Here is a 57671-nt window from a genome sequence, read left to right as displayed (position 1 = left end):
ATTATTGCCGTATGGAATCAGAGTGAATTCCGTGATTGTTGCGGAATGCTATACGCCGCTTTATCAGACCTGGATCAATTCAATCCCGAATTCGGAGGAGAAACTGGCAGATATTAAAGCGAAAATCCCTTTTGAGAATAGAATGACTACGGCAGAAGAGATTGCGAATGCAACGGTGTTTTTGCTGTCTGGGGCCTCAAGTCATACCACTGGTCAACTGGTTTACGTCGACGGCGGTTATGTGCATTTGGATCGTTCTATTAGCCCAATTTAAAAAAGAAAGTCCTTTTCCTCCTCCAATGTTTTGAAGGAAACATTGGAATGTCGTCTAAGCACATTTCTTTTGTATCGGAATTGCCCACAGATAGTCAGCGTCCAATAGGCTGGGGGTTTGAAAAGAGAAGAAAGAGGTAAAAGGAAGGGAAAATCGCCCTTCCTTTTTTTCTATTCAATTTTTCAACAAGCTCAACTGATTACTTGTAAATCGGCTTAGTATAAGCTTTCAGCCATTTTGCTTCCTCAGCATCCAGCATCGGGCTCAATCTTTCAAATACCATCGCGTTATAGCTGTTCAGCCAGTCAATTTGTCCTTGTTCTAACAGTTCCGTTTTTACGATTTCCGTACTGATCGGGGCAATGGTTAAAGACTCAAATGCGTAGAATTCATTAAATTCATTGGTTACATCTGTAATGGTATTGACCAGGTTTTCGATTCTAACACCATGTTTGCCCGGACGGTATACGCCTGGTTCAATAGAAGTGATCATGCCCAATTCAATCGCTACTGGTGTTGCAGTAGGGTTAAATACTTGCGGACCTTCATGAACATTCAGGAAATAACCTACACCGTGACCAGTTCCATGACCGTAATTAATGGCGTAATCCCATAACGGTTTACGGGTAATGGCGTCGATCTGGTAACCACAGGTTCCTTTTGGGAAACGGCTTTTACAACCGTCAATCATGCCTTTTAACACTAAGGTATAGTCTGTTTTTTCTTCTCCGGTATTGTTGCCCATCGGAATGGTGCGCGTGATGTCGGTGGTTCCGTAATTGTACTGACCACCGGAATCTACCAGGAATAATCCCTGTGCTTTTATTGCTACATCGCTCTCGTCAGTAGGGCCATAATGCGGTAAGGCACCATGGGCGGCATAAGCACTGATGGTATTGAAACTATCACCAACAAAACCTTCCTGGGCTGCTCTGAATTTACGTAGTTCCGCTGCGGCAGAAAGCTCAGTAATCTTGATTTTGCCAATATTTTCGGATAACCATTTTAAGAATCGGGTGATGGCTACACCGTCTTTCGTCATCGCAATGCGGGTATTGGCCAGTTCTGTTGCGTTTTTTACTGCTTTTAGACTGGTTGAAGGATTGGTATCTTTAATCAGCTTTACTGAGGCCGGTAATTGCTTGGCAAATGCGAAACAATTGCGTTTAGGGTCAATAAAAATGCTGGTGTTTTCAGGGATTTCGGCTAATGCTGCTTCCACTGCTTCATAAGGTTTTACCTGTACGCCGCTTGCTGATAAAGCTGCTTTTTCTGCTTCGCTTAGTTTTTCAGGATGAATGAAAATGGTCGCTTCTTCTTGCCCGATTAAAGCAAAGCTCAATACAACAGGGTTATAGCTGACGTCATTGCCGCGGATGTTGAACAACCAGGCCATGTCATCTAATGAAGAAATCAAATGATAGTTTGCCGCTTTATTGCTCAGTTCAGTTCTTACTGCAGCAAGTTTTGAAGCTACGGATTGTCCGATGTGTTTTTCATCAATCAGGTAAGCTTTTTCTGCAGGCAGGGCTGGTCTATTCTCCCAGATAGGGCTTAAGTAGTCTTTATCAGTTAATATAAGTCCTTTGAAAGATAATTGCTGACTGAGTAAATCTCCAAGAAGGATGGAAACCAGTTTTTCATTACTAGCTACAATAGCACCTTTTTCAAGTTTGCTGCCTAGCCATTGAATGTATTCTGGAGCATGCTGTATCTTTTGTTTTACCAATTCAAAACCACTGTTCTCCAGTTGTTCTGCTGCTTGTTCAAAATAACGGAAATCGGTCCATAAACCAGCGAAATCATGGGTAATCACCAATGTTCCAGCCGATCCGGTGAATCCGGAAGCAAAAGGGATGCATTTATAATGATCTGGTAAGTATTCACTGATGTGAGGATCTGCGGATGGAATGATATAGGCCTCTACATTGTCGGCTTTCATTTGAGAACGTATCGCGCTTAATTTTTCCTGATATGTCATGGTTTAGCTTTTTTATATCTATCGAGTAAACGCAAATCTATGGATTTTAATTATAGTTGTTATTTTTACCTGAAATGAAGCAGTCTACAAACGATCATCAGGGATTAAGTAGGAAGGAGGAAGAAATTCCACTGATGTTAAAGGTATTCACTGAGGAGGACTTTGCCAGCCGAATTGTGGTTGGAGAGGTATATAAAGCCAGTTATTTTGCCATTCTCCTCATTAAGAAAGGCAGTATGTTTGTGAAACATAACCTCCGGGAATATCTCGTGAAAGAGAATTCATTGTTTTTCATTATGCCTTCTACTATTTATGAATTTACGGAGATTAGTCCCGATTTTTCCATAGTTGGCAGTATTTTTTCCGTGGATTACATGAGTCAGAGCGGGATCATTCTGAATACTTCTAGTGTGGTGGAGGTGATGACTGGTGCTTATCAACCTTATTATGCGATCAATATAGAGGAGCGGGATCTGCTGCTAAACCTCCAGGAGATCCTCAAAAAAGCATTGGCAGAAGATGCTGCTGTGGCCTTCCTGCCGGAGATGAAAAAGCATAGCTTCCTTTCTTTATTTTACCATGCGGCTTCCATTTATGCCCGATATAATGTTTCTCATAAAGTGAAGCTGAACAGGAGGGAAGAGCTGACAATCGGCTTTCTGAGGCTGCTGGCGAAACATTATAAAGAGGAAAGGAGCGTGAAGTATTATGCCGACCGCCTATTTGTAACGCCAAAACACCTCACACAAATGCTGAAAGAAGGCACCGGGCGTACAACCGGCTCTTTCATTGACCGTGCGGTCATTGTTGGCGCCAAAGTATTACTCCGAGACCCTACTTTAAACATCGCCCAGGTGGCACAGGAGCTGAATTTCGCCGACCAGTTTACCTTCGCAAAGTATTTTAAAAAACATACCGGAATCACTCCTTCGCAGTTCCGCGCAGAACATTCCGCTTAAAGTTTAACCTCATTATACGTCATCTTGACATATTTCCCTGCTATACGGACATAGGGTAGCACTCCTGCTATGCCGACCTTTGTAAGGTGAAAAATATGATAATTTTTATGAGTACTTTATTTACAGTATTCAGTTCTCAAATCGCCTCAGCACAGGATACACTTTATCAAAAGATCAGTATCCCTGAGCTGTTTAAAATGGCGGAGACTAACAACCAGCAGTTAAAGATTTCCAGAATAGGGATGACCGCCGCCGGGCAGCGCCTCGATGTGGCTAAAACGCAAAGAAACCCAGTATTGACCGCAGCAGCAACCGCTTCTTACATCGGAGATGTGACGGTTTTTAACAACGATTTCTCTGGAAAAACAACGGTTCCCATGCCGCATTTCGGTAACTCTTTTGCTTTACAGGCCAGTCAGACGGTCTTTAAAGGCGGTGCCATCCATAACAATATCGCCATTGCAGGCTTACAAGAACAGCTGGCCGGATTGGCGTATGAAAAAAATAGCCTGGACGTAAAAATCCTGCTTGCTGGAAACTATTTTGACTTGTTCAAGATGTACAACCAGCGTGGCGTATATCAGGAAAACATCAGACTTGCCCAATTGAGACTTTTCAATATCAATAAGATGTATAAAAGTGGAATGGTGACCAAAAATGATGTCATTAGAAATGAATTACTGATCACCAATTTAGGTACCGCAGTACAGCAGCTCAACAACAATATCGATATATTGAGTCAGCAGCTCAGCATCGCTTTAGGCTTATCAGATCAGACTTATATCCTGCCTGATACCACTATTTTAAATAATATGCCGAATGCAACTGGGCTTCAGGAGTATTTAGACCTCGCTTATCAGCAGTACCCGGAATTGCGTTCCGCAGAATTGAGCAACCGCATTGCCGAGCGAAATGTGGCTTTGGCAAAAGCAGATCGCTTACCCAGCATAAATTTGAACGCCGGAAATTCAATGGTCAGACCATTAACCACCTCCATGCCTGCAAGGGATATGTACAGTAATGGCTGGCAAGCAGGGGTGGGCGTGTCCTTCAATATTTCTTCCCTATACAATGCGCCAAAGCATATCAGCCTGGCTAAAACACAGCAAGCGCAGCAATTGGCGATGGCAGAGCAGTGGAGACAAAACACGGAAATTTCTGTCAAAGCGGCCTATATCAAACATAGAGAGGCGAAACAGCTCCTGCAATCGGCGGAGAAAAGTCTGCAGCTCGCTACGGAAAACTTCAGGATTGTCGAAAAGAAATACCTGAACCAGATGGCCTTGTTAACAGACCTGATGGATGCCACAAATGTGAGGTTAGAAGCGGAGCTGCAGCAGAAAAATGCAGAAATCAGCATCATCTACACCTATTACCAATTACAAAAAACAACTGGAAGCTTAAATTAATCCTCATTTATCAGCACATGTCACATCAAAAGAAACCATTACATAAAAAACATTTCAGCATCATTAACGCCCTGCTTATCCTCATGGTTAGCGGCGGACTGATCTGGGCCGGCGTCATCTATTTCAAACTTGACCAATCGGAATATACAAACGATGCACAGATCGAAGAGTTCATTACGCCCATTAATACGCGGGTGGCTGGCTACATCAAGAAGATCTATTTCATAGAACACCAATCTGTAAAAAAGGGAGATACCCTGGTGGTGATCGACGACAGGGAGTTAAAAATAGCCCTGGCACAGGCCGAAGCCGCTTATATGAACGCGCAGGCGGCCAGAAATGTAACTTCTTCAGGGGTAAATACGCTGAGAAATAACGTCGCGGTATCCGAATCTAATCTTGCAGCAACTGCTGCAAGATTGCTAAACGCAGAGAAAAACTATAAACGTTATGCTGCCTTATTGAAAGATGAAGTGGTGACGCCGCAGCAATATGAGCAGGTGCAAACGGAATATGATGCCTTAAAAGCACAATATCAGGCCTTAAAACATCAAAAAGGAACCACGGAATTGTCGGCAGTAGAAGCAGGGTCCAGAATTGGCGTCAATGAAGCTGAGCTGAAACGCAGCAAAGCAGCCTTAGACATGGCAAAGCTCAACCTTTCTTACACCGTAATTACCGCACCGTATGACGGGGTAGTGGCGAGAAGAACTTTGCAGGAAGGTCAGCTGATCCAGGCCGGACAATCGCTGCTTTCCTTTGTAAGTGGAGAACTGAAATGGGTGGTGGCCAATTACCGCGAAAAACAGCTCAACGGCATCCATGTCGGACAAGAAGTTTTGGTGAAAGTAGATGCTTTAGGCAGCAAATCTTATAAGGCAAAAATCACTGCAATCTCTCAGGCTACGGGCGCAAAGTTATCCACAGTTCCTGTGGATAACTCTACGGGTAACTTTGTTAAAGTGCAGCAGCGCATACCGATACGAATTGAATTCAGTGTGGATAACAAGCCGGAAGATCTAAAGTTATTAAGAGCTGGTATGAATGTGGAAGTAGAATCTATCTAAGATGCAGACCTATAAATTAGGATTATTTCATGATTGGGTGCCCAAACCGGTGCAGCTGTTACTGATCATTTTACTGACCATTCCAATCCTCGGAATCAGTGGGGTATACAGTACAAATATCGGAGATATGCTGGGCAGTCAGGGGATGCTGACCGAGGACTTGATGATGGCCAGTTATGCCTCTGCCATTGGAATGGCACTCGTGTTTCCACTGGCCTTGCGCACAAAACAATTTTTTAGATCCAGACACCTCTTAATCGGGTCGCTCAGCAGTCTGATTTTGCTGAGCTACGTCTGCGCGACAACAGATCATGCCTGGGTATTAATCGGTGCAAATACAGTGATGGGGATGATTAAGGCCTTTGCCATGATGGAGGTAATCCTGCCCATCATGTTTATCATCAGTCCCAGCGGCGACAGGCCGAAGTTTTACTCCGTATTTTATCCGCTGTCGATTGCGCTGGCGCAAGTAGCCAGTTATTTTGCCACCAAACTATCATTTGAATACAGCTGGCATGCCGTTTATTACTATACGATCGCGATCTTGCTGTGCTGCTTACTCCTGGTCCTGATCTTTGGGCACAATTTCAGAGGCTCCAAAAAAGTACCTTTTTATCAAGTCGATTGGCTGAGTTTTGTATTGATCCTTAGTGCTATGATGCTGCTCAATTACGTGCTTTCCTATGGAAGAATCCTCGATTGGTGGAACAATCAAAGTATTAAATACGCTCTTTTTGGATCCGTTTTACTAACCACCTGGTTTATTCAGCGTCAGATGCTACTGAAAAGACCATTTCTGAGTCTGGAGGTTTTCAAAAGAAAAAGTGTGTGGATGTCGCTGGTATTTATATTTCTCATGGGGATTTTTTTTGCCAGCAGTGGGATACAAAGTGCTTTTACTACCGGGGTGTTAAAATATAGCGCGCTCAGCAATGCGGAAATCAACCTGATGATGGCATTAGGAGCTATTGCCGGTGGTTTCTTCTGCTTCATCTGGTTCAAAAGAGAATGGAGCCTGAAGGGATTGGTGCTTTGCGGATTTACTGCTTTTATCCTTTACCACCTGATCCTGTTTTTTCTTTTTAGTCCGGTGATTGAAATCAATGACCTGGCTTTTCCATTGTTCTTAAAAGGATTAGGACTGACAATTTTATACATTTCCATTGGGGTGTATTGCGCGGATAAGTTATCGCTGACAGAGCTGCTGGCTGCGGTTTCTATCTTGATTCTTTTCAGGTCATTTATCGGCCCCGCTTTCTGGAGTTCCGTGTATGCTTATGAGCTGTATGCCGGTCAGCTGAAACATACCGCTTTTCTGGTGCAGCACATGGATGCGAATGATCCATTGCTCACAGGACGATTAAGTCCGCTGGTTCAAGGGGCAATGTCGCAAGGGAGAAGTGTGGAAGCGGCACAGTCGCTGGCAGTTTCCAGTGTTTGGGGCACAGTGCAATTGCAGGCGACCATGGCTGCAGCCAAAGAGATTTTTGGATGGATTGTGATTGGCGGAGGACTCGTATTGTTATTCGTGATGAGTTATCGGTTTGTTCCGGTCAACTTTAGGAGGTTAGTGAACATCAGGAGACGGTTCCGCGGACAAGAGATGTTGAAGCGCCAGGAAGAAATGCTTGGAGCGATCGCGCCTTAATCTCTCTTCCTCTGACCCGCTTTCTTCGTTAAAAACTCGTGTTGAACCCTTCCATTCTGGAAGATGTTCATTGCTCCCTTTAAGGGGATCAATAAAAATCCTCCTAGGAATTTACAGGCTTAACACGAGTTTTTAAATTAAGGTCCGGTTGGCTTCAAAACCGGGAAGCTGGAGATAGATTTGCGGCTTAATTTAAATGGGGGGAGCTGAATAGCCCTATTCCGTTTCAATGTTGATAAGCCGGATCTGTTTGTGAACTGAATATAGTTATCCACAAATATTGTGGATAACTATGAGGATAATGGTGTTAATTTTCAGTAGTTCAGTTTTTTGTGAGATTATTTTGCTGTTAATAACAAATGGAGAATGCTGAGTTTTCTTCCATTTTGAAGATTAAATACAGTGTCCCTACTCGCTAGTTGGTTATTTTTATACTCAATACTTTATTTTAGCTTAGCGTGATGAACTGATCACCTACTTTCAGTCCGATTGCACACATTTTCTTTCCACTGAAAATTCCTTCCATGGTTCCTACAACATTCAATAGCAGCAATGACTTGTCGGAAGTTAATATCATCGGACCATGTTCTGGTTCTATGTGGAAAACTGTTCCTGCGGCTGCGGTTCCCGGATCAAATTCGCCAGTAACGGAAGTCACTTCAAAAATTCTTACCTGTTGTCCGCCGATATAGGTGATAGCACCTTGGTACAGCGGGTTGGCTGCATTTACCATGTTTTCGATTTCTGCGGCCGTATGCGTATCCCAATTGATGGTCAGGTCTTTTACTTCAGGAATACCGAAAGAACTTTCGATGTCTTCATCACCAACATACAGGTATTGTTCTGCTTTAATTCTTTCTAATATTTGAGGCATACTTTCCGCAAGAAAAGCAGTTAAACGAGCTTTAGCAAGACCATAATTTTCTCCAGGATACAATTGTAATTCCTGTCTGAACACCATCGGACCGCTATCTACATTGCTGGTCATTCTATGAACGGTTAAACCGGTTTCTTTCTCGCCGTTTTTCAGCTGCCAGAACAATGGAGCTGATCCTTTATAAGAAGGAAGCTTGCTGAAATGTACATTGAAGAATCCTTTCTCCGTTGATTTTAATAAGTGTTCCGGAATCATCCATGGGAAAGTCAATACAAGTACTGCTTCCACCTTTAATTCTTGTATCCAAGAGGCTACTTTGCCACCTTGTTCAAGGTCAGATTTAGCAATTTTTAACAAAGGAATTCCTCTGCTTTCTGCATAAGCAATCGTGCCCAACAGCTCATAGTTTAGTTCTTCAGGAACAACAAGTCCTGCAACATCGCAATGTTCGTGAATGCTTAAAGCGGTATTTAAGTATAAAGCGCTATTTGTAAAAATTAAGGTTTTCATAAAAAAGATTTTGGAAGAGGTATTCCTATTGCTGGAAAAACCAGGAAATTTAATACACTCGTTTATCCAGTAAAATATTAATGTTCGTGTTAAATGTAACGCAATTAAATATAATTTTTTGGAATAAACAGGTTTTATTACATGTTTCTTGGCTCCTCAAAAAAAGGCTCCGTATCCACCATAACTAATCATGCTTCATAAAGAAAGCATTAGCAAAACCTAACCCGGTTGGAATATTGTCGGTTGCTAAAAAAAAGAGGATAGGCTAGGACAAGGCCTAGAAGGATTTCAATGCCTCCCCTCAAGGGAGCATTGGAATAATTCAGCCTTGGAGTAGTTCCTGCCTCTTTTTTTCCAAATCTTTCCCTTCCAATTCTTTCCCTTCCAAATACCTGTTTAAACACTCCAAACTTTCTTCAAAGCCCAGCACATCCGTTTCTATGACCAGCGCTGCTGCTCCTGGAACCTCAAACGCATCATTAACCCCGGTCAGGTTATAAATCTTATCCGGGTGTCCATCTGGCAAATGCGCTTTAAAGTACAGCCCTTTCGTATCCCTTGCTCTCAATGTCGACAAGCCACATTTAATCCATACCAGTTCCATCTCTTCTTTTGAAAACACCAGTTTTCTTCCTGCTTCAAATGGGTTGATAATGGAGAGCAGCACCAGGTCATACTCCGCGCTAATGCGTTTCGCTTCTTCCTTAATTCTGCGAACATTTTCCAGTCTGTCGGCTTTACTAAAACCCAGATCTTTACACAGCGACTGCCTATAATCGTCGCCATCCATCACCATCACCTTCCGACCATTCTGACGCCATTTTTCTGCCAGGGCATTCGCCAATGTTGTTTTTCCGGCACCGGAGAGCCCGCAAAACTGAATGAGGATTCCCATGTTACAACTTATGATAGCTAATATACTGTACAAATCTAGGGAGTTCAGAAAGGTTGGCACTTGCCGCATGCGGACAAGTATTACGCCACAGGATCAGGTCACCTTTACCACCTGGCACTGGTACTGATTTTTCGGTAATCCGAAGAAACTCATGTGCTCTATCCAGACTCGAGAAATCTTTGATCCATTCTTCGAAGCGCAGGTGAAATCCTGGCACCACTTGCAGCGGACCACGATTTTCAGGCACCTCATTGAGATAGATCAGTCCTTGAATATGAAACCCTATTGGGCGGTCTATGTTCAGGTCCCAGTGCAATTTTGTTTGCGGCGGTGCCCAATTTTCATTCTGCGGCGGATGGTAACCTAATTTTTCCGGGATGGCCACGAGCTGATTGCTTTGGTAAAGCTCCGCAAAAATCTGTTTGATTGCTGGAGACTGTCTGACGGCCTCAATATCTTCATTTTGATACATCTGCAGCATGATCCCTTGCCAGTCTGGATGTGGAATGTACCAGGTTTCCGGGTAATCCATGTGCAGGTTCAGGTGTCTGCAAATGCGTTGTTTCAACTTGTCGCAATGTTCCGCTTCGAGTGCCTGGGGAATTCTGAGGTAGCCATTTTCCTCCCAGAAGCTCAGTTGTTCTGCTGTTAACACCTTCGGATAATCCTCGGCTGGGCAATCAGCGTTCTTATTTTCCTGCCATTGCTGAAAATCCTGACTGGCGCGTTTTAAAAAATCAGCGCCTTTCAATGCCGTTGCCCATTCTATAAAATGATCATAATCCCGGCAATCCCGGTACAGGAAGGCATAAGTTTCAAATTTGCCAAGGCCATAAATGTTCATCCATATTTCTTCTGTATGTTGGTAATCTGCATCACGGGGAATACCTTTTCCTCTTTTTACAAGCTCATGATTTTCGTAAAACTGGCTGCTGAAACTACAATCTCTCATTTGATTTTTTTAATTTTTGATAGGCCTCCATACACGCTGCATAATGGTATTTGGGTTCCGGTATACGGTCTTTCTGGAAGGCTGTTGTGGTTGATTTACTATGGTATTTTAGGCGATTATTGAGCTGTTCCCGATCTTTAATCTGAATATTGGCGAAGCTTGAAAACTGATCAATCATTTCAGAGATGCCATCTCCATAATCGGCGAAATCATTTTTCGAATGCTGCAGCTGTTGAATCAGATATGCCTGTTCATAAAACCCTTTTAAAACATCGGCTGTAAATTGTCTGAAATCGCCGCCATAATCTTTCAGCGGATCAATGTTCAGCAGTTGTTTATTGACCATTCCGGGAACGGTATGTATTCCTGGCTGTTTCCCATGAGAGGCCAATACCTCATCTGGTCTGCGCAATAGAAAGAAAAATGGCGTGTCAGGATACCAGCTGCGTAAGGTATCATAAAAATGCAGGTGCCAGCTGTCGAGCTTAATGATCAAGGTCTGCTCGGTTCCATTTCTACGCTGACCTAATAAGCTGAGGGCAGCCATAAACCAATGTTTTCTTTCCGAGTCAGTAATTGTTCCTCTTTCCGAAGCCCTCAGCAGCTCATCTAGCAACGGAGCTTCTGCGATGATGATATTTTCGGCTTCCTCTCCAAAGGCCTGACTCAGCAGTGTAGATCCGCATCGCGAAATATGAAACACAAAAGCACTTGCTGGAACATGTGGAATTTCAGCTGCTGCTGCCAACAGGAAATCCGGAGAACTGACACTGGGCAATCGCTTCTTTTCCCTCCTTTTTAAGTGGGAAATGGCAATGGTATCATCAAAAAAAGGTTCTTTCATCTGGCGATCTTCCAGATCCATCCAATGCAGCATCCATTCTTCTTCTTCAGAACGAAACAGTTGGTAGGGTACCCAATTTGTTAAAGGTGAATCAGGCCTCATGCGCTCAATTATTTTTTAGTTTTTGGATCACACTTCTTGCGGTATCGGTATCGAGGCGTTCCAATTCGGCGATGATCAGCAGTTTAGTCGCTTCATCATAGGACGGACCTTTAGGTACCTCATAGATAGGAAAACCATGATCTCTGAACAGCTCATCGGTCCAGGCATTCCTGATCCCATCCATAATCAGGTGAACCCTTGTTTCCTTCCCTTCATTAACAATGCTGTGCGACTCATTAAAATCCAGGTACCAGCATTCCCCTGCTTTCAATTGCAGACGCTGGTCATTGATCATGAAATGAACCCCAGGGTTGGTCACTACAGGGATATGAATCCTGAAACTTCCTTCCATATAGCTGCAGCCAGGATCTTTATGTGGTTTAATGATGCTTCCAGGGGCAAGGGCCAGTAATCGGATCGACTCCTTTTCACAGCGCCAGGAATGGACAATGCTGTTGATATAAGGCGATGCCTGCAGCAATGGAGTGTCCTGATAACTGCCGGTATGGGCATAGATATCCTCACTCTTACCGGAGGCCGAACGGAGCGAAATACTTCTCCAATCCCCATTAAAATCGTTGGTGTTGAAATGCATTGGCCATTCCTGCTCCAGACAATATTTCAATTCCTGCTGGAGCTGCAGATGGTCGTAATGAATGTTAAATTTGAGATGTGTTAATGGCATAACTTCAAAGATTAATGGACGCAAAACAGGAGATTAAAAAATCTCCTGTTTTAATGCATTTAAATGTACGTTAATTCATGCTGAACAGCACAATATAGCCTTTGCTGAGCTGTATTTTATCAGCTCCGTTTATTTTCCAAGGTTCAGTCTGAGGTTCAGCTCAAAACTACCATTGGTATACTTGCTCAATGCGGAAGTCTGTGTGGTATAGTGACCAGAGATCAGGTATTTCTTTCTAAAGTCCATTCCTAAACCAAAAGTTGCATTTTCTGTGCTGTGGTATAGGGCGGTCAGGAATACCTGTTTGTTGGCAATTTCCAGCTGTGCACCGGCATCCCAGATGTTATCATAACCTTGAACCCCTCTATAGGCTACTTTAGGCTCCAGGTCGAACCCATTTTCCCCTTCAGATAAATTCACACGGTAACTTGCGGCAGCATAGAAAGTAGACACATCGGCCAGCTTAATCACGTCCTTCTTCAGCACACTTTTCAGATTGGGAATGGAAGCCTGAACCGTCAGTTTCTTTGTGGTATAAGCTGCTCCAAAATCACCATCCAGGTAAGTTTTTCGGTCATTATACTGACCAACCCCTGGATCATTTGGATTGCCATAAATATCACTGTTTTCTAATCGCTGACTCATAAAACCGAAAGAGACCCCGAAATGAAGCTGATTGTCTTCATTGTTCATTTTCAGGTGATAGGCATAAGTTCCCACTACCCGTGTTTGTCTTTGCAGACCAGCGCTTTCATTGTACACATTTAAGCCCAGACCCACCTTATTAAAACCATAGTCAGCAGTAACATTCTGGGTCAGTGGAGATCCTGGTACATTGCTCCATAATTTACGATAAGCAGCATTAAACCTCAGTCCCTGATGAGCTCCCGCCATTGCCGGATTGATCAGATACTGATTGGTATAATATTGTGCGGCTAAAGGATTCAGCTGTGCTTTGGCAGTGCTGCCGATGGTGAAAACCATCAGCAGACCTAACCCATATTTATAAATTTTGTTCATCTTGAAGATGTTTGAGTCGGTGAAATTGAAAGTTAAAGCGTTCATTAGTTCTCTCTTACAATGGTGATAAATCCTTTGAATTTCTGTCTGTCTTTACCAAAATCGATGACATAATAATAGGTACCTTCAGCGAGTGGCATGCCATTCAGCATTCCGTCCCAGCTGTTGTCATAGCTCCTCTTACCGTAAACCATTCTTCCTGATTGATCGAAAATTTTCACCTCATTGTTCGGATAGAAGTCAATGTTCTCAATGATCCATTTGTCGTTGTAACCATCACCGTTAGGCGTTAAAATATTGGTGGCTTTGATCTTCACCAGATCGTCCAGTACATTCACGGTAAAGCTTTTCTGCTCAGAACAGCCATTGGCATTGGTCACGGTAACCGTGTAAGTAGTCGTTTCCCTAGGTCTAACCGTAAGGCTGGCACTTGTCTGACCGCTAATAATGCTGTTGTGAACTGCCCAAACATAAGTACTGCCACCGCTGGCGGTTAATACCAGGGTTTCACCTTTGCTGACCTCCGTGCTGCTGCTGTTGTTGTTGCTGCCGATGTTGGCATTAATGGCAATCACCGGTAAAGCATTTACAGTCAGTACAAACGTTCTGCTATAGGTATCTACACCACCATTGTCTGTTCCACCATTGTCTTTTACGGTAACGGTGATCGTACTGATGCCTGAAGCACCATTTTTAACGCGGTAGCTGAGGATCGCTTTGCCGCCAGAACCAGGTGCTACTGTTAAGCTTTGTAACAATGCAGCGTTGCTGCCGGATACGGTAACTGTAGTATTTTGTCCAGATTCCGGACCAGCGCTGATGCCTGTTAAATCAATAGTTTGTGTATTGGTCGTATAGCAAATGGTTTTGCTGGCAATCGCATCCAATGTAGGAATTTCATTGACATCGCTCAGGTTGATGCTGAAGGTTTTGTCAAGAGAGAAACCATGTTGGGTGGTGCTTTTAACTTTTACACTGTATACTTTTTTAGTTTCATAATCCAGACTTGCTGCGGTTAGCAGCTGATCACCTGCAATGCGGAAAGCAGCATTGTCTGTGTCGCCGGTTCCACTCACCAGGCTATAAGTAAAGGTAGCCAGTGGGTCATCGGAGGTACTGCTTAATTTACCTGCTGCAGTTCCTGAAACCTGATTTTCATATAGCGTAGCTGCAGCCAGCAATACGTTTGTTGGCGATCCCGCTTTTACGGTCAGTACACCTTTAACAAAAGTGATGCTGTAATTGACAGCAGCTGCTCCTGAAGGAATGATGTCATAAGTTCCAATTGGACTGTTGATGGTTGCCGGTGTATTGAATACTACCGGGCTTGTCAGTACCGTATTGTCTTCTCCATTTACATAACCCGTATACTGCGCAGTAAATGTTGGGTTTGCAGTACCAGTGAATTTCTCTTTTGCTTCTGCTGTGATGGTTAAAGGAGCAGCATTAATCGTGAAATCTGCGTTGGTAAAGCTTAGCGTATAATCTGTACTGGAAGCCAGGCTGCCTTTAGAAATCGCATAAGTACCTTTATTTTCTCCGCTTGCTCTGGACAGTGTACCACTAAGTGCATCACCATTAACCAGGGCTGGCGTCACAGTATACGTTAATAATGGATCGGCATTGCCATACGTTTTACTTTTTGCGACTGCCTGAACGGCAATTGCTTTGGCAGTAATGCTCAGGTTTGCCGGGGTATATGCAAGCGTATAATTTGCATTTAAAGCCAGATTGCCTTGTCCGATCACATAGTTGCCGATAGATGTTCCTGCTGTGCGGGATAGTGAACCGGTAAAACTATCACCGGATTTTAATGCCGGCGTAAAGTCGTAATCCAATGCAGGATCTGCCTCACCATAAACTTTAGTTTTCGCTTTCGCGGTCACGTTAATGGTTTTCAAGGTGATCGTTAAATTGGCAGGCGTATAGTTCAGGATATAGTTTGAATTTAAAGCCAGGTCTCCTTTTCCGATGACATAGGTGTTTACGGTTTCACCAGCTGCACGAGATAGGCTGCCTGTAAATACATCCCCTGATTTTAGTGCAGGGCTGAACTCATAATCCAATGCCGGATCTGCTTCGCCATAAACTTTAGTTTTGGCTTTCGCGCTTACCTCAATGGTTTGCTGGCCGATCGTTAAATTGGCAGGCGTATAATTCAGGATATAGTTTGAATTTAAAGCCAGATCTCCTTTTCCGATGGCATAGGTGTTTACATTTTCACCGGCTGCGCGGGATAGTGCACCAGTAAATACATCACCAGATTTTAAAGCAGGTGTGAAATCATAATCGAATGCCGGATCTGCCTCACCATAAATTTTAGTTTTTGCTTTCGCAGTTACGTTAATGGTTTGCAGGCCGATTATTAAATTGGCCGGGCTATAGTTCAGGGTATAGTTTGAACTTAAAGCAAGATCTCCTTTTCCAATCACATATGATCCTACATTTTCACCAGCTGCACGGGATAGCGTACCGCTAAAGGTATCACCAGATGTTAAGGCCGGTGTGAAGTCATATTCCAATGCTGGATCTGCCTCACCATAAATTTTCGCTTTCGCTTTTGCGGTCACGTTAATGGTTTGCAGGCCGATCGTTAAATTGGCAGGTGTATAATTCAAGGTATAGTTTGAACTTAAAGCAAGATCTCCTTTTCCAATCGCATATGTGCCTACATCTTCACCAGCTGCACGGGACAGTGCGCCGGTAAACTCATCACCTGATTTTAAAGCAGGTGTAAAATCATATTCTAATGCTGGATCCGCTTCGCCATAAACTTTAGTTTTCACTTTCGCGGTAACCTCAATGGTTTTCAGGCCGATCGTTAAATTGGCAGGGCTATAGTTTAGGTTATAGTTTGAACTTAAAGCAAGATCTCCTTTTCCAATCACATATGCGCCTGCCTCTTCACCAGCTGCACGTGAGAGTGCACCGCTAAAGGTATCACCAATCACTAATGCCGGACTGGAAGTATAAGTCAGCTCAGGATCAGTACCGCCATAAACTTTAGTTTTCGCTTTCGCGGTCACGTTAATGGTTTTCAAGGTGATCGTTAAATTGGCAGGCGTATAGTTCAGGATATAGTTTGAATTTAAAGCCAGGTCTCCTTTTCCGATGACATAGGTGTTTACGGTTTCACCAGCTGCACGAGATAGGCTGCCTGTAAATACATCCCCTGATTTTAGTGCAGGGCTGAACTCATAATCCAATGCCGGATCTGCTTCGCCATAAACTTTAGTTTTCGCTTTTGCGGTTACGTTAATGGTTTGCTGGCCGATCGTCAAATTGGCAGGTGTATAATTCAGGATGTAGTTTGAATTTAAAGCCAAATCTCCTTTTCCGATGGCATAAGTGCTTACATTTTCACCGGCTGCGCGGGATAATGCACCAATAAATACATCACCAGATTTTAGTGCCGGTGTGAACTCATAATCTAATGCCGGATCTGCCTCACCATAAATTTTAGTTTTTGCTTTCGCAGTTACGTTAATGGTTTGCAGGCCGATTATTAAATTGGCCGGGCTATAGTTCAGGGTATAGTTTGAACTTAAAGCAAGATCTCCTTTTCCAATCACATATGATCCTACATTTTCACCAGCTGTACGGGATAGCGAACCGCTAAAGGTATCACCAGATTTTAAGGCCGGTGTGAAGTCATATTCCAATGCTGGATCTGCCTCACCATAAATTTTCGCTTTCGCTTTTGCGGTCACGTTGATGGTTTGCAGGCCGATCGTTAAATTGGCAGGGCTATAGTTTAGGTTATAGTTTGAACTTAAAGCAAGATCTCCTTTTCCAATCACATATGCGCCTGCCTCTTCACCAGCTGCACGTGAGAGTGCACCGCTAAAGGTATCACCAATCACTAATGCCGGACTGGAAGTATAAGTCAGCTCAGGATCAGTACCGCCATAAACTTTAGATTTCGCTTCGGCCAATACGGAGATGTCTTTTTTGACAATTTCCAATGATGCTCCAGGCGCTAAAGTCAGCGTATAGTTATTGTTTAGTGCTAAACTACCCAGGTTAATCGCGTAGCTGCCCACATTTGTTCCTGGCGCTCGTCCTAAGGTACCAGCAAAGGCATCCGGAGCAATTGGCGCTGCACTGCTGGTATAAGTTAATGTCGGATCTGCCTCACCATAAGTTTTTGACAGTGATGCCGCAGTCAGCACAATTGCTTTCTGACTGATGTTATAGTTTTCCGGAGCCAGGCTAACTTCATAATTGATGATTTTACCATCCGCCATGCTCAGTGTACCAAGTGTGATCGCATGATCACCAGCGTTTGTACCGCCAGCGATAGCCAATTCACCAGTCAGCACATCACCGCTGGCCAGTGCCGAATTGCTGTAGGTAATCGGTAAAGCTGCTGCTCCGAATACCCTGCCTTGATTGGCATCAGGGGTAATGGTCAATGGTTTTTTAGAGATACTGTATTTAATTGCAGCAGGAGCAAAAACAAGGGTATAATTGCCAGATAAAGTAAGTGTACCGATGTTAAAGTCGTGATCTCCGGCCGGGCCTGCAGTTGGGACAGTCAGGTTTCCGTTAAAGGAATCACCAATTGCTAAGGCCGGACTGTAGTTGTAAGTCGCAGGCACAATTGGCTCACCATAAACTTTAGCCACAGCCACAGGAACTACGGTAATTGTTTTTTTCGTAATGCTGAAGGTATTCACCGGAGTGATGAAATTCAGCAGGTAGTTACTGCTTAAAGCAAGGTCTCCCCGATTCAGTGCATAAGCTCCTACGGATTCTCCCGCTGCTCTTGCCAATGCTCCGGTAAAGGAATCGCCGGATTTTAATGCCGGAGTAGCAGTATAAGCCAGGATCGGATCTGCATCACCATACGCTTTAGTGGTCGCGCTGGCGGTCACATTGATGGTTAAAGGAGTAATGCTGAATTTAGGTGTTGGGGTCAATGCCAGCTGATAGTTGGAACCTACCGTCATTCCACTGATGTCATAATCATATGATCCTACATCTTCTCCAGCAGTTCTGGCTAGTGCACCTGTAACTGGAACAGCAGGGACGTCAATGAGAAAGCTTAACCTAGGATCAATCTGGTTATATACTTTAGTATTCACAACTGGGTTAATCGTTACTATTTTTTTGCTGATGCTGAAATTAGCAGGCGCATAAGTTATGGTATATTTTAAAGGATCCAATGCAAATGTACCAATGCCAATTTCATAGCTGCCTGCATTTTCTCCAGCTACTCTGGCCAGCGCTCCTGTTTTTGTGTCAGTACCGATCAGCGCTGGGCTGATACTAAAGCCGAAACTCAGCGGTTCCGGATTGCCAAATATTTTTGAACTGGCCGTAGCAGTAACAGTAACTGGCAGTGGGGTGATTTGCAAAGACTGGATTACTGGAGTCGCTGCTACAAAATTAGCATTTCCTGCCTGGCTTGCTGTGATATTTACCGCTCCTACGCCAACAATGGTAACTGTGTTTCCAGAAACCGTGGCTATCGCAATATTACTAGAGCTAAATGTAACTGGCAATAGAGAAGTACTGCTTGCAGTCAGGTCAAATGAACTGCCATAAACCTGAGGAGCTGGCGCACTGAAAGTAATGGTTTGAGAAGCTTTTGGTGTCCCAGAAGTCGTTACACTCTTCATAGATTCATTTCCTGCCTGATCAACTGCTGAAATGGCATAATAATAGGTGCTGCCATTCGTCAAACCAGTGTGGGTATAGCTCAGTGTAGAACCACTTAGGGTTTGAAAAAGGGCGGTCGCTGTAGTGGTAGTGGTTCCGCCATAGATCTTATAGGAGTTTGCAGTGGGGCTGGCAGTCCAATCCAATACAAGTTGCTGATCTCCAGCAGTAAGGATTGGTCCAGCCATAGCCACTGGTGGAGTTTTGTCTATAGTATAAGTTTGACCGGCAGTATATCCAGTTTGAATCGCATTCCCTGAGGAGGTTCCGACAATTCCCGTACCTGCGGCGTTTAAATCCAGACGCAGCGTACCATTTCCTGTCCCTGTATTTACGGTAACCGTATAAGTAGTTCCTGATCCAGTAAGGCTGTTTATGCTTGGGCTTACGATACCTGTAGAAATAAGACTGAAGTCTGTGATATCTATGCCGCTTATTGCTTCAGAAAAAGTAACCGTGAAATTCACTGAACTGGCATTGGTTACGGCAGCCGTAGTTCTGTTGATGCTGCTTACTGTTGGGGGGGTACCGTTGATCACAATGCTGGAGTTTGCAGCCAGCGAGCCTGCTGTCCCAGGACTTGCCAGTGTTAATGTCGCATTGTTTCCTGCCGCATCTTTAAGTGTTCCTCCGTTTAAGGAAAGGGCGGTGGTGCTGGTATAGTCCAGATCAGTAGCACTTTGCTCTTCAGCTACTGTGTAATTAAAGGTCAGAGTGCTGGTCCCACTGCCACTTGCATAGCTGGCATTCCCAGCTGGACTACCAACATTCAGCGCTAATAATGGCGTGCCTGTAACTGTGATCGGTTCCGAAAAAGTTAAGCTGATTGGAACAATTGATCCTATTTTATAAGTCCCGTTTGTACCGCTTACGCTGGTTACAGTTGGGCTTGTCGTGTCTATGATAATGTTGGCTTTGCCTGAAGGTCCTGTTAGACCCATTGACGGGTTAGGAAGTGTAAGTGTGGCCACATTTGCTGCAGCATCCCTAATGGTTCCTCCGTTTAAAGCAAAGGCGGCTGTGTTTGCATAATTTAGGGCGGCAGTACTTTGTCCTGCCAGTACGGTATATTCAAATGTTAAAGTTGAAGTTCCGCTGCCTGAAAGGTAATTGAGCGGCGTGCCGCTCGTATTTAAAAGCAGTGTTGGTGTACCTGTTACTGTTACAGCTTCAGAGAAGTTCACAGTTACAGGAATGACCTTTCCGGTGGCATAACTGCCATTCGCAATGGTCGTATTTACACTGCTGACAGTAGGAGAGAGCAGGTCTACACTAATCCCTCTGCCTCCTAAAGCGTTGGGCGTTCCTGGAGCAGGCAGCGTAAGTATAGCTGCTTTACTCGCTGCACCTATTATGGTGCCGCTATTCAAAGATAGAGAATTGATGTTTTCGTAATCAAGGTCGGTACTGGAGTCTAGAGTGAATACCAAATATTCAAATCGAAGATTTTGGCTGCCAGTTCCTGAGACATAATTGGCATAATTATTACCCACGTTTAATTTTAATCGAGGGTAGCCGGTTACGGTGACATTTTCACTGAAACTGATCGTAATAGGAATAGTGGTAAAGAATGGTTTTAGTCCTGCGCTGGCAGTAGTGGATACACTGGTTACGAATGGCCCGTCAACAATAGTGAAAATAGGTTGTACGCCAGGAAAGGCTCCTGTTATACCCGGAGTGATGGGGGTAAGTGTTGTTTTGTCACTCATCCAGTTGTCTGCATTATTGATGGCTGCCAATAAAGTGGTCTTGTTGCCCATCAATGTGCCTTTATAATAATTATAAGCAGAAGATTGGTGTGTTTTTCCTGGAGGATTGTTGGTAATGGTAACATAAGCGTTTGCTGATGCAAGGCCAGGAGGAAGTTGCGAGGTTCCTGATCCTGTATTTAAACCTGAGGTCACCCAGCCTGTGTTGGGATCAAGTATAAACTGAGCTGCGGTGGTCGACCAGTTTCCTAATGCATAAATGTATGTTTTAACCCCAGCAATGTCTGTATAAATGATCCAGCTGTCGCCGGCTAGTGGGGTAATATCTCCTAATATCCAGCCTGTTGTAACGGAAGCTGTTCCAAGATTAGGCGTAATGGTAGCGCTGGTGTTGTTAAATTCTATTCTGATCACTGTTCCTGCTGAAACTACAGCAGCAGCAGGGCTAGTCCATGTCAGGATTCCATCCGTGGAATTCGTCCTAAAAATACCATCTTGATAAGCATTATCCGTGATTTTAATTTCTGTACCTGCGGGGATTTCCTTTAAAGCCATGATGGAGATTTCAGCCTTTTGGCCTAGTGGATTAAATCCCACAATGGCAAAATCTCCAGCGGTGATTTGTGCTGTGCTGTTTTTTGGAATAAAGGAGCACAGCATCAATAAAAATAAGGCAGCGATGCCTGTTATAGATAATTTTTTCATAGATAGGAGAGTGTTAATCAGATTCGTTTGTTTAGTTTAACTTAGTTTCGGCTCGGAAATAGGCCTTCTGTACAAATGAGGTAATTAATTGCTAGTGTAGGTTGTTGGATCGATATTGGTAAACTACCTCCTACTGCTGCATTTACAGTGGTCGCTGAGACTCCGGCAATTGGAACTTCAGGTACTTCTGAATTAAACCCAAATGCTGGATCACCTGTTGCATCTACGGAAACTGCGATCGCACTATTTGCTACCGGAACAGCCAGGGTTGCATCTTCTGCGCTTACGTTCATGGTTATTGTGGTAGTAGCGGTATGTGTGTGTATCGGCATATTTGAGGTTGAAATCGAAACGGTTTCTACACCTATCTTCTCACCAAGTACGTGATTAGCTAAACCTGCCCCTTGTCCTGTTCCAATCGCAGCTCGGCCTCTAAAGTCTGGAATGCCGAAAGTATTTTGTCCGTCGCCACCATAAGTAGTGCCTAAAATTGCAAAAAGAGCAGCATTTTGTTGAATTGGGATTAACTGTCCATTGCAGGGCAGGAAACCTCTTGGTACAAAATTTCCAGCAAAGGCTTTGATCATTCCTAGATATTCTTCCATAATAAAATTGTGTTTTATGTTAATAATTGTTTGATTTGAGCAGCGAAATTGCTTTCTGAGCTAGCCATAACGATCATGGATACCTGCAAAAGCATAATCAATAAATTTTAATCGAAGATTTTGAGTGTGGTTTAGCGCGGAAAAAAAGAAATTAAAAATTTCATCTTTTACTAAGATACCTTTAATGTAAAGGAAAATGTTCATTGAACAACTAGGGTTGAGACGTTAACTATCAGTACTTTATGCAAACCTATATAAAAAAAGTCAGGTTGAGTGCAAATGATGAAATTTATATGTTAAGTTATCAAACTATAGCTAAATGTGATATATTTAAATAATTATGTGGGTTTTTTTATAAAATTTATAAAATTTTGGTCATAATAATTTAATTCGATATTTTGGGAAAATCGATGAGAAGTTGAAAAACGGATGTTTTAGACGAACATTGGCGATGATATACTGGCTTTTCCAGCCTGATCACTACCGTTTCGTTTTTACAAGGTTTGTTGAACCATATATAAATTGATGTATTGAATTTGTAGTCGTTTTTAAGTCGGTGGTTAAATACCAAATGTTATCAATTCTTTTTCCAACGCTTTCTTTGTCCAGTGGAAACCTGGCCTGTTCTATGGTCTTGTTTTTTGAATTTAAAATACTTCCGGCAAAGCTGAAAAGTGTGAAATTGTTCATACTCGTTTCCAGGTTAGGGAGGACATCTGTGGCAAAAACGGGAAAAATTTCCTTACCTTTTAGTTTCAATTGATTGAAAATGGCAATGAGTACACTGCGCTGACGCTCTGTTCTTTGGGCGTCACCATGACCAACAGCCCTGATCCGGGTATAGGCAACTGCCTGCTTTCCGCTCAGCAATTGTAAGCCCGCCTGGGTCAATGGTATAGCAGGGATTTTGTCATAAATCGACAGCTCATTCAGGTAATTATTCAGGTAAGGAAGCTCCTCGGTTTTCACCGGAATCTGTACTCCGCCTAAAGCATCAACAATCTTTGCTGCGCCATAAAAATCAACGTTGATATAGTCCCTGATGTCCAGGTTGAAATTTTGATTGATGGTTTTTATCGCCAGCTGTGGTCCGCCGATGGCGAAGGCTGCATTCAGCTTATTCATGCCTGTACCCTCGATATTCACATAGGTATCCCTCATAATGGACAACATTTTGACCTTTCCGCTGAGCTGATCAATGCTGATCACCATCACCACATCAGAGTTTCCAGCCTCCGCTTCCGTCCGCCGGTCTACCGCAAATAAAGCAATATTGATGGGCGGATTTTGTTTGCTTTTCTGGTTGGCCAGGGCCTTCGCCGAAATTCCCAATGCCGCATTAGAGCGGTTCAGCTGCACTACTTTTTTTGCCGCAGGAGGAACCATAAAGTCGACCCGATTGGCCGTACTGTCTTGTGCTTTCAGCTGGAAAAATCCCAAGCTGATCCCTAAGATCGATAAGACTAGGATTCTCATTTTTGCTTTAATTATCTTCATTACCTATGACTAATAATTCAATAACCGTACCTACGAACAATTAAAATTCTTTCTACCTTTAAAACGTTCTTGAAATTTCGGTCGCAAGAGCGGGAACCGGAGCTAAAGGAAAAGAAAAATGAATATGGACAAAGCGTATAAAATTGCAATTATAGGTTTAGGGTATGTGGGGTTGCCGCTCGCTATTGAATTCGCCAAAAAGTATAAAGTACTCGGTTTCGATATTGACGAAGTCCGGATTCAGGAGCTTTCTACTGGGGAAGACCGCACTAGAGAGGCCGACCTGGAAGCATTGAAAACCGTGCTCCATACCGACGATCGCCCAATAGGATTAGCGTTTTCTGCTGCAACAGCAGATTTACAGCAATGCCAGATTTATATCGTCACCGTTCCTACGCCCATCAATCGATTTAAAGCACCAGATCTACAGCCATTGCTGAAAGCCTCTGCCATGATCGGTGCGGTGTTAAAAAAGGGCGACATCGTCATTTATGAGTCTACCGTTTATCCCGGATGTACGGAAGAAGACTGTGTACCTGTGCTGGAGCAGTACTCAGGACTGAAGTTCAATGAAGATTTCTTCTGCGGTTATTCTCCGGAAAGGATCAATCCAGGAGACCGCATCAATACGTTGACAAAGATTAAAAAGGTGACTTCCGGCTCTACGCCAGCAATTGCTGAAGAAATAGACCAGCTGTATGGACAGATCATCACTGCCGGTACGCATAAAGCACCAAGTATCAAAGTAGCCGAAGCCTCCAAGGCCATAGAAAATGCACAGCGGGATGTCAACATTTCTTTTGTCAATGAGCTGGCCCTGATTTTCGACCGCATCGGCATCGATACCACGGATGTGATCGAAGCTGCGGGTACAAAATGGAACTTTCTGAAATATAAACCCGGATTGGTAGGCGGCCATTGTATCGGGGTAGATCCCTATTACCTGGCCCATAAAGCCGAATCATTAGGCTACCATCCGCAAGTTATCCTGTCGGGAAGAAGGGTAAATGACAATATGGGCATGTTTGTGGCCAATAAAGTAGTCAAACTGATGATCGCCAAAGGCTATCCGGTAAAAGGAGAGAAGGTGCTGATCCTCGGTTTTGCATTTAAAGAAAATTGTCCGGATGTCAGAAATACAAGAGTCATCGATATTTATGAGGAATTGCAGCAGTTTGGAATGGAGATCAATGTCTATGATCCATGGGCAGATCCCGAGCTGGTGCAGCAGGAATACGGTTTTCAACTCGATAAAACTTTAATAGATAAAAACTATAAGGCCATTATTGTGGCCGTTTCCCATCAGGAGTTTTTAGCTTTCGACTATGGGAAATACCAGCGGAATGGGGCGATTATTTTTGATACGAAATCATTTATTGACCGCAAATTTACTGACGCGCGACTTTAGCGAAAAACAAAACAACAATTCTTATATCGTGGCACGTTTTTAGTTAACTAGAATCAAAATAGATTATTATTCAATGTTTTACAACGCGCTCTGTCCGTTTATCCTTCGGAAATACGTTTCTTCTAATTCATTCATCAAGGGATCCTACTCAGGTCCCCAGAATAACGAAATCAATTTTTTATCTATTGCTTATCCTAAATATTGCTGTATTTTTATAGCTCAATTAAAATCCGTGGGGGAAAATTAATGAAAAAACATTTACTTATTTTAGTCCTGTTATTGTCTGGAGGAACCGCGTTTTCTCAGATGAATGCAGACTACAATTACTCGATCACCTTAAGAGGTTATGGGTCAATGCAAATGCCGAAGCTCTTCAATGAGACTGATCCGGTGAAATTCATCAACACTTATTTCTCGGGGATCACCATCAAATTTAACGATAACCAAATCAATTACCGATTAAGTGGAAGTCACATTAAACAGGGAAAAACCTTCTATAATAACTGTAAAAATTGTGAGATTGTAACTGGTGATGTGACCGATTATATGTTTAAAGTAGGTTTTGAAAAGAACATGAACTTCTCCAGAGTTCAGCCATATATTGGTGCAGATATAGGCTATAGAGCCAATCGATTTGTGGGAACTTCAGCGAATGCAAATCCTTTAAAAGCACAGGCCATTGCCGACGCTACCCTGTATCCTAATAAGATGGAAACGTCGAAAAATGGATTCCTGCTGTCTCCGGTAGTAGGTATTAAGTTTCATCCGGCTCCGCAGTTTACCCTGTTTGTAGAAAGCAGTCTGGACTTCTTCTATTCTTACGAGCGACAAGAAGCGGTAACGGAAGATGTGAACAATATCCGCTCTTTTACCAGAACTAATAAATCAGAATTTTTACTGAATCCTGTTTCCGTTGGTCTAAGCTTTCATTTAGGAAGTAATAAATAAAATTAATTTTATACTTTTACGCTTTATTTAGATTAATTTCAAATAGAGTGCCGGGGATGATAAAAAGAGTTTTACTATTGAGCCTATTGGTTTTGCCAATCGGTGTTTTTGCACAAAGCGTGATTAAAGGACAATTGACGGACCAAAAAGGGAGGCCTGTTTCCAATCTAATGATAACCCTTCAAGGGAAAAATAAAACCAGTCAGACAGATCTGACTGGTTTTTATGCGTTTAATGGTTTAGACAGTGGAAAGTATACATTAACTGCCTCCGGTGTCGGCTATCAACCGGTTTCTAAATTTGTAGTACTGAATGGTAAAGACGAGCAGAGGGTTAACTTCTCTATCTTTATCGATGCTGGCGACCTAAATGAGGTGATCGTAACGGCCTCCAGAAATGCGGAAACGCTAAAAGATGTACCCTCTTCTGTAAAGATTTTAAACTCAAAACAGATCGAGATGCAAAGGGGAATTTCTACCGATCTGAACCAGATTTTAACCTATAACATTCCCGCATTAACCTTAGGAACCAATACGGTAGTGAACAAAGGGCAAACCCTCAGAGGTAGAAATGCCTTAGTGATGATCGATGGAATTCCGCAATCTACGCCGCTTAGAAATGGAGAGCGTGATTTCAGAAGTATTGATCCTTTTGTAATCGATAAGATCGAGGTGATTGAAGGTTCTACCGCCATTTATGGCAATGGTGCCGACGGTGGAATCATTAACTATATTACCAAGAAGGCCGATACCAGTAAAAAATTCAGTTCCCTTTCTGAACTTTCTGCTATGGGTTCCCTGGTGAGTCCAAGGCATTCCATTGGTACGCGTTTCTCACAGCTGTTTACCGGAAAAGTGAAGCAGCTGGACTACGTGCTGAGCGGTACTTACGAGCATACCGGGGTCAATAAAGATGCGGATGGAAAAGTAGTTTCCCCTTTTCAGTCGCTGAGTGAAACCAATAGCAAGAACATTTATGCCAAACTGGGCTATAACATTAACCGGAAGAACCGCATCGAGGTGATGTATAATTATTACCATACGCTGCAAAATAGCAGTTATGTAGATGCTGCTGGAATTTATGGCGAACGCCCGATTACCGGTAAACCAGGTACACCAATCGGCGACAAACAAGGTACGCCATATAACCATAATGCCTATATTCAGTACACCAATTCCGAAATTTTTAGGGGAACTTCCCTGAATGTCAACCTGTACCTGCAGGATTTCTACTCTATCTTTGAGTATTCCGACTTTTATAAGCCAGCCGGCAATTCGGCAATTGCCTCCAAGAAAAAAGGGGCGCGATTTAATTTTAATACCCAATACCATATTATAGACCAGGTAAAAGGGGATGTGACCTATGGCTTAGATGTGCTGAACGACATCACCAAGCAAAACCTGACCGATGGAAGGGAGTTTGTGCCGGAAATGAACATGAAAAATTATGCGCCTTATGCGCAACTTCGTACCTTCTTGTTCGAAAACCTGGTGCTTAAGGCCGGAGCACGCTATGAGAATATTCAACTTGGCGTACCTGATTATACGACCATTCCATTCGGAAATTATGCCGGCGGCGTAGCGGTTAAAGGGGCTGATCTCAGTTACCATACTTTAGTCTATAATGCTGGATTGAGATATAGTAAATGGAATTTGTTCAATCCTTTTGTGAGTTTCTCTCAAAGTTTTTCATTGTACGACCTGGGCAGAACACTGCGCCTGAGTGCAGTAGATGATGTCAGTAAAATTGAAACGAAAGCCATCATTACCAATAATTATGAACTAGGTTTTAGCAGCAGCTGGAAGCAGTTAAATGTAACGGGTGCTTATTATGTGAGCACTTCAGCTTTAGGGTCCAGCTTAAAAGATGTGAACGGTGTAGCAGTTCCTGAAAGAGCACCAGAACGGGTAACAGGCTTGGAAGCTACTGCAAACTATACGTTCTTGCCCAACCTTTCCATGTCTGTGGGCTACGCTCATTTACAGGGTACGAAGGAGCTGAATGGTAAAAAATTACCTTTACCGACGACCAGAATTGGCCCGGATAAATTCACCAGCAGTGTCAGCTATTCGCCTTTGAAAGCATGGGATCTGAGTGTGTTCTGGATCTATTCCGGTTCAAGAAAGGAGTTTTTACCGGATGCCAAAGGGAATTATGCACTTGGTGAAGGACCTGTAAATTCATTTCATTTCTTCAACCTGTATACCGCTTATCATTTTACACCTAAAGCCACGCTGAAATTGGGAATTGATAATGTGCTGAATGCAGATTATTACCCGGTATTGTCGCAGGGAAAGGTGCGTACAGAATCTTATATCAAAGCGAATGGCGCACGCTATAACCTGACGATGGCTTATGCTTTTTAAACGTTTCGCCGCTTTTATGCACCTTTGGGGTGGTTTGCTAATCGGTTCCCTGATTGTAGTGATTTCGATCACCGGCTGTATCACGGTGTTCAGTGAGGAGTTGTTTGATGTTTTTCACAAGGACCTGGTATCGGCAAAATCAGCAGGGAAAACACCTTTAAGCCTTTCTGTACTTACAGAAAAAGCAGCCTCGGCCTTACCGGAAGGGAATAAGATCAGTAAAATCGAAATTCCAGCAGGGGAGAAAAGTTATGTGTTCATCGCCCAGGAAGCGAAAAAGAAGGCGAAAGGCCTGACTTATTTCGACCAGGTTAAATACTTTAAAAAAGTATTCGTAAATCCATATACAGGTGCTGTACTCGGACAGCTGGACATGAAGTACGAGTTCTTTAATGTGGTATTGCAACTGCACAGATATCTGCTGTTGAAAAAGGAGGTGGGTAGCCTGGTTACCGGAATTACGGTGCTTATATTTCTGCTGATGCTGATCAGTGGCCTGGTCATCTGGCTTCCTAAAAAGTTTAAAAACGTCAGTAAGAAGCTGAAAATTAACCTTAAGAGCAAGTTTAAAAAGCTGAACCATCAGCTGCATACAGTTTTAGGTATGTATGTGCTGCCTGTGGCACTGGTTATTATTTTTACCGGACTCAGCTGGTCATTTAAGTGGTGGGAGTCGGGGATGTTGAAGGCCATGGGTGGCAATAAACGGGTTTTGCTGGCCAATGTGCAGCCTGCCCCCGCCGCGGTGCCATTGCATGGCGCTGCATTAGATCAGGCTTTTTCTGCTTTGCAGCAACGCGCGAATAGGAATTATGAAATGATTGGTTTCACGATTCCTGCAGCAACAAAAAAATCTGCCTCAGCGTATATGACGATGCAGGATAGCGGAGATGCCTGGCTGGGCATGAGCTATTTCTCTATTGATCACAATTCCGGAGCAATCTTTGACCAGATCATTCATCAGGACAAAGGTACGGCCATGAAATGGCGGAACTCTAATGAAGCGATTCATACCGGGAAAATATATGGCTGGCCAACGCAAGCGCTTGCGTTTATTGCCAGCCTGATCTGCGCGACTTTGCCGGTTAGCGGGTTTTTAATATGGCTTCGGAAAAGGAAAAAACAAAAGGTCCGGGTACCAATTTGATAGTTTGTCTATAAGTTGTTCTGATAAATTGCGCTTTTAATTCGTTTCTAAATCAAGGATTTCTTCCTGATTTAAGCCAGTTATTTTGGCTATTAAAGGGATTGGTAAGCCTTCCTTCTTCATTTTTTTTGCATTAGATAATTTTTCATCAGTTATTCCAATGATGTAATAAGGGTCTCTTTCTTTTACATACCAATTTGATACTTCATCCATAACGTCTTTTAGTATTTGTTCTAAGTCCCTTAATTGGGCAAAGATTTTTAACTGGTTCATATACTTATCAAGCTTAAGCTCTTCAGTTACGATTTCTTTAATTTCCAGGATCAGTTCTCTTATGATCTCTTTTGGATCTACAGCCGATAAATTTGCCAGCACAGCCAGCAATTTCATCTCAGTCACCTCATGGTTTAAAAAGAGCCTGTAATCTATCGTACTGATCGCTTTTACTTCATATTTAAACTTAAAATTTGTACTCTCAATTTCTGTAGGCATGTTTAACTTTTCCTGCCCCAGATAGATCATATACTGACTTACCGGGAGCCTATATTTCCTTTGCAGCATAATACTATACTCTGCCATCCGGTAGGCCATGTTCTGGTCATTACTGCGCTGATATTCAATGTGTAAAATGAACACCTGACCATCTTCATCCTGCACCTTCTTCAGCAGATCCGGCTTTCTTTCTTTCGTATGCTGTAAATCATCAGGCAGTTCTTCCGTAATAAAAATTTTCATGCTCAATACTTGTTCAACAATCCCCTCCAGATTGGCTTCCATATTCTCTTTAAATATCTTATCATACTCGCTCCCCTGCCTTGGGTTTTTGAATTCCATATCATTTACAGCTTATCTATCGAATATCACCCAATAAATTAACTAAAACAACATTTTAGCGGTTAAGTATTTCTTTTAATGTTTTTTAAGCAGGACTTGCAGCTTTGGCTTCTCTAAATTTAAATCCGCTGATGCGCTGCGCTTCGGCTCATTTAACCTGTTTTTATAGGATTTCACCTTAGTTTTATCAAGTCTAACTACTGCATTTTAATCCTAAATAACCAATTCTGCTCTCCAAATTATTTTACCAGTAATTAATATCAGAAGCGGCCATGTGCTGATTTGGACTACTTGTCTCGTATTTGCGAATATTTGAATCAATTTTCAGACAGATGTAGCGTATTTCTATAGACAGATATTTTTATTAGGAATTTGATAATTATAGACGATTATTTGTATTGGCAATAATTTATTTATCAAGTTACTTAAATCGTCATTATGATAAAGCATAATTTTCAAGACAGCTGGTCCATGAGTTTGAAGTCGGGTCTTGATCCAAATGGGGAAAGTAGTTCTGAGCAGCTGATCGACCTGATTGCTCAGGAATACAGCAGGGAAAACTATCCGGATGATTTCATGATGCCCTCTGTGAGAAGCCTATCCATGTTTCTGGGCGTGAAACGGCATTTTGTGGAGCGGGCATATCGCCATTGGGTTAAAAGGGAGGAGATTCTTTATACTCAGCATCGGATAGGTACATTTATGTTTGAACCTTCGATCAGCCTTCCCGTTGCCGATGTGGCTCGCCTTGCAAGGTTTTCCTTCAACAAGAAATTAACGGGTTATTCAAAAACTGCCGAACCTGAGCTGATGAACATCCTCAATCTGGGCAGCGCTTATCCTGTACAACTGGTAAATGTGATGGATTTAAGGGGCAGCAGGAGGTCTGGAAATTCCAATGCTGCAGCACTGAATGCTGGGGACTGGGTTGCTAAAGATGCTTTAAAGGTACTCAGAAGTAAAAAACTGATCAACAGTCATTGGCAGTTTTGTATGATTCCAGATGGCAAGGCCGTGTATAAAGTGTTGAAAACGATAACTAGTCCGGGGGATGTGCTGGTCATCAACTCCAGAAACGATGCCGCTCTACTAGAAACGGCCGGACAGCTCCGGTTAAGGGTTGATTTCAGCGGTTCAGATGAACAGGGAATGTCGGCAAGAAAGCTCAAAGAAATTTGTATGCAGAAAGTTGTCAAGGTGGTATTTGTACGTTTGGAAGCTGGTTTCCCTGTCCCACTCCGCATGGCGGAAAAACGATGGAATCAACTGATGCATTTATCGGAGCGTTTTGGGTTTTGCCTCATCGTGCTGGATGACGATTATGAATTTCGCGACAAAGAAACTACCGGGCCAGGACTTTCCTTAGGCGGCGGAAACGTAATTTACATTGCGCCATACAGCAAAGTTTATCCTATTCTTCATAAAACCAATATGGTTGCTGGACCTGAAAATTTTATTGTCGAACTAAAGGAACACATAAAGAAGATCATTATCCACTGGAACCACTCGACCGAAAAAGCATTAATGGCCGCTTTGTCTGCCTCGGAATTGAAAACCCAGTTGGAAAAAAGCAATCAATCTTGTCGACAGGCAGCCTTTATCCTGAAGATGATGTTCGACAATTACCTCTCAGAATATGCCTCGCTGTTCTTGCCAGGTGCAGGAACCTATGGTTTTATAAAGTTTAAAAAACCGCTTACTGAATTGCGGGCCTCCAAATTCCTCCGCCATTCTTTATACCAGGAACAGGAAAATTTCTCATTTAATCCGAATGAACCGATCGATGGTTTCCGAATCAGCCTCTTTATTGGCGACTGGGTTTCCCTGGAAAATTCCATGAAAATGATCTCAGGAATTTTAGGTCGAAAAAAGCGAGGAATTGGTCCGGTTGTAGTCGGGAAGTGTTCGGGAAGAGAAGTGCCTTATAATAGGTAGCGGAAGGGTTTCGGATAGGGTTCGCTTAGGGTTGACATAGTGATTGCTATCCATACCCCTACCGAACTCCTTCCTCCGGCTAAAAGCCAGCAGGTGTCTTCCCGACTAGTTCCCATCCCTCATAAAAAGCAAATTATTTATAAACAATTAATATACAATTATGGCAACATTTAAAAACGGTTACTGGCATGGTAAGCTAGGAAAAACAACCAGTTATCTATTAAACGGCGTATTAGTTACGCGGTTGATCGGCAAATCCAAGAAACCTCCCACTGAACTGCAGAAAGCAGTTCGATTACGGACAAAATTGGTCTCGGCATTGCTCTTTCCGGTTAAGGAATTTATTGAGGTAGGCTATGAACGCGAGGCCCGGCGACTGAAGCTGCTCCCTCAAAATCCTGCTTTTTCTTATAACTGGAAGCATGCTGTTATTGGAAAATTTCCGAAGCTAAAAATAGATTTCACAAAACTACGTCTCAGCTATGGCCACATGCCGCCACCGGTGAACCTGCAAGTCGTCGCCTCAGACGAGGGATTGGTCTTTAATTGGGGGCCACAGGAAGGAGTTACTGGTACGCATTGGTCAGATCAGGTGATGTTGCTGGCCTACTTTCCGAAATTGAAAAAGTCTGCTTACATGACTGCTGGTGCTTCCCGCTATAAAGGGACAGATCTCCTGGTGGTGTTTGATATGGAGCATGGCCATTTTGCAGAAACGTATATCGCCTTTGTTTCTAATGACAGAAAAAGCATTTCTAACAGTGTATATGTCGGTAAAGTTCGCTGGTGATGAAAGAGGAATTAATGATTTTGAAAATACTGCGCCAGCTTTTGAAAGTACAGACCGATCAATTGCTTGCTTTATTGAAAATGCTGCCTGCTGATCTTCCAGTAAAAGAAGAAGAAGAGATCTGGCTGCATACCAATGAGGTGATGCTGATCTTCCAGAAAACCCGGAAAACAATTTATAACTGGCGAAAATCAGGACACCTCAGGTATAGGGTTAATGGCGGTACTTGCTATTATTTGAAGAAAGATGTTTATGCCATCATGAAAAAAGAGCCTGGAGGCTGAAGGTAATCTGGTGTAATCTGAAAGTAAAGGGGGGTAAAGTTGGGTATAATGAGGCTGTTAATTAGTTGGTGGTGTTTTTTGAGGATACATTCGTTCAACAAATCCAAAGTACCGGTATACAGTTGATTTGAATTCACAGAATTATTAACCTTTTAAATTTTAAAATTATGGGAACCTATAAACCAGGTGCTTTTGGCCCTTTCAATGGGAGAATCGGCGATGTAGTCGCTGCAAGATGGAAAGAGGTCAATGTCGTAAAAAATCGTCCGGCAAAATCGAGTAAGCCGGCAACAGCAACGCAGCTGGATCAGCGTTCAAGGTTTGGTCTGGTGACCGGCTTCGCAGGGAAAATAGCCGATATGATCGCTGTTGGATTTAGACAGATGAGCGGGAATTTTACCCCAACAAATGTGCTGACAAAGGCGATGATGAAAAATGCGATCACTGGCACTTACCCGGATTACAAACTGGATTACGCCAATATCAGTCTGAGTAAAGATGGAAATCTTAACCTGGGCAAAAATTTGACTGTTCAGGTGCTTCCGGGACAAACTGTTCAGGTGAGTTGGGTGCTGGATACGATGCCAGGAAAATTGCCGGAAGTGACAGACAAAGCCTATATCCTGCTTTACAATTCGGATAAGCATAAGGTCATTAAATCTTCGGATGGCTTACTGAGAGGGGATACGCCGATTACGATGTATGTACCAGGTTCTTTTGTGGGTGATGAAGTGCATTGCTGGCTATTTTTTGCCTCGGTAAAAAGCAAAGAAGTGTCTCCTACCGCCTACCTGGGCGTAGTGACGATTCTGGCCTAATTTCAATTTCCCCGGCAGTGTTTATGAGGCCCTGCCGGGTTTATTTAATCTTTAAAACGAAAAATAAGATGAATACAAAAAGAATAAAGCTGTCGGTATTCCGATGGGAGGAGCCTGTGCGGATTTTTGTGCTGCTCTTGTTGCTCTGGACTTTCGGTCCAATTGCGATTCGCTGGATGGACGATACCGCTGGAAGTGTGGATCAAAGTGTCTGGCTGTTGATTTTACTCAGTTTGATTGGCTTTCTGCTGGTCACTGCCTTGAGCTGGTGGATCTTAAAGGTTTTCTGGCTGAATATGGGGCTGCCCCCAATTTTTATCATGGTTTCACGATTTAACAACTTAGAAATATGGCATCAAGTACTCTTTTTTCAGCTCTCCTTTGGCTTGCTTTTATTGGCAGCTACTGGCTGCCTGATCGCCCTTTGTTAAAACCCATCGGGCATCATGGCCTTAAGGAACAGCAAAACGACTTAAAGTACCGCTTATTGCTGGTGAAAATCGCAAAAGGGGAATTGGGCTTAAGGGAAAAAACCGGTCGCAATGACGGGGAAAGGATTGGGGAGTTTTTAATCACCGTAGGCTTGAAGAAGCCTGAGCCCTGGTGTGCCGCCTTTATCAGCTGGGTATTTGCCGAAGCAGGTTTTGACCAGCCGAGATCGGGATGGTCGCCGGACTTGTTTCCGGTTTCACGATTGGCGAGGTCGGCATTGCCGGGAAATGTGATTGGAATCTACTTTCCAGAGAAGAAACGTATCGCTCATGTTGGATTGATCGAAAAGGAGGATGGAGATTGGTTGATTTCTTTAGAAGGCAATACCAATCTCAGAGGAAGCCGGGAGGGAGATGGGGTTTATCGGAAACGGAGACATCGGAAATCAATTGATAAGATCTCAGATTGGCTGAGCAATGGGAGGCGGAGTCTATGAAAAGCATATTGTTTTTAATGCTTTTGATGACCGGATGTGCACTTTTTAAAGACACTAAGAAAAGCTCAAATGAGGTATATGCAGCGTCAGAGGTGATCCGCTTTTATAGTGATTCCAGCGGTTATGAAAAGGAAGTCCTGATCTGGCCGAAAGGAAATTTTAGTTATTCTCCAGGAACTGGCTTTTTTGGAGCGGCAGAAAAACTGCAGCTCAAAGAAAAAGGAGCAATTAGAGTTGAAGGCTCGGAAATGAAATCTAAACAGTATTCAGCGGAAGAGAAGACGGTGCTTAGGGAATCAACGCTGGATGGGCTGCTATGGGTTTTGGTTGCTGGAGCAGGTATTTATTTATCTTTTAAAATTTATAAAAAATGGCAATTCTAAAAAAAGGAATTTTTAGCGAGATATCCGGAACGCTCGGAGATTTTGTGTATGCTTCTCGAAAGGGGAAGACAGTGGTTAGCGCTAAACCTGACCCCATGGCTCCAAAAAAGCCAGCTACAGCAGCCCAGCAGGCTCAGCGGGAGAAATTTAAATTGATTACCCAGTTGCTGAAACCTTTTGGACCTGTTCTGGACGCAGGATTTAAACAGTATAAAGCTAAAGTTGGCACAAGAGCTAAAGCATTTAAGGAGAACTACAGTACGGTACTCAGCGGTGTTTATCCAAATCTAAAAATCAACTACAAAGATTTACGGTTAAGTGCAGGAAACGGTTCCAGTTTACATGATTTGAGAATGCAAGATCAGGGTGGAGGGCTTTATGCGCTCAGCTGGAAGTACTGCGCTAATGCACATCGTTTTAACGATCAGCTGGTGCTGGTGCTTTATGAAGAAGGGCAGAATAGGGTGTTTTATGCAATGAATCTTGCAAATGTTGGTCGGCAGCAGGCAGAGTTTGAAGTCTGCAGCAGTCTTGGAAGCAGGATGTATGTCTATGTGTTCACGCTGGGAAAAAGCAAAACAGGTAATTCTGAAAGTCGGTATTTGGGGCGGATAGCCTAAATTTTATTTTTTAAATCGTATAAAAATGACAGCATCAAAAAACACATTGGTCGGAAATAAGTTCATTTCTTGTCCGCCGAAGAAAACGATGACAGCAAGGCAGATTGCTCATAGGGATAAGTTGAGGGCCGTAACCGCATCATTAAAAATGATTAAGCCAGGTCAGCAGAAAAATATGGCAATTCAAAGGGAGGCTGTTGAAATTCATCCTCCCAGGTTCTTTTCTGACCTGGATCCGAATCGGAAGATAAATTTTGGGGATGTTCAGCTGGTGGATGGATGTTCAGCCAAACTGGAAAATCTGAAATTGGAGGACAAAGGAGCAGGGCTTTTTGGTCTAAGCTGGGATGGATATGATTATCCGCTGTGTAGGTATCATAGTATCGCACTGGTCTTGTTTGAGGAAGTCCGACAGCAGTTCTTTTATGAACTTAAATTCTCTAATGTATGGGATCGAAAGGCGGAGTTCAGGTTGGATATGTTGCCCGGATCCAAGGTGCATGTACATGTTTTTACGGTCAGGTCGCATTGGGGGCGCAAAACTTCGAATTCGCCAAGTCAGTATTTGGGGGTAATTGTTTGATCTGAGTAACCTGTCGGAATCATAAACTCCGACAGGCATTTTTAATTTAAGGGGTTAATAACCTGGATTTTGTACAATAAGATAATTATATTTTAATTCATCGAATGGAAAAGGAAGTAATGTTTTATAGGCAGGGATGCCTAAAACTGTTTCTGCTTTTCCAAGGCGCTTTAATGCCGAAAAGTATACACCTTCCATGCCCAGATCTTCTTTATATTCTTCTAACAAGAATTTGATCAGTTCTTCTTTGGTGTTTTGGGCAATAGCGCTTTTGCCATTTCTTACCCTCACTTTGTTCAGGTAGCTGGCTGCAGCTGTCAAATTACCCAATTGCATTTCTGCTTCTGCTTGCAGCAGTACGACCTCGGTGGCGCGCATAATCGATGGATATGTTCCTTTTTTTGCAATGGCGACAAAGGCAGGGCTAGCGAAAGCAGGTCCTAAATTGGTGCCATAACCGGCAAGCGTTTCATTATCAGCAGAATTGACGAATTTATTTCCTGGCAGCGCTAGTTTAAAAAAGCCTGCATTCTCCAATTTGGCTAAATGCTGTTTGGCGGAAGCATACTGGCCAGTCAGCATTTCATACTTGCCTAGCAGGCCGTATCCTAATGCAGTCATATTTCCTAAGGGATTGTTCAGCGGGGTAGAGAGATTTTCTGAGGCCAGCAGCGTGTTCAGCTCAGCAATATTTTGAGTACGAGTCTCTTCTTTAGCTTGTGGTTTTGCGAGCGGCTCTAATATAATGTCGAATTTTGGGACCGGTACGTTGCCCCAGGTATCGGTTAGTAAGTAATAAACATGCGCGCGCAAAATGACCATACTTTTTCTCAGCTCATTGATTTTAGCACTGCTGGGATTTTTGGTTTTCTTCATTACTTCGTTTACGGCAGCAAGTGTTTGATAAGCTTGTGCCCAAAGGTTGTATACCTCCAGGTTTTGCAGGCTAACACTGTGGTTATAGAATTGAGTAAAACTAGAGCTTAGGCTTGTATGGACTTTATTGGGCGCATATAAGGCGTCATAAATATCATATTTCTCTATAAACAGCGCATATCTGTTTAGCACCGCAGTTTCAAAAGTGATAATTTCTGTGTCACTTAGTTCTGGTACAATTACAATGTCTGGAACTTCAATTGCGCCAATAATGCTTTTCAGGTCATCTAATACATTCACTTCCTTTCCTAAGGTTTTATAGCGCGCAATCAGGTTGGCCTTGATTCTTTCTGGATCAATGCGGGAAGCATAGGATTTGAAGGTGGTTTTGATGCTCTCGTCTAAAGTACCTGTGTTTTCCAGCTGTGTGCTGATTTTGCTCAGGAATTCTGAAAGACTAGCATCAGTATGAATTGGATTATTGAGCATCACTGCCGAGATAGCCATTAGTACTGCTGCATCTTTAGTTCCATCAGTCAGGCTCAGTTCGTCTGTTTCCTTAGTCAGGTTTTGCTTGATGTCTAATCCGGCCAATAATTCAGTGGTCGCTTGTTTTTTCGCTGCAGCGAAATCTAACTTGTCGGTTTTAACAAGTTTCACAATTCTATTGCTTTCCAGGTGTGTCAAGAGGTTGACGTTTACCTTTGCAATTTCGCCGATTTTGGCGATGGAAGTCAGGATAATTCTTGAAGTCGAAAGTGTATTTCTTACTTCATCAAAATAGAAACCGTCAATTGAAAACTTCGCATAAGCTGAACTGAGTACGATGTCTTTGAATTCGAAAGCACCCATGTCGTTGGTAGTGGTGGTTTCGTAGGTTTTTCCGGTTGGAGCAAGGTTATTGTCTAATTCTATCAAAGTTACTTTTGAGCCTTGTAGAAATGGTCCTTTTTCTACAAAACCAGTCACCTGATGTTTTTTTTGAGGAGTTGGATCTGGGCTTGGCTCGACTTTGATTTTGCTGCATCCAAAAGTGAGGAGGGAGAGGATAATCAGTAAATATTTATTCATAATTTTAAAAATATTCGGCGTTTTTTCAAATTTGTACATTTTTTTTACGAGAACAAAATTCTGATAGCTAATGTACTGTACTGGAACCTGTGAGTTTCTCTAGTTCTAATGTCACCAAAGTCTAACAATTCAAATATATTCCTATATATTTGCTATTTACACCAAAACTATACGAATACTAAATGAAAGTTGCATTAATCACAGGCGTCACAGGACAAGATGGAGCATATCTTGCCGAGTTTTTATTGAAAAAAGGATACTTTGTCCATGGCTTGAAAAGACGCTCTTCTTCTTTTAATACGGAACGTATAGACCATTTGTACCAGGATCAGCATGAGAAAAATCTGAATTTTAAATTGCATTATGGCGATTTAACGGATTCTACCAATTTGATCAGAATCATTCAGGAGGTTCAGCCCGATGAGATTTATAATCTTGCAGCAATGAGCCATGTGAAAGTGAGCTTCGAAACACCTGAATACACGGCTAATGCTGATGGTATTGGTCCACTAAGATTACTGGAAGCCATCAGAATTTTAGGGCTTGTAGAGAAAACTAAGATTTACCAGGCTTCCACCTCAGAATTATACGGATTGGTACAGGCAGTTCCACAAAGTGAAACTACACCTTTCTACCCTCGTTCCCCTTATGCAGTCGCAAAAATGTATGGTTATTGGATCACTGTAAATTACAGAGAGGCGTATAACATGTATGCTTGTAACGGAATTTTGTTTAACCACGAGAGTCCGGTAAGAGGAGAAACTTTTGTAACCCGTAAGATTACACGTGCCGCGTGTAAGATTGCTTTAGGCTTGCAAAATTGCTTATATCTAGGTAACTTATCTGCTCAGAGAGATTGGGGACATGCGAAAGATTACGTTGAAGCGATGTGGCTGATCCTTCAGCAGGAAAAACCGGAGGATTATGTGATCGCAACTGGCGTGACGACTACGGTTCGTGATTTTGTGAAAATGAGTTTTGCGGAGTTAGGAATAGAGGTTGAATTTAGTGGAAAGGATCAGTATGAACGTGGTGTGATCATCGATGTTGATCAGGATTTTATAAAAAAATTAGGATTAAATGACGAGTTTTTAAAACCGGGTACGGTTGTTGTTCAGGTGGACGAAAAATACTTCAGACCAACAGAGGTTGATTTGTTGTTGGGAGATCCAACAAAAGCAAATACGCAGTTGGGATGGATGCCGAAGTATGATTTACCTGCGTTGGTTCAGGATATGGTTCATTCAGATCTTCATTTGATGAAGAAAGATGAATACTTGAAACAAGGAGGGTTTAAGACCTTGAATTATTTTGAATAGAATATAAAAGAGTACAATAATATTAAAGGGGGCGGCTTCCGCTCCTTAGTAAAAGTTCTGAGATGATCGGAACGGGGGCCACAAATTTTACTATATGAACGTTAGAAATATCTTTACCGCTGTTCTTTTTTTTGTTACGGTGTTAGTTGCACAAAGTGCTTATTCACAGACTAATTACGCTGATGTTAAGGTTGATGAGTTATCGGATGCGCAGATTAGGCAAATGATTCAGCGAGCGGAATCCGTGGGCTATAGTGAAGCTCAGATAGAGCAAATGGCTACTGCTCAGGGTATGAAGCCGGCTGAGGCGCAAAAGCTAAAAGCCAGGGTGGATAAATTAAAAGGGGCTTCTGGCACGACTGTGACAGATCAATCCACTGATAGACAGGCTGATGTTAATACCAGCAAAATAACTAAAAATAATAGTGTACCTACCACTAAGACTACCAAGATAGATTTGGATGCTGGACCGAAAATATTTGGTGGAGAGCTGTTTTCTAATAGCAGTATTTCTTTTGAGCCTAATTTAAGAATGGCCACCCCAAAAAACTATGTAATTGGTCCTGATGATGAATTGTTAATTGATTTGAGTGGAGACAATGAGGCGAGTTATAAGTTAAAGGTAAATCCGGAGGGAGTTATTACCTTACAATATGTAGGCCCTGTTGCTGTTGGGGGCTTATCAATTGAGCAAGCAAGTTCAAAAATTAGAGCTAAAATGGCTGCAACCTATCCAGCTCTGAGAAGTGGAAGAACTAATCTTTCACTTAACCTTGGGAATATAAGAAGCATTAAAATCACCTTATTAGGTGAGGTCGTTAAACCAGGTTCTTATACACTATCTTCCTTGTCTACGGTATTCAATGCTTTAAATGCATCTGGAGGACCCAATATAAATGGTTCCTTTCGTCAGATACAGGTAATTAGGGGTAATAAGGTAGTTTCTACTATTGATGTTTACGACTTCTTACTAAATGGGATTCAGAAAAACAACATCAGACTACAAGATCAGGATGTCATTAATATTCCTGTTTATCAAAGTCGCGTAGAAATGTCAGGAGAAGTAAAACGCCCTGCGCTTTTTGAGGTGCTGAGCAATGAAAGCCTGGAAGATGTAATCAGGTTTGCAGGCGGTTTCTCTGATAAAGCCTATACTGCGCAGATCAAAGTATTACAAAACACTAATAAGGAACGTAAGATTACTGATGTAAGGGCAGAACAGTTTGCTACTTATGGCCCATTAAATGGGGATAAATATATTGTGGAAGGTATACTTGATCGTTTCGAAAACAGAGTGGAGATTGCAGGTGCGGTATTCCGTCCTGGCCAATTTGAATTGGATAGAGGATTAACCTTAAAAGGATTAATTGCTAAAGCAGATGGAATTACTGAAGATGCATTTCTAAATAGGGGCTACATTTCAAGATTAAACCCTGATAACAGTCTTTCTTTAATATCTTTTGATCTAGGTAAATTATTGAATGGTACTGAAGCTGATGTCCCATTGTTCAGGGAGGATAAAATTACCATTTCATCAATTTTTGCTTTACGGGATGAGTATAAAGTGACTATCCAAGGTGAAGTAAGAGCTCCTGGAATATTTGATTATGCAGATAATATGAAGCTAGAAGATGTGATTCAAATGGCAGGGGGATTTAAAGAAGGTGCTACTCCAAATCGTATTGAAATCTCCAGAAGAATTAAGAATAGTGATGCAATGTCTGCTTCAGCATTAACAGCTGAAGTGTTTAATGTTAGCGTTGATCCAAATCTTAAGATTGTAGACACCGATTTTGTCTTAAAACCATTTGATGTCGTTTCCATTCGTAGTGCAGAAGGGTATCAGGTGCAGAAGCAAGTGAAATTAGAGGGAGAAGTATTGTACCCTGGAACTTATACCATTATGCAGAAAAATGAAAGAATTTCGGATCTGATTAAGAGAGCTGGTGGATTAACGCAAACTGCTTATGCAGATGGAGCATCATTAAAAAGACCTGGTGCTGAGAAGGTCAAGCCTAATGATAAAAATGCGATTAATAATAAGGATGAGGATGATAAGAAATTTTTAAACTTGAAGCGTGCTCAGGAGGTTGGAACAAAGGATACAGTTAAAGCTGAGGTAGAACAGAAATTGATTCAATCGGACTTAGTTGGAATTGATCTTTTGCGAATTCTAAAAAAACCACAATCAAGATATGACTTAATTGTAGAGGATGGCGATGTTATACGTATACCAAGGCAATTACAGATTGTAAAAGTTACAGGTGAAGTATTGAATCCAAATGGCATTGTTTATTTACCAAGCAAAAACTTTAAGCAATATATTAACGGTGCAGGAGGTTATACTTCTAATGCTCATAAAAAAGGATCTTACATTAAATATGCTAATGGATCAGTAGAATCCGCGAGGAAGTTCTTATTCTTTAACAACTTTCCTAAAGTCAAGCCAGGAGCAGAAATTATGGTGCCTAAAAAAGCGGAGAGAGAACGCATGACAGCACAAAGCTGGATTGGCTTAGGAACTGCCATTGCTTCTATGGGAGCAATCATTGTAAGTTTATTGAGGTAAGTGACTTATTCTAAATAAGCTGTTTATTGATCGGATGAACCCTATAGTCTTATCTACTTTTCGAGACTATTATTTCTATCCTTGTAAGAATTAAGACCTGAATGTATCAGGGTAAGAATAACTAAATTATGACATCTTCAAGTCAAGCTGATAAGAATATTAAAACGGACGAGGTTTCTTTTGTGGAAATCATGGAGTCAATAAGTAATGTGTTTAAGTACCTGCGCTCTAAATGGGTTATTATAGTTCTCTTTTGTTTAATTGGCGGGGGAGTTGGCTTCATTTACAGTTACCTTAAAAAGCCTACCTATACAGCGATAACTACCTTTGTTTTGGAGGAAGAAAAATCAGGTGGAGGATTAGGATCTTTGGCAGGTTTAGCTTCTATTGCGGGGGTTGATTTAGCTGGTGGAGGTGGAGGTATTTTTCAGGGGGATAATATTCTTGAGTTGTACAAATCAAGAAAAATGATTGAAAAAACACTTTTAAGCCCTGCTCTTGATGGGTCTAATGAACTGTTAATTGACCGTTATGTGCTTTTTAGCGGTTTGAAGAAAAATTGGGAAAAGGATTCAAAACTTTCTAATTTTCATTTTTTTAGCGATATTAATAAAGAAGATAAAGGCATTCGCCGCCTACAGGATAGTGTAATAGGATTTATCGTTGATAACATAAATAAAAAAAATCTTATTGTAGATAAGCTAGATAAAAAACTGAATATAATAAAAGTTGATGTTACTGCGCCAGACGAGATCTTTGCTAAAAGGTTTAATGATCAAATGGTAGAAAATGTTAACGATTTTTATAAACAAACTAAAACCAAAAAATCATTAGATAATATTGCGATTTTACAGCGGAAAACAGATTCAGTTCGTGCGGTCATGAATGGCGAAATTTATCAGGCTGCTGTAGTAGCAGATGCCACTCCAAATCTTAATCCAACGAGGCAGGTACAAAGGTCTGCACCAGTTCAAAAAGCTCAATTTAGTGCAGAAACAAATAAAGCGGTTCTGAGCACTCTCATACAAAACTTAGAAATGTCTAAAATGGCTCTGTTGAAAGAGACACCTCTTGTACAAGTAATAGATACACCATTATACCCTTTGATTAAAACTTCGACGAACGGAGTTATATCGTGCTTAATTGGGGCAATTTTATTGGGTTTTTTGGCGATTATGTTTTTGTCAATTAAGAGGTTCTTAAAAAAGCAGATATAATGTTTATGATTAAGTCTATAGTTAAGTTCTTTTCAAAAGGCCATGAAAGGAGTCTCAATGTTAAGAAAAATATATTTAGCTCTTTACTTATAAAAGGGGGCAGTATTTTAATAAGCTTAATGCTCGTTCCTTTAACAATTAGCTTTGTTAATGAAACTCAATATGGTTTATGGCTTACACTAAGTTCAATAGTTGGGTGGTTTAATTTCTTTGATGTAGGCTTAGGTAATGGGCTAAAAACTAAATTAACAGAATCAATTTCAGAAAAGGATTTTTTGAAAGCTAAAAAATATGTTAGTACGACTTATGCAGCTTTAGCATTGATTAGTTTGGTACTGTTGATTGTATTTTTAATTGCTCAGCATTTTCTAGATTGGTCAAGAATTTTAAATGCACCAAGTGAGTATTCAGATGAATTGTGGTTGGTGGCTTTGGTTGTTTTTATATCCTTTAGTTTTCAATTTGTATTACAGTTGATAACTGTAATTGCGGTGTCAAATCAAAATACAGTAATCGGATCATTGATAAATTTTATTGGGAATTTAATATCATTTATAGCAATATTTTTCTTAACAAAAAGTTACTCTTCTGGGACCTTGTTACAATTATGTATTCCTATTTGCCTAAGTCCAATGCTAGTTTTAATGTTGTTTAGTGCGGTTTTATATAAGACAAAATATAAACTAATTGCACCCTCTTTTAAATATGTTGATTTTAGGTCTATAAATGAAATTTTAAGTCTTGGCTTGAAATTTTTCGTGATACAACTTGGCTTAATTTTGTATTATAATATTGATAACATGGTTATCACACAAGTTTTGGGACCTAAAGAAGTTACTCCATATAATATTGCCTATAAATATTTTGGTGTTATAACAATGATTTCTGCAATTGTGATGACTCCTCTTTGGGCTGCATATTCAGAAGCTAATACAAAGGGAGATTATGACTGGATAAGGAAGACAGTCAAGAATCTTAATTGGCTCTGTCTAGGTTTAGCTGTTCTTGCTGTTATTATGGCATTGATCTCTCCTTTAATCTATAAATTTTGGGTTGGTGAAAAGATTTACATTCCATTGAGTTTATCATTGGTATTAGCATTTTACACGGTTTGGAATACTTATAGAACAATTTACATTTACTATCTGAATGGAATAGGTGTAATTAAAATACAAGTTTATTTAGTTCTTATCTCAGGAATATTAAATATACCGTTGGCTATTTATCTGGCAAAACTATTTGGTGTAACAGGTGTCGTACTATCTACGACTATTTTATGTTTTTTCTGTGGCATAATTGAAATCATACAATATAAGAAGCTTATTAATAACAGTGCTACTGGATTATGGAAGAAATAGAGAGAAGTGAGTTTCCGGTTAAGGATATTCCTTTGTTAATGTTGACTGGCTGTATCAATCCAGCAGGTATGATTTTTACTGAATTGCAAAATCCAGATCTGAGATTAAACCAGTATGTTGAGGCAATAAACTTCTATTTGGAAAAGACTGAAGGTAAAGTTTTGTTTGTTGAAAATTCAGGATTTGACATTAGTAATCATTTTGATGTAAGTACTAAGGGTAGGCTAGAAGTTTTAACTTTTGATGGGAATAATTATGATAAAGTCCTAGGTAAGGGATATGGGGAGATGCTTATAATTAAATATGCTATTGATAACTCCATATTCGTAAATAGTAGTAAGTCGATTTGTAAGATTACAGGCAGATATAAAATTTTAAATGTATCTAATTTGCTAAAGAATTATATTAATTCGGAATCAAATTTAATGGTCCAATTGTGTGGTAAAATGAAATACTCAGACTCTAGATTCTTTATCGCTGACAGATCATTTTATGAGGATTTTTTAATTAATTCTTTAGAGCTTATTAATGATACTAAAGGTGTTTATTTTGAGCACGTTTTAAGTAAAGCAGTTTTGCGAGCAATTATTTCAGGATACTTTTATTTACCTTTTAAGTTTCACTTACGGATTTCTGGTAGGTCAGGAACTGATAATAAAAACTACAATGATTCACTCTTTTATTGGTTTCCGAGGAATATCATTCAAATGTTAAAGTTTAAGTTGTTTTGTAAGGATTTTTAATATATTTAAGATGAATGGATTAGATGTGAATATTTTAGTTTCAATAGTAACTATTGTTTATAATGACTCTGAAAATTTAGAAGCTACAATAAAAAGTGTCCAACAGCAGACATATAAAAATATAGAATACATAATTATTGATGGGGGGTCTACAGACAACTCTATTAATATTATAAAAAATCATGAAACGAATATCTCATATTGGGTTAGTGAGAAGGACAAGGGGATAAGCGATGCATTTAACAAAGGAGTATTGAGAGCCAAAGGCGAGCTAATAGGTCTAATTAACTCGGGTGATTCTTATGAACCAAATGCAGTGGAATTAATGGTTAATTTTTATCGAGATAACTGTTTAAAAGGTAATGATTATATTGTTCTACATGGTGATATTAAAATGTTTAATGAGAATGGACACAAGGTGTATAAACCATTGAATCTTCAAAGTTTTGATAGGCAAATGCCAATCTGGCATCCAACAGTTTTTGCAAGCCATCAGGTCTATGAAGACTTTTTATATAATTTGGATTATAGGATTGCTATGGATTACGAGCTTTTTAGTAGAGTTTATGGAGCAGGGGGACAGTTTAAATATGTTAATAGTGTGATTTCTAACATGAATGTTGGTGGAATAAGTAACATGCATGCTAGTAAGGGATTTAGAGAGGTTATGATAGCTTCTAGAAATAATCTTAATGTTTCTGTATTTAAGAGCTATTTTTCATATCAATATAGATGTGTATTGAATATGATGGTTTCTTTTTATAGAAAATATGTTTAGTTATATATTCTACATATTTTACTTTTTACTGTGCTTGTCATCTTTATATTTTGTTAGTAAATATAAGGTAGGACTACTTTTTCCATTAATATTCAGTAGTCAGTTTAATGTTACCTCTTTTATTAAAATCGGAGTAACTGTATCTTTTTTTGAGTTAAATTTATTAATCGTAACAGCATTTATCCTATTTACTCAGGTTATTCGTGGAGACGATATCTTAAAGAAAATCTATTATAAGCCTCAAGACAAGATTTGGTTGCTTTTTTTAGGTTGTTGCTTTTTGTCAATTCTTGTTACTATAATAAGAGTTATATTCAATAATTTAATTCCCGACCCTTACACTGAGCCTGTCTTTTATTTGAGGAGCTTAATGTCATTAAATAAATTCTTTTTTTATCTCCCTTGTTTTTATATAATCAGGTCATATCTTGAGTATTACTATCCTTTAGATGTGATTAAAAATAGCTTTCTTAAAGCGATGGCATTTTCTGGCGTATTACCAGTTATAGCAGTGTTAATTCAATCTCTTGGTTTGGGTTTTTTATTAATACACAATAATCCCTCATTTTCGGAAACCTTTAGGTTAGAAAACTATATTAATGCTAGGCCCGTGGGTTTAACTAATGAGGCATCCTTCTTTGTTTATCAGCTATTTTTTTCAACTCTAGCACTGTATTATGCTTGGAAAAGAAAGATAGTTAGTAGTAAACTATATTACATATTAATTGCCCTATATATTTATGGTGTTATTGTTTCAATATCAAGAACAGGTTTGTTGATTTTTGCTTTGTTCTTCTTAATTGTTTGGTTAAGGGAAAGTAAGATTTTGACAGTAAAAGGATTTCTAAAAGTTTTAGCTTACTTGCCATTTATTTTGATTGGGTTACTTTTTCTGGGTTCATTTAACATTGGTGGTTTTAACCTCACAGAAAGACTTTTAAGCTCCTTTAATCAAGGAGCAGATTTATCAACATTGGAAAGATATGGAAGTGCAGAAGCATTGTTTAAACTGATTCTGGACAAGGGATTGATACTTGGGGTTGGGATTTATAATTTTCAATACTATATAAAGGATTATTTACCAGATTACATGGATATATTCTATTATCCTAAAGGTGTTGCACCTGCATCTTTTAATTTCATATTTCAGCTCTTTGTAGAATTTGGCGTTATTCTTGCGGTTTTTTTCTTTTATAAATCTAGGAGGTATATTTTTAATGTACAAAATGATAGGTTCTATAAAGATTGGTTTCTGTTTCTTTTCATCTTTTCATTTTCCTTCCAAACTCTGAATTTCGCTATTCCATTTCTAATATTTTTCTATCCTTCAAAAGTTACCATATGAAAATTTTATATGTATTAGATAAACCAAATTTATATGGTAGTGAGCGGCATGTGCTGGGTTTAATTCAAGGTTTAAAGAATGATTATGATATTTCGCTTTTAGCTTTTAGCTCTGGCCCTCTTTTGAAGATACTTAGTGAACAGAATATACCCTATAATGTTATTGATTTAAAATGGTATCCGACATCTGGGCTTTTAACTTTGTTTAAGTTTCTGAAATCAAATAATTATGACTTAATACATGCGCATCAACCTAAGGCAGCATTCTGGATGAGCATAATTGGGAAGATACTTGGAATAATGAGCATCATAACCATACACTCGCTCCCAAGTAGTAATATTCAATCCTATAAGAATTTTTTCACCAAAATATTTGTTGGGACATTTCATTATTCAGTAAAATATATTTCAGAGTTTTTTGCAACTAAGATAATTTTTCTAAGCCATTATGGGTTGACTTCTTCAAATTTCAAGTCTAAATCAATAGTTATTCCTAATTGGGTTGAAACGGTGATTGCGGAAAGCACAATTGAAAATTCTTTTTGTGATCCAGTTCGGCTTATCTCTATAGGATCTGTCACCTATAATAAAGGTATGGATAGATTGATAGAGGCTTTGGGATTCATAAGGCATAAGAACTGGAATATCAAAATAGTTGGTGATTGTAAGGAAGATTTCAAAAAGGTACTGGTAGATAGAGCTGTTTATTTGGGGATAATTGACAGAATTGAATTTGTTGGTTATGTTGAAAATACGTCTAATTTGCTTTTGAACTCTGATGGCTTTGTTCTTCTGTCTAGGGGTGAAACATTTGGTTTAGTTTATATAGAAGCTATGAATTGTGGTCTTCCTGTGGTTGCATGGGACATTCCGGTAGCAGAAGAAATCATCCCTGCCAGTAATTTAATTTTAAAAAAAAATAGTGACTTAAATCTTATTTTTGATGTGTTCTATAAGTCACCTCAGCAATATCAGTCAATTTCTAAAGAAAATAGAGCATTCGTTAAGAATAATTTTTCTTGGGAAAATGTAAGTTTAAAGTATCGTCAATTATATGATTAAATTTTATTTTTTAATAGGTCTTGAATTAATATTCAGTCCTTTTTTATATCTATTTGAATGGTTAAAGAAGATAAATGGGAAATTTATTAAATCATCTCGCCAAAAGAGGGTTGATGGGACTCCCATTGGAAACGAAATATTGTTTGTTGTTCATGAGTGGGCAGGTTATCCTTTTACTCGAGAAAAGACGATAAAATATATAAATAAAACATTTGCTTGCGGTCTTAAATTTCATTTTGATCGCCTGTCCAATTATGATGGTAAATATAATCTAAGAAAAATTTTAACAATTTCAGATTGTAATGACGATTACGTCGCAAATCTAAAGAAACAAGATTTCTTTACCGAAGATTTTGAAATCTATCCTGTTTTGAATAAGGCAATGGACTTTTCTGGCTATTCTTTTGCTATTGATAAATTAGTGGATTCTAATAAAGAACAAATTGTCTTTTTGACAAATACTTCAGTAGATTCAATGGTTGTTCCTTTTATAGATCAATATGTTAATATTTTTAAATCGGATCCAAGTTTAGGCTTGTTAGGGATCTCTTATTCAACTAAAATTTATCAAACATTGATAAAAAATAATTTTCGCCCACACTTACAAAGTTTTTTTCTTGTTAGTCGGTCTAGTGTTTTAAAAGAACTAGTGAAATCAAATGGTGGATCTTTGCCAGGGTCTGAAGAAGACTACAAATTGTCTATTATTCGTTTTGGTGAAGTTCAAATCACTGAGCAAATCCAGAAACTTGGTTTTAAAGTTGCTGTAATTACTGAAGATAAAGAGTTGTATACATTGCCAGATTCTGGACCATTTTATAATGGTTTCTTTAATTGGAAGCTTCCCTTCAATGATTACAGATTAAGCGTTACCCATCCTAATAGGATAAATGAATTTAAAAAAAGTAGTTAATTTTCTTATTTATTGTTTAGTCATGTTTTTTAATATTCCAGTGTTAAATGGATCATTCATTCTTAGCGCAACATTGTTTGTCGTGTTTACCGGCACAACTTTCGCTAGTTCTATTTTTCACAAAGACGTTTCTGGCCTTAATGGTAATTATTTGAATGTAAATATGTTTGGAGCGAAGGGAGATGGAGTCACTGATGATACCAATGCATTGCAAAAAGCACTAAATAATGGAAAGGGTAGAACTATTTTTTTTCCAAAGGGCAATTATATAATAACTAGTAGCTTAAATGTTCTTTCGGATACCGAACTCCTTGGTGAGGGCGACGTTGGAGGGATTTCTGGATCTGCTATACTTCCTAAAGGGAAATTAAAAGGTGATGCTATTTTCACCTCTAATGTTAATACCCTTTCAAATGTTATATTTCGTAATATACGCACATTAAAATCTAAGTATGGATTTTCTATGAATGTAAAAGGTGGTTACCTGACAAAAGTGAAGTGGTATAATTGTGTCTTTCAGGAGCATGAAGTTTGTATTAATGTCGAGGGATCTGATAAAGAAGGAATGTATGCAAATATGATTCGTGATAGCTACTTTATAAATTCAAAAATTGGAATTTATTGTCAAGGTCCTTTTAATATTAATATTATTCAGGGATGTGGCTTTGAAAACATGAAAAATGGGTATTTAAAATTAGGTGAAAAGAGTTCTTCAAATATTTCAAATTCATTTATCGAAAATAGATGTGAAAGTGTCTCAGATTTTAAAGGGGTTAGTCTTGATTTAACCTCGGCTACATTCGGATTTTATGTAAATAGGAATTTTTTCGAAAATTCTTTTAGAACTATTCTAAGGACAAACGGAGCTTCTAATGTTGATTTTTCAAATAATACTTTTACAAGTAATGATCCTCATTTTTATGGAGTCATTATGGTTAATGGTGGAAGTGCAATAATTACAAATAATATTTCAATGACAGGTTTTATATTGAACATTTCGGATATGGGTTATTGTGATTTAGTATCGGGTAACGGTTTTTTAAACTTTTCAGAGTCTGTAAAGAGAAAGAATCTGGGCATTGTAAATAATAAGTATAACTTGAATTTTAATACTCAATAAGATTGAAAATATGGATATAACGTGTTGTATAGTTCTTTATAAAAATGATCGGAAAGTCTTGTCAGATGCTATAAATAGTTTTTTAAAAACAAGTTTAATGGTGAAATTATATCTAATTGATAACTCACCTACGAATGTCTTAATGGATATTTGCGAAGATATCAGAGTAGAGTATTTACATAATCCCTCTAATCCAGGCTTCGGTGCAGCGCATAATATTGCAATCGAGAATGCAATTAAGAATAATTCAAAATATCACATAGTATTAAATCCTGACATATACTTTTCAGAAGGGAATTTGGAAAAGCTATTTTCTTTTATGGAGGATAATCTGGATGTGGGACATGTTATGCCAAAGGTATTGTATCCGGATGGTTCGATTCAATACTTATGTAAAACAAATCCCACACCATTTGATTTGTTTGCGAGAAGATTTTTGCCGGGCTTTATAAAAAGTAGGTTCAAGAAAAGAATGGATCGTTATGAATTTAGGGATAAGGATTATAGTCAGATAATATATAATGTACCATATTTATCTGGATGCTTTATGTTTTTAAGAACTGAAACTTTAAAAAAGGTTGGCAAATTTGATGATAGGATATTTATGTATATCGAAGATGCAGATCTAACGAGGCGGTTTTTAGAAGTTTCAAAAACCGCTTTTTTCCCTGAATCAATTGTTTATCATCATTTTGCTAAAGGATCTCATACGAATTGGAAATTAACTTGGTACTCTATTCATGGAGCAATAATCTATTTTAATAAGTGGGGCTGGGTTTAGAGTAATATTATATGAAAATTTTAATTACAGGAGCTTCAGGGTTCTTAGGAAGCATCATATTTCATCAGTTACAGAGGTTTGAGCTTATTAGTTTGGGACGTTCAATAAATTCGGATATTCAGTGCGATTTATCAAGTGATGTACCTAAATTACCTCGTGTAGATATTCTTGTTCATGCGGCAGGGAAAGCTCATTTTGTGCCTAGAAATAGTTCCGATGAGTTTGATTTTTATAATGTAAATGTTAGAGGTACTCTAAACCTTCTAAAAGGCTTAGAGCTTTCAAATGCTATCCCAAAATCATTTGTTTTTATTAGTTCAGTGGCTGTTTACGGTTTAGTTGAAGGAATTAATATTTCTGAAAACATGCCATTACAAGCAATTGATCCTTATGGGAAAAGTAAGATAGAAGTTGAGAAATTAATCCTGAATTGGTGCACTGTGAATAATGTTATGTGTTCAATTTTACGCCTACCTTTACTAGCTGGACCCAATCCTCCAGGAAATCTAGGTGCAATGATAAAGGGAATTAAAAAAGGATATTACTTTAATGTTGGAAATGGAAATGCTAATAAAAGTGTTGTAATGGCTCAGGACGTTGCAGACATTATTCCTAAGGTTTCTAGCGTTGGTGGCATTTATAATTTGACTGATGGTCTAGATATTACCTTCAAAGAATTATCTGAAAGTTTATCAATTCAATTAGGTAAGGGGAGCAGGGTATTCAATATCCCTGTTTGGTTAGCCAAAATTATTGCATACTCAGGTGATTTAATTGGAGAAAAGGCGCCTTTGAACTCACAGAAGTTGAAAAAAATAATGTCAAACTTGACTTTTGATGCTACAAAAGCAAAAGATCAGATTGGTTGGAATCCTAATTCTGTTCTAGAATATTTTAAAATTTAACATTCAAAAATTCTATATAAAAGAAATGAAAATAGCACTTATAACGGGTATAACAGGTCAGGATGGAGCATATCTCGCTGATTTATTGTTGAAAAAAGGATATGAAGTACATGGTGTTAAACGACGTAGTTCATTATTTAATACCGATCGAATTGATCATCTGTATCAGGATCCGCATGATGCAAACGTACGGTTTAAATTACATTATGGAGATTTGAGTGATTCAACGAATTTAATTAGAATTGTTCAAGAGGTTCAACCAGATGAAATTTATAATCTTGGTGCTATGAGTCATGTGAAAGTGAGTTTTGACACACCTGAGTATACAGCCAATGCAGATGGTATTGGAACGCTCCGCTTGTTAGAAGCTCTACGTATTTTGGGTTTAGAAAAAAAAACTAGAATATATCAAGCTTCTACATCTGAACTATATGGATTAGTGCAAGCTGTTCCTCAGTCGGAGACGACACCTTTTTATCCTCGCTCGCCTTATGCGGTAGCAAAAATGTATGCTTATTGGATAACGGTGAACTATAGAGAGGCTTATGGAATGTTTGCCTGTAATGGTATTTTATTTAACCATGAAAGCCCACTTCGTGGGGAAACTTTTGTAACACGCAAAATAACTAGGGGAGTCTCGAAGATTGCATTAGGTTTACAAGATAAGGTCTATCTAGGGAATTTAGATGCAAGAAGAGATTGGGGACATGCTAAAGATTATGTAGAAGCTATGTGGTTGATTCTTCAGCAGGATACAGCCGAGGATTATGTTATTGCTACAGGAGTTACGACTACAGTTCGTGATTTTGTAAAGATGTCTTTTGCTGAAGTAGGAGTGGAAATTGAATTTAGAGGAGAAGGACCAGAAGAGAAAGGCTATATTAAATCATGTTCAAATGTAGATTTCAATATTGAAATTGGTAAAGAAGTTATCGCGGTTGACCCTGCATATTTTAGACCAACTGAAGTTGACTTGTTAATTGGAGATCCAACTAAATCAAAAACTAAATTAGGATGGACACCGAAATATGACCTACCTGCATTGGTGAAAGAAATGATGGAATCTGATTTGGATCATTTCCGTAAAGAATTGATGTTAAAGGCCGCTGGTTATAGTGTTAAGAATCAATTTGAATAATGGATTTAAATGATAAAATTTATATTGCAGGTCATCGTGGCATGGTTGGATCTGCAATTTTGCGTCAACTTAAATTGGAAGGGTTTCATAATATTATTGTTAGGACCTCCTCGGAGTTAGATTTACGGGATAGCAAAGCGGTTGCAGATTTTTTTATAGTAGAAAAACCTGACTATGTTTTTTTAGCTGCGGCTAAAGTTGGAGGTATCATCGCTAACAATACCTATAGGGCAGACTTTATATATGAAAACCTGATGATTCAAAATCATGTGATTCATCATTCGTATTTACATGGGGTCAAAAAATTAATGTTTTTAGGCTCTTCATGTATCTATCCTAAACTAGCACCTCAGCCACTCAAAGAAGAATATTTATTGACTGGTGAGTTAGAGCCGACTAATGAGCCTTATGCTGTTGCTAAGATTGCTGGTATTAAAATGTGTGATGCATATCGTGCACAGTATGGAAGTAATTTCATTTCTGTAATGCCAACAAATTTGTATGGACCGAATGATAATTATGATTTAAATAATTCACATGTTCTTCCAGCTATGTTGAGAAAGTTTATTACTGCAAGGCGAAATGGTGATAAGGCGGTTACAATATGGGGAACAGGTAGTCCAAAACGCGAATTCTTGCATGCCGATGATTTAGCTCAGGCCTGTATTTATTTGATGAATACTTATGACGAACCAGGTTTGGTGAATATTGGAGTAGGTGAAGATATTTCTATACTTGAATTGGCAATTTTAGTAAAAACAATTACAGCTTTCAAAGGAGAGATTTTAACAGATACGAGTAAACCTGATGGTACACCCAGAAAATTGATGGATGTGACTAAATTGAATGGTTTAGGATGGCGTGCTAAAATTTCCCTGGAAGAAGGAATCGCAAAAGTTTATAACGAAATAAAAGATTCAGATTGGAATTAGAAATAAATAAAAACAATTACGTTTTGATAATGGCTGGGGGAGTTGGTTCTCGATTCTGGCCAAAGAGCCGTAATCATTTTCCTAAGCAATTTATCGATATTTTGGGTGTTGGAAAATCACTGTTGCAACTGACTTATGACCGTTTTTTGAAAATTTGTCCAGCAGAAAACATTTATATTTTGACAAATGAACTATATCGGGATATAGTCAAAGACCAAATAGTGAATTTATCTGGTAATCAGATTTTACTTGAGCCAAGCCGTAATAATACTGCACCATGTATTGCTTATGCAAGTTACAAAATATTGCAAAGTAACCCTGATGCAAATATTGTTGTTGCACCTTCAGATCATTTGATATTAAAGGAACAGGAATTTTTGAATAATATTGAGAAAGCTTTAGATTTTACTGCTGCTAATAATGCGCTCTTAACTTTGGGTATTAATCCAACAAGACCAGATACGGGGTATGGCTATATCAACTTTAGAAAAGAGGATGAAAGTGGTGTGTATCCAGTATTACGTTTTATGGAAAAACCAGCCTTAGAAAAGGCCGAAGAATTTTTGAAAAGTGGTGGATATCTATGGAACGCCGGTATTTTCATTTGGTCGGCAAAATCTATTTCAAAAGCCTTTCAAAAGCATTCGCCCGAAATCCATGAATTGTTTACTCGTGGAAATTCTGCTTACAACACAGAGATGGAAATTCCATTTATAACGGAAAACTATTCCTCTTCTCCAAATATTTCGATTGACTATGCCATCCTAGAAAAAGCAGACAATGTTTTTACCATTCCGGCGGATATTGGCTGGTCTGATTTAGGTACATGGGCCTCACTGCATGCAGTGGCAGAAAAGGATTCAAATCAGAATGTTGTAAATTGTAAAGTGGTTAGTCTTGAAGCTACTGAAAATTGTATTATTCACCTCCCTGAAGGGAAGGCAGCAGTTATTAAAGGTCTTAATAATTTTATTGTGGTTGATGATGGTGAAGTTCTACTGATTTATCCTAAATCTGATGAACAAGAAATTAAGCAGGTTGCGGGAAGAATGGTGGAAAATTTTGGTCCGATTTATTCATAGTTGGACTGTATTTATTGAAAATCAATTTTTGAAAAAATATGTTAAATAAAATATTAATCACCGGAGGGGCCGGTTTCATAGGGTCGCATGTGGTAAGACGGTTTGTGAAAACCTATCCAGATTGTCAAATTGTAAATTTGGACAAGTTAACATATGCCGGTAATCTTTTGAATCTCAAAGATATTCAAGATGCTCCCAATTATAAATTTATAAAGGGTGATATAACTGACGCTGAGTTTATAAATGAATTATTTTTAGTGGAAAACCCTGATGCAGTCATTCATTTAGCGGCAGAATCGCACGTGGATAGGTCAATCAGCAATCCAATGGAGTTTGTGATGACCAATGTAATTGGCACAGTAAATTTGCTAAATGCGGTTCGTAAATCATGGGAAGGTAATTATGATAAGCATCGCTTTTATCATGTAAGTACAGATGAGGTCTACGGTGCCTTGGGCGAAACAGGAATGTTTACAGAAGAAACAAGTTATGATCCACATAGTCCTTATTCTGCTTCTAAAGCTAGCTCTGATCATTTTGTTCGTGCATATCATGATACTTATGGTTTAGATATTGTAATCTCAAACTGTTCCAATAATTACGGATCACACCATTTCCCAGAGAAATTAATACCACTTGCTATAAATAATATAAAAACTAACAAGCCGGTTCCTGTTTATGGAAAAGGAGAGAATGTTAGAGATTGGCTTTGGGTAGAAGATCATGCTCGCGCTATTGATACCATATTCCATAATGCTAAATCGGGTGATACTTATAATATTGGTGGACATAATGAATGGAAGAACATTGACTTGATTCATTTACTTTGCGATATCATGGACCGCAAGTTGAACCGAAGTTCAGGTGAATCAGCTAAACTGATTTCTTATGTAACCGATAGAGCAGGACATGATTTACGCTATGCAATTGATTCAACAAAATTGCAAACTGAACTTGGTTGGGTGCCATCGTTACAATTTGAAGAAGGTCTTGAAAAGACAGTGGATTGGTATTTGGAAAATGAATTATGGCTTGATAGTGTTACCTCGGGTAATTATCAGGAATACTATAAAAATCAATACAGCAATAAATAATAATGGAAATACAAGAAACAGGATTAAAGGGGTGCATGATTATCAAACCCAAGGTAATTGAAGATAGTAGAGGCTATTTTTTCGAAAGCTTTAACTCAGCGAGTTTTGAACGCCTTACAGGTATGTCTGGTGATTTTGTACAAGATAATCAATCTTTTTCTTCATTTGGAGTAATCAGGGGATTACATGCTCAGGAGGGAGATTACGCTCAAGCCAAATTGGTGCGCGTATTACAGGGTGAAGTTTTGGATGTAGCTGTTGATGCTAGACCAGAATCAGATACTTATGGACAGCACTTTGCGGTTCGTTTAAGCGCAAAAAACAAATTGCAGCTGTATGTTCCAAGAGGATTTTTGCATGGTTTTGCTGTATTAAGTGATACAGCTGAATTCTTTTATAAATGTGATAATTTTTATAATAAGGAATCCGAACAAGGCATTCATTTTGGGTGTCCAGAGTTAAATATAGATTGGTTAATAGAGGAAGATAAAAGGATTATTGCTGATAAAGACCTTTCTTTGCCGTTTTTTTCAAAAAGAACCGTATGAGCATAGATAATAAAATTCTGGTATTTGGTGGTATTGGCCAACTGGGAACCTGTTTAAAAAAAGTTAGTTTGGAACGAGGCTTGAGTTCATTAGTATATCTGGATGAAATTCAAGGAAATATCTTAGATCTTGATTTATTACATAAATTATTTCAGAATGAATCTCCTCGGTTTGTGATTAACTGCGCAGCTTATACAGCGGTAGATAAGGCTGAAGATGATTTCGAGCTTTGTAAAAAGATAAATCAAGTTGGTGCTGAAAACTTAGCTGGTCTTTGCGCTGAATATAATGCTACGCTTATCCATGTTTCGACAGACTTCGTTTTTGAAGGAAATCTGCCAAAGCTTTTAAATGAACAAGATATTGCGAATCCA

At 39.9% G+C, this 57671-nt stretch carries 48 protein-coding genes (2 of these 48 cut by a window edge); 36 read left to right on the top strand and 12 right to left on the bottom strand.

Annotated elements, in window-relative coordinates; all coding sequences use genetic code 11:
* Positions 1–274: the 3' end of an SDR family oxidoreductase gene (locus tag H9X96_RS10540; protein WP_187666233.1), read on the top strand. Its footprint begins 515 nt before the window's first position; only the last 274 of its 789 coding nucleotides appear in the window; its start codon lies beyond the left edge, outside the window; its stop codon occupies positions 272–274.
* Positions 275–473: 199 nt separating this feature from the next.
* Here H9X96_RS10540 and H9X96_RS10535 read toward each other — a convergent pair whose 3' ends face one another.
* On the bottom strand, positions 474–2255 hold the full coding sequence (locus H9X96_RS10535; protein ID WP_187666232.1) for an aminopeptidase P family protein: 1782 nt from the start codon (positions 2253–2255) through the stop codon (positions 474–476).
* A gap of 74 nt (positions 2256–2329) precedes the next feature.
* On the opposite strand from H9X96_RS10535, the gene H9X96_RS10530 reads away from it, so the two are divergent.
* From H9X96_RS10530 to H9X96_RS10515, 4 genes are all read left to right on the top strand, one after another.
* Positions 2330–3214 (top strand): AraC family transcriptional regulator, encoded by an 885-nt coding sequence (locus tag H9X96_RS10530; RefSeq protein ID WP_187666231.1) that lies wholly within the window; start codon positions 2330–2332, stop codon positions 3212–3214.
* Between the two features lie 107 nt (positions 3215–3321).
* Positions 3322–4623, top strand: a complete 1302-nt coding sequence (locus tag H9X96_RS10525) for a TolC family protein (protein WP_187666230.1) — start codon at positions 3322–3324, stop codon at positions 4621–4623.
* A 17-nt stretch (positions 4624–4640) separates the two neighbouring features.
* The gene (locus H9X96_RS10520; protein WP_187666229.1) at positions 4641–5690 is read left to right on the top strand and encodes an HlyD family secretion protein; all 1050 of its coding nucleotides are present in this window, start codon (positions 4641–4643) and stop codon (positions 5688–5690) included.
* A gap of 1 nt (position 5691) precedes the next feature.
* Positions 5692–7338 (top strand): hypothetical protein, encoded by a 1647-nt coding sequence (locus H9X96_RS10515; protein WP_187666228.1) that lies wholly within the window; start codon positions 5692–5694, stop codon positions 7336–7338.
* Between the two features lie 448 nt (positions 7339–7786).
* On the opposite strand, the gene H9X96_RS10510 is transcribed toward H9X96_RS10515, so the two are convergent.
* The 9 genes from H9X96_RS10510 to H9X96_RS10470 form a co-directional block, all read right to left on the bottom strand.
* Entirely contained in the window at positions 7787–8725 is a 939-nt protein-coding gene (locus H9X96_RS10510; protein ID WP_187666227.1) for a methionyl-tRNA formyltransferase, read from the bottom strand.
* 322 nt (positions 8726–9047) lie between these two features.
* Positions 9048–9620: an adenylyl-sulfate kinase gene (locus tag H9X96_RS10505; RefSeq protein WP_187666226.1), complete on the bottom strand. Its 573-nt coding sequence runs from the start codon at positions 9618–9620 to the stop codon at positions 9048–9050.
* A gap of 1 nt (position 9621) precedes the next feature.
* Positions 9622–10572: a phytanoyl-CoA dioxygenase family protein gene (locus H9X96_RS10500; protein WP_187666225.1), complete on the bottom strand. Its 951-nt coding sequence runs from the start codon at positions 10570–10572 to the stop codon at positions 9622–9624.
* Entirely contained in the window at positions 10559–11518 is a 960-nt protein-coding gene (locus tag H9X96_RS10495; RefSeq protein ID WP_187666224.1) for a hypothetical protein, read from the bottom strand. The genes H9X96_RS10500 and H9X96_RS10495 overlap by 14 nt, the downstream gene beginning before the upstream one ends.
* A 4-nt stretch (positions 11519–11522) precedes the next feature.
* Positions 11523–12203: an aspartyl/asparaginyl beta-hydroxylase domain-containing protein gene (locus H9X96_RS10490; RefSeq protein WP_187666223.1), complete on the bottom strand. Its 681-nt coding sequence runs from the start codon at positions 12201–12203 to the stop codon at positions 11523–11525.
* Between the two features lie 129 nt (positions 12204–12332).
* Complete coding sequence (locus H9X96_RS10485; RefSeq protein WP_187666222.1) at positions 12333–13223, bottom strand: PorP/SprF family type IX secretion system membrane protein; 891 nt, start codon at positions 13221–13223, stop codon at positions 12333–12335.
* 44 nt (positions 13224–13267) lie between these two features.
* Complete coding sequence (locus H9X96_RS10480) at positions 13268–21301, bottom strand: MBG domain-containing protein (protein WP_187666221.1); 8034 nt, start codon at positions 21299–21301, stop codon at positions 13268–13270.
* A gap of 41 nt (positions 21302–21342) precedes the next feature.
* Complete coding sequence (locus tag H9X96_RS10475) at positions 21343–21906, bottom strand: phage tail protein (RefSeq protein WP_187666220.1); 564 nt, start codon at positions 21904–21906, stop codon at positions 21343–21345.
* Between the two features lie 480 nt (positions 21907–22386).
* On the bottom strand, positions 22387–23382 hold the full coding sequence (locus H9X96_RS10470; RefSeq protein WP_187666219.1) for an LCP family protein: 996 nt from the start codon (positions 23380–23382) through the stop codon (positions 22387–22389).
* Between the two features lie 139 nt (positions 23383–23521).
* Here H9X96_RS10470 and H9X96_RS10465 point away from each other — a divergent pair, with 139 nt between their 5' ends.
* The 4 genes from H9X96_RS10465 (at position 23522) to H9X96_RS10450 (ending at position 29272) form a co-directional block, all read left to right on the top strand.
* The gene (locus H9X96_RS10465; protein ID WP_222943877.1) at positions 23522–24811 is read left to right on the top strand and encodes a nucleotide sugar dehydrogenase; all 1290 of its coding nucleotides are present in this window, start codon (positions 23522–23524) and stop codon (positions 24809–24811) included.
* Positions 24812–25057: 246 nt separating this feature from the next.
* Entirely contained in the window at positions 25058–25759 is a 702-nt protein-coding gene (locus tag H9X96_RS10460; protein WP_187666217.1) for a hypothetical protein, read from the top strand.
* A 56-nt stretch (positions 25760–25815) separates the two neighbouring features.
* A complete protein-coding gene (locus tag H9X96_RS10455; protein ID WP_187666216.1) occupies positions 25816–28125 on the top strand; it encodes a TonB-dependent receptor in 2310 nt (769 codons plus the stop codon).
* Positions 28115–29272, top strand: coding sequence for a PepSY domain-containing protein (locus H9X96_RS10450; RefSeq protein ID WP_187666215.1), 1158 nt, complete (start codon positions 28115–28117; stop codon positions 29270–29272). Before H9X96_RS10455 ends, H9X96_RS10450 begins: the two co-directional genes overlap by 11 nt.
* A 36-nt stretch (positions 29273–29308) precedes the next feature.
* Here the strand turns inward: H9X96_RS10450 and H9X96_RS10445 are convergent, their stop codons facing one another.
* Positions 29309–30106 carry a hypothetical protein gene (locus H9X96_RS10445; RefSeq protein WP_187666214.1) on the bottom strand — a complete coding sequence of 266 codons (798 nt, stop codon included), beginning with the start codon at positions 30104–30106 and terminating at the stop codon, positions 29309–29311.
* Positions 30107–30544: 438 nt separating this feature from the next.
* Between H9X96_RS10445 and H9X96_RS10440 the strand changes: the two genes are divergently transcribed.
* The 9 genes from H9X96_RS10440 to H9X96_RS10400 all read left to right on the top strand — a co-directional run bounded on the left by H9X96_RS10440 (position 30545) and on the right by H9X96_RS10400 (position 36447).
* Positions 30545–32041 (top strand): hypothetical protein, encoded by a 1497-nt coding sequence (locus H9X96_RS10440; RefSeq protein WP_187666213.1) that lies wholly within the window; start codon positions 30545–30547, stop codon positions 32039–32041.
* A 160-nt stretch (positions 32042–32201) separates the two neighbouring features.
* Positions 32202–32831 (top strand): DUF6266 family protein, encoded by a 630-nt coding sequence (locus H9X96_RS10435; RefSeq protein ID WP_187666212.1) that lies wholly within the window; start codon positions 32202–32204, stop codon positions 32829–32831.
* A complete protein-coding gene (locus H9X96_RS10430) occupies positions 32831–33115 on the top strand; it encodes a helix-turn-helix domain-containing protein (RefSeq protein ID WP_187666211.1) in 285 nt (94 codons plus the stop codon). Before H9X96_RS10435 ends, H9X96_RS10430 begins: the two co-directional genes overlap by 1 nt.
* 167 nt (positions 33116–33282) lie before the next feature.
* Complete coding sequence (locus H9X96_RS10425) at positions 33283–33933, top strand: DUF6266 family protein (protein WP_187666210.1); 651 nt, start codon at positions 33283–33285, stop codon at positions 33931–33933.
* Between the two features lie 68 nt (positions 33934–34001).
* On the top strand, positions 34002–34364 hold the full coding sequence (locus H9X96_RS10420; RefSeq protein WP_187666209.1) for a hypothetical protein: 363 nt from the start codon (positions 34002–34004) through the stop codon (positions 34362–34364).
* Positions 34283–34861, top strand: a complete 579-nt coding sequence (locus tag H9X96_RS10415; protein WP_255431076.1) for a peptidoglycan-binding protein — start codon at positions 34283–34285, stop codon at positions 34859–34861. Before H9X96_RS10420 ends, H9X96_RS10415 begins: the two co-directional genes overlap by 82 nt.
* Positions 34862–34887: 26 nt before the next feature.
* Complete coding sequence (locus H9X96_RS10410) at positions 34888–35244, top strand: hypothetical protein (protein ID WP_187666208.1); 357 nt, start codon at positions 34888–34890, stop codon at positions 35242–35244.
* Positions 35232–35864: a DUF6266 family protein gene (locus H9X96_RS10405; RefSeq protein WP_187666207.1), complete on the top strand. Its 633-nt coding sequence runs from the start codon at positions 35232–35234 to the stop codon at positions 35862–35864. Before H9X96_RS10410 ends, H9X96_RS10405 begins: the two co-directional genes overlap by 13 nt.
* Before the next feature lie 25 nt (positions 35865–35889).
* The gene (locus H9X96_RS10400; protein WP_187666206.1) at positions 35890–36447 is read left to right on the top strand and encodes a hypothetical protein; all 558 of its coding nucleotides are present in this window, start codon (positions 35890–35892) and stop codon (positions 36445–36447) included.
* A gap of 54 nt (positions 36448–36501) precedes the next feature.
* On the opposite strand, the gene H9X96_RS10395 is transcribed toward H9X96_RS10400, so the two are convergent.
* Complete coding sequence (locus H9X96_RS10395) at positions 36502–38394, bottom strand: RagB/SusD family nutrient uptake outer membrane protein (protein ID WP_187666205.1); 1893 nt, start codon at positions 38392–38394, stop codon at positions 36502–36504.
* A gap of 182 nt (positions 38395–38576) precedes the next feature.
* Between H9X96_RS10395 and gmd (H9X96_RS10390) the strand changes: the two genes are divergently transcribed.
* The 18 genes from gmd (H9X96_RS10390) to rfbD all read left to right on the top strand — a co-directional run.
* The gene (gene gmd, locus H9X96_RS10390; RefSeq protein ID WP_187666204.1) at positions 38577–39713 is read left to right on the top strand and encodes a GDP-mannose 4,6-dehydratase; all 1137 of its coding nucleotides are present in this window, start codon (positions 38577–38579) and stop codon (positions 39711–39713) included.
* Positions 39714–39807: 94 nt separating this feature from the next.
* Positions 39808–42282 carry an SLBB domain-containing protein gene (locus H9X96_RS10385; RefSeq protein ID WP_187666203.1) on the top strand — a complete coding sequence of 825 codons (2475 nt, stop codon included), beginning with the start codon at positions 39808–39810 and terminating at the stop codon, positions 42280–42282.
* Between the two features lie 128 nt (positions 42283–42410).
* On the top strand, positions 42411–43499 hold the full coding sequence (locus H9X96_RS10380; protein WP_187666202.1) for a Wzz/FepE/Etk N-terminal domain-containing protein: 1089 nt from the start codon (positions 42411–42413) through the stop codon (positions 43497–43499).
* Complete coding sequence (locus H9X96_RS10375) at positions 43499–44857, top strand: lipopolysaccharide biosynthesis protein (protein WP_187666201.1); 1359 nt, start codon at positions 43499–43501, stop codon at positions 44855–44857. The genes H9X96_RS10380 and H9X96_RS10375 overlap by 1 nt, the downstream gene beginning before the upstream one ends.
* Positions 44845–45600, top strand: a complete 756-nt coding sequence (locus H9X96_RS10370; protein ID WP_187666200.1) for a hypothetical protein — start codon at positions 44845–44847, stop codon at positions 45598–45600. The genes H9X96_RS10375 and H9X96_RS10370 overlap by 13 nt, the downstream gene beginning before the upstream one ends.
* A 10-nt stretch (positions 45601–45610) precedes the next feature.
* A complete protein-coding gene (locus tag H9X96_RS10365) occupies positions 45611–46378 on the top strand; it encodes a glycosyltransferase family 2 protein (RefSeq protein WP_187666199.1) in 768 nt (255 codons plus the stop codon).
* A 478-nt stretch (positions 46379–46856) separates the two neighbouring features.
* Positions 46857–47723 (top strand): O-antigen ligase, encoded by an 867-nt coding sequence (locus tag H9X96_RS10360; protein ID WP_187666198.1) that lies wholly within the window; start codon positions 46857–46859, stop codon positions 47721–47723.
* On the top strand, positions 47720–48784 hold the full coding sequence (locus H9X96_RS10355; protein WP_187666197.1) for a glycosyltransferase family 4 protein: 1065 nt from the start codon (positions 47720–47722) through the stop codon (positions 48782–48784). The genes H9X96_RS10360 and H9X96_RS10355 overlap by 4 nt, the downstream gene beginning before the upstream one ends.
* Positions 48777–49697 (top strand): hypothetical protein, encoded by a 921-nt coding sequence (locus tag H9X96_RS10350; RefSeq protein ID WP_187666196.1) that lies wholly within the window; start codon positions 48777–48779, stop codon positions 49695–49697. Before H9X96_RS10355 ends, H9X96_RS10350 begins: the two co-directional genes overlap by 8 nt.
* On the top strand, positions 49675–50817 hold the full coding sequence (locus tag H9X96_RS10345; protein ID WP_187666195.1) for a glycosyl hydrolase family 28-related protein: 1143 nt from the start codon (positions 49675–49677) through the stop codon (positions 50815–50817). Before H9X96_RS10350 ends, H9X96_RS10345 begins: the two co-directional genes overlap by 23 nt.
* Positions 50818–50827: 10 nt before the next feature.
* Positions 50828–51598, top strand: a complete 771-nt coding sequence (locus H9X96_RS10340) for a glycosyltransferase (protein ID WP_187666194.1) — start codon at positions 50828–50830, stop codon at positions 51596–51598.
* Positions 51599–51609: 11 nt separating this feature from the next.
* The gene (locus H9X96_RS10335) at positions 51610–52503 is read left to right on the top strand and encodes an NAD-dependent epimerase/dehydratase family protein (protein ID WP_187666193.1); all 894 of its coding nucleotides are present in this window, start codon (positions 51610–51612) and stop codon (positions 52501–52503) included.
* 25 nt (positions 52504–52528) lie between these two features.
* Positions 52529–53641 (top strand): GDP-mannose 4,6-dehydratase, encoded by a 1113-nt coding sequence (gene gmd / locus H9X96_RS10330; protein ID WP_187666192.1) that lies wholly within the window; start codon positions 52529–52531, stop codon positions 53639–53641.
* Positions 53641–54573 carry a GDP-L-fucose synthase gene (locus H9X96_RS10325; protein WP_187666191.1) on the top strand — a complete coding sequence of 311 codons (933 nt, stop codon included), beginning with the start codon at positions 53641–53643 and terminating at the stop codon, positions 54571–54573. Before gmd (H9X96_RS10330) ends, H9X96_RS10325 begins: the two co-directional genes overlap by 1 nt.
* Positions 54564–55655, top strand: a complete 1092-nt coding sequence (locus H9X96_RS10320) for a mannose-1-phosphate guanylyltransferase (protein ID WP_370576731.1) — start codon at positions 54564–54566, stop codon at positions 55653–55655. Before H9X96_RS10325 ends, H9X96_RS10320 begins: the two co-directional genes overlap by 10 nt.
* A 38-nt stretch (positions 55656–55693) precedes the next feature.
* The gene (gene rfbB / locus H9X96_RS10315; protein WP_187666190.1) at positions 55694–56749 is read left to right on the top strand and encodes a dTDP-glucose 4,6-dehydratase; all 1056 of its coding nucleotides are present in this window, start codon (positions 55694–55696) and stop codon (positions 56747–56749) included.
* A gap of 2 nt (positions 56750–56751) precedes the next feature.
* Positions 56752–57297: a dTDP-4-dehydrorhamnose 3,5-epimerase gene (gene rfbC / locus H9X96_RS10310; protein ID WP_187666189.1), complete on the top strand. Its 546-nt coding sequence runs from the start codon at positions 56752–56754 to the stop codon at positions 57295–57297.
* Positions 57294–57671, top strand: the 5' portion of a protein-coding gene (rfbD, locus tag H9X96_RS10305) for a dTDP-4-dehydrorhamnose reductase (protein ID WP_187666188.1). Its footprint extends 495 nt past the window's final position; only the first 378 of its 873 coding nucleotides appear in the window; its start codon is at positions 57294–57296; its stop codon lies beyond the right edge, outside the window. Before rfbC ends, rfbD begins: the two co-directional genes overlap by 4 nt.

Origin of the sequence: Pedobacter sp. N36a (assembly GCF_014472395.1) — a bacterium.
Classification (GTDB): domain Bacteria; phylum Bacteroidota; class Bacteroidia; order Sphingobacteriales; family Sphingobacteriaceae; genus Pedobacter.
The sequence above is the reverse complement of the archived record's forward strand: the minus strand, read 5'-3'. Positions and strand labels throughout refer to the sequence as shown.

What these genes read in the sequence shown, in the direction of transcription:
- H9X96_RS10530 (WP_187666231.1), top strand. Translation starts at nt 2,330, where the DNA reads ATGAAGCAGTCTACAAACGATCATCAGGGATTAAGTAGGAAGGAGGAA.
- H9X96_RS10415 (WP_255431076.1), top strand. Translation starts at nt 34,283, where the DNA reads ATGGCATCAAGTACTCTTTTTTCAGCTCTCCTTTGGCTTGCTTTTATT.
- H9X96_RS10475 (WP_187666220.1), bottom strand. Translation starts at nt 21,906, where the DNA reads ATGGAAGAATATCTAGGAATGATCAAAGCCTTTGCTGGAAATTTTGTA.
- H9X96_RS10480 (WP_187666221.1), bottom strand. Translation starts at nt 21,301, where the DNA reads ATGAAAAAATTATCTATAACAGGCATCGCTGCCTTATTTTTATTGATG.
- H9X96_RS10395 (WP_187666205.1), bottom strand. Translation starts at nt 38,394, where the DNA reads ATGAATAAATATTTACTGATTATCCTCTCCCTCCTCACTTTTGGATGC.
- H9X96_RS10465 (WP_222943877.1), top strand. Translation starts at nt 23,522, where the DNA reads ATGAATATGGACAAAGCGTATAAAATTGCAATTATAGGTTTAGGGTAT.
- H9X96_RS10460 (WP_187666217.1), top strand. Translation starts at nt 25,058, where the DNA reads ATGAAAAAACATTTACTTATTTTAGTCCTGTTATTGTCTGGAGGAACC.
- H9X96_RS10440 (WP_187666213.1), top strand. Translation starts at nt 30,545, where the DNA reads ATGATAAAGCATAATTTTCAAGACAGCTGGTCCATGAGTTTGAAGTCG.
- H9X96_RS10350 (WP_187666196.1), top strand. Translation starts at nt 48,777, where the DNA reads ATGATTAAATTTTATTTTTTAATAGGTCTTGAATTAATATTCAGTCCT.
- H9X96_RS10325 (WP_187666191.1), top strand. Translation starts at nt 53,641, where the DNA reads ATGGATTTAAATGATAAAATTTATATTGCAGGTCATCGTGGCATGGTT.
- H9X96_RS10375 (WP_187666201.1), top strand. Translation starts at nt 43,499, where the DNA reads ATGTTTATGATTAAGTCTATAGTTAAGTTCTTTTCAAAAGGCCATGAA.
- rfbB (WP_187666190.1), top strand. Translation starts at nt 55,694, where the DNA reads ATGTTAAATAAAATATTAATCACCGGAGGGGCCGGTTTCATAGGGTCG.
- H9X96_RS10355 (WP_187666197.1), top strand. Translation starts at nt 47,720, where the DNA reads ATGAAAATTTTATATGTATTAGATAAACCAAATTTATATGGTAGTGAG.
- H9X96_RS10420 (WP_187666209.1), top strand. Translation starts at nt 34,002, where the DNA reads ATGAATACAAAAAGAATAAAGCTGTCGGTATTCCGATGGGAGGAGCCT.
- gmd (WP_187666204.1), top strand. Translation starts at nt 38,577, where the DNA reads ATGAAAGTTGCATTAATCACAGGCGTCACAGGACAAGATGGAGCATAT.
- H9X96_RS10425 (WP_187666210.1), top strand. Translation starts at nt 33,283, where the DNA reads ATGGGAACCTATAAACCAGGTGCTTTTGGCCCTTTCAATGGGAGAATC.
- H9X96_RS10345 (WP_187666195.1), top strand. Translation starts at nt 49,675, where the DNA reads ATGAATTTAAAAAAAGTAGTTAATTTTCTTATTTATTGTTTAGTCATG.
- gmd (WP_187666192.1), top strand. Translation starts at nt 52,529, where the DNA reads ATGAAAATAGCACTTATAACGGGTATAACAGGTCAGGATGGAGCATAT.
- H9X96_RS10450 (WP_187666215.1), top strand. Translation starts at nt 28,115, where the DNA reads ATGCTTTTTAAACGTTTCGCCGCTTTTATGCACCTTTGGGGTGGTTTG.
- H9X96_RS10405 (WP_187666207.1), top strand. Translation starts at nt 35,232, where the DNA reads ATGGCAATTCTAAAAAAAGGAATTTTTAGCGAGATATCCGGAACGCTC.
- H9X96_RS10400 (WP_187666206.1), top strand. Translation starts at nt 35,890, where the DNA reads ATGACAGCATCAAAAAACACATTGGTCGGAAATAAGTTCATTTCTTGT.
- H9X96_RS10505 (WP_187666226.1), bottom strand. Translation starts at nt 9,620, where the DNA reads ATGGGAATCCTCATTCAGTTTTGCGGGCTCTCCGGTGCCGGAAAAACA.
- H9X96_RS10340 (WP_187666194.1), top strand. Translation starts at nt 50,828, where the DNA reads ATGGATATAACGTGTTGTATAGTTCTTTATAAAAATGATCGGAAAGTC.
- H9X96_RS10445 (WP_187666214.1), bottom strand. Translation starts at nt 30,106, where the DNA reads ATGGAATTCAAAAACCCAAGGCAGGGGAGCGAGTATGATAAGATATTT.
- H9X96_RS10360 (WP_187666198.1), top strand. Translation starts at nt 46,857, where the DNA reads ATGGCATTTTCTGGCGTATTACCAGTTATAGCAGTGTTAATTCAATCT.
- rfbC (WP_187666189.1), top strand. Translation starts at nt 56,752, where the DNA reads ATGGAAATACAAGAAACAGGATTAAAGGGGTGCATGATTATCAAACCC.
- H9X96_RS10370 (WP_187666200.1), top strand. Translation starts at nt 44,845, where the DNA reads ATGGAAGAAATAGAGAGAAGTGAGTTTCCGGTTAAGGATATTCCTTTG.
- H9X96_RS10335 (WP_187666193.1), top strand. Translation starts at nt 51,610, where the DNA reads ATGAAAATTTTAATTACAGGAGCTTCAGGGTTCTTAGGAAGCATCATA.
- H9X96_RS10410 (WP_187666208.1), top strand. Translation starts at nt 34,888, where the DNA reads ATGACCGGATGTGCACTTTTTAAAGACACTAAGAAAAGCTCAAATGAG.
- H9X96_RS10455 (WP_187666216.1), top strand. Translation starts at nt 25,816, where the DNA reads ATGATAAAAAGAGTTTTACTATTGAGCCTATTGGTTTTGCCAATCGGT.
- H9X96_RS10510 (WP_187666227.1), bottom strand. Translation starts at nt 8,725, where the DNA reads ATGAAAACCTTAATTTTTACAAATAGCGCTTTATACTTAAATACCGCT.
- H9X96_RS10470 (WP_187666219.1), bottom strand. Translation starts at nt 23,382, where the DNA reads ATGAGAATCCTAGTCTTATCGATCTTAGGGATCAGCTTGGGATTTTTC.
- H9X96_RS10385 (WP_187666203.1), top strand. Translation starts at nt 39,808, where the DNA reads ATGAACGTTAGAAATATCTTTACCGCTGTTCTTTTTTTTGTTACGGTG.
- H9X96_RS10495 (WP_187666224.1), bottom strand. Translation starts at nt 11,518, where the DNA reads ATGAGGCCTGATTCACCTTTAACAAATTGGGTACCCTACCAACTGTTT.
- H9X96_RS10535 (WP_187666232.1), bottom strand. Translation starts at nt 2,255, where the DNA reads ATGACATATCAGGAAAAATTAAGCGCGATACGTTCTCAAATGAAAGCC.
- H9X96_RS10435 (WP_187666212.1), top strand. Translation starts at nt 32,202, where the DNA reads ATGGCAACATTTAAAAACGGTTACTGGCATGGTAAGCTAGGAAAAACA.
- H9X96_RS10520 (WP_187666229.1), top strand. Translation starts at nt 4,641, where the DNA reads ATGTCACATCAAAAGAAACCATTACATAAAAAACATTTCAGCATCATT.
- H9X96_RS10490 (WP_187666223.1), bottom strand. Translation starts at nt 12,203, where the DNA reads ATGCCATTAACACATCTCAAATTTAACATTCATTACGACCATCTGCAG.
- H9X96_RS10380 (WP_187666202.1), top strand. Translation starts at nt 42,411, where the DNA reads ATGACATCTTCAAGTCAAGCTGATAAGAATATTAAAACGGACGAGGTT.
- H9X96_RS10430 (WP_187666211.1), top strand. Translation starts at nt 32,831, where the DNA reads ATGAAAGAGGAATTAATGATTTTGAAAATACTGCGCCAGCTTTTGAAA.
- H9X96_RS10485 (WP_187666222.1), bottom strand. Translation starts at nt 13,223, where the DNA reads ATGAACAAAATTTATAAATATGGGTTAGGTCTGCTGATGGTTTTCACC.
- H9X96_RS10515 (WP_187666228.1), top strand. Translation starts at nt 5,692, where the DNA reads ATGCAGACCTATAAATTAGGATTATTTCATGATTGGGTGCCCAAACCG.
- H9X96_RS10500 (WP_187666225.1), bottom strand. Translation starts at nt 10,572, where the DNA reads ATGAGAGATTGTAGTTTCAGCAGCCAGTTTTACGAAAATCATGAGCTT.
- H9X96_RS10525 (WP_187666230.1), top strand. Translation starts at nt 3,322, where the DNA reads ATGAGTACTTTATTTACAGTATTCAGTTCTCAAATCGCCTCAGCACAG.
- H9X96_RS10365 (WP_187666199.1), top strand. Translation starts at nt 45,611, where the DNA reads ATGAATGGATTAGATGTGAATATTTTAGTTTCAATAGTAACTATTGTT.